51 protein-coding genes and 2 tRNA genes (1 of these 53 running past the window's edge) are annotated in these 57,386 nt (G+C 58.2%); 15 read left to right on the top strand and 38 right to left on the bottom strand.

Annotated features, from left to right (window positions below; genetic code table 11):
- Window positions 1-39 precede the first annotated feature (39 nt).
- Window positions 40-124, top strand: a tRNA-Leu gene (locus tag NDJ10_RS08705).
- A 123-nt stretch (window positions 125-247) separates the two neighbouring features.
- Here the strand turns inward: NDJ10_RS08705 and rimO are convergent.
- The 9 genes from rimO to NDJ10_RS08750 form a co-directional block, all read right to left on the bottom strand.
- Window positions 248-1,642, bottom strand: coding sequence for a 30S ribosomal protein S12 methylthiotransferase RimO (gene rimO, locus NDJ10_RS08710; RefSeq protein WP_296161216.1), 1,395 nt, complete (start codon window positions 1,640-1,642; stop codon window positions 248-250).
- Between the two features lie 8 nt (window positions 1,643-1,650).
- Complete coding sequence (gene phaR, locus NDJ10_RS08715; RefSeq protein ID WP_296161220.1) at window positions 1,651-2,199, bottom strand: polyhydroxyalkanoate synthesis repressor PhaR; 549 nt, start codon at window positions 2,197-2,199, stop codon at window positions 1,651-1,653.
- A 6-nt stretch (window positions 2,200-2,205) separates the two neighbouring features.
- Window positions 2,206-2,715, bottom strand: coding sequence for a molybdenum cofactor biosynthesis protein MoaE (locus NDJ10_RS08720; RefSeq protein ID WP_296161222.1), 510 nt, complete (start codon window positions 2,713-2,715; stop codon window positions 2,206-2,208).
- A 5-nt stretch (window positions 2,716-2,720) separates the two neighbouring features.
- Window positions 2,721-2,972, bottom strand: coding sequence for a MoaD/ThiS family protein (locus NDJ10_RS08725; protein ID WP_296161223.1), 252 nt, complete (start codon window positions 2,970-2,972; stop codon window positions 2,721-2,723).
- Window positions 2,969-4,207, bottom strand: a complete 1,239-nt coding sequence (glp, locus tag NDJ10_RS08730) for a gephyrin-like molybdotransferase Glp (RefSeq protein ID WP_296161225.1) — start codon at window positions 4,205-4,207, stop codon at window positions 2,969-2,971. Before glp ends, NDJ10_RS08725 begins: the two co-directional genes overlap by 4 nt.
- On the bottom strand, window positions 4,204-4,737 hold the full coding sequence (gene mobB / locus NDJ10_RS08735; protein ID WP_296161228.1) for a molybdopterin-guanine dinucleotide biosynthesis protein B: 534 nt from the start codon (window positions 4,735-4,737) through the stop codon (window positions 4,204-4,206). The genes glp and mobB overlap by 4 nt, the downstream gene beginning before the upstream one ends.
- On the bottom strand, window positions 4,734-6,161 hold the full coding sequence (gene thrC, locus NDJ10_RS08740) for a threonine synthase (RefSeq protein WP_296161231.1): 1,428 nt from the start codon (window positions 6,159-6,161) through the stop codon (window positions 4,734-4,736). Before thrC ends, mobB begins: the two co-directional genes overlap by 4 nt.
- Before the next feature lies 1 nt (window position 6,162).
- A complete protein-coding gene (locus tag NDJ10_RS08745; RefSeq protein WP_296161233.1) occupies window positions 6,163-7,503 on the bottom strand; it encodes a homoserine dehydrogenase in 1,341 nt (446 codons plus the stop codon).
- Window positions 7,504-7,571: 68 nt separating this feature from the next.
- Window positions 7,572-8,798, bottom strand: coding sequence for a pyridoxal phosphate-dependent aminotransferase (locus NDJ10_RS08750; protein ID WP_296161235.1), 1,227 nt, complete (start codon window positions 8,796-8,798; stop codon window positions 7,572-7,574).
- A 103-nt stretch (window positions 8,799-8,901) separates the two neighbouring features.
- Here NDJ10_RS08750 and NDJ10_RS08755 point away from each other — a divergent pair, with 103 nt between their 5' ends.
- The 3 genes from NDJ10_RS08755 to NDJ10_RS08765 all read left to right on the top strand — a co-directional run bounded on the left by NDJ10_RS08755 (window position 8,902) and on the right by NDJ10_RS08765 (window position 11,774).
- Window positions 8,902-9,291: an Mth938-like domain-containing protein gene (locus NDJ10_RS08755; RefSeq protein ID WP_296161237.1), complete on the top strand. Its 390-nt coding sequence runs from the start codon at window positions 8,902-8,904 to the stop codon at window positions 9,289-9,291.
- Window positions 9,292-9,449: 158 nt separating this feature from the next.
- Window positions 9,450-9,935, top strand: a complete 486-nt coding sequence (locus NDJ10_RS08760) for a peroxiredoxin (RefSeq protein ID WP_296161239.1) — start codon at window positions 9,450-9,452, stop codon at window positions 9,933-9,935.
- A 177-nt stretch (window positions 9,936-10,112) separates the two neighbouring features.
- Window positions 10,113-11,774 (top strand): PhoH family protein, encoded by a 1,662-nt coding sequence (locus NDJ10_RS08765; protein WP_296161240.1) that lies wholly within the window; start codon window positions 10,113-10,115, stop codon window positions 11,772-11,774.
- A 51-nt stretch (window positions 11,775-11,825) separates the two neighbouring features.
- Here the strand turns inward: NDJ10_RS08765 and dnaB are convergent, their stop codons facing one another.
- From dnaB to NDJ10_RS08800, 7 genes are all read right to left on the bottom strand, one after another.
- Complete coding sequence (gene dnaB / locus NDJ10_RS08770; RefSeq protein ID WP_296161242.1) at window positions 11,826-13,235, bottom strand: replicative DNA helicase; 1,410 nt, start codon at window positions 13,233-13,235, stop codon at window positions 11,826-11,828.
- Window positions 13,236-13,359: 124 nt separating this feature from the next.
- Window positions 13,360-13,435: transfer RNA gene (locus NDJ10_RS08775), tRNA-Lys, on the bottom strand.
- Between the two features lie 58 nt (window positions 13,436-13,493).
- Window positions 13,494-14,252, bottom strand: coding sequence for a tRNA threonylcarbamoyladenosine dehydratase (locus tag NDJ10_RS08780; RefSeq protein WP_296161245.1), 759 nt, complete (start codon window positions 14,250-14,252; stop codon window positions 13,494-13,496).
- Entirely contained in the window at window positions 14,249-15,037 is a 789-nt protein-coding gene (gene ybgF, locus NDJ10_RS08785) for a tol-pal system protein YbgF (RefSeq protein ID WP_296161246.1), read from the bottom strand. Before ybgF ends, NDJ10_RS08780 begins: the two co-directional genes overlap by 4 nt.
- On the bottom strand, window positions 15,034-15,564 hold the full coding sequence (gene pal / locus NDJ10_RS08790; protein WP_296161248.1) for a peptidoglycan-associated lipoprotein Pal: 531 nt from the start codon (window positions 15,562-15,564) through the stop codon (window positions 15,034-15,036). Before pal ends, ybgF begins: the two co-directional genes overlap by 4 nt.
- A gap of 20 nt (window positions 15,565-15,584) precedes the next feature.
- Window positions 15,585-16,850, bottom strand: coding sequence for a Tol-Pal system beta propeller repeat protein TolB (tolB, locus tag NDJ10_RS08795; RefSeq protein ID WP_296161250.1), 1,266 nt, complete (start codon window positions 16,848-16,850; stop codon window positions 15,585-15,587).
- A gap of 10 nt (window positions 16,851-16,860) precedes the next feature.
- Window positions 16,861-17,712 (bottom strand): glycosyltransferase family 2 protein, encoded by an 852-nt coding sequence (locus NDJ10_RS08800; protein ID WP_296161252.1) that lies wholly within the window; start codon window positions 17,710-17,712, stop codon window positions 16,861-16,863.
- A 68-nt stretch (window positions 17,713-17,780) separates the two neighbouring features.
- Between NDJ10_RS08800 and NDJ10_RS08805 the strand changes: the two genes are divergently transcribed.
- Complete coding sequence (locus tag NDJ10_RS08805) at window positions 17,781-18,551, top strand: glycosyltransferase family 2 protein (RefSeq protein WP_296161254.1); 771 nt, start codon at window positions 17,781-17,783, stop codon at window positions 18,549-18,551.
- A 36-nt stretch (window positions 18,552-18,587) separates the two neighbouring features.
- Window positions 18,588-20,333: a lipid A export permease/ATP-binding protein MsbA gene (gene msbA / locus NDJ10_RS08810; protein ID WP_296161256.1), complete on the top strand. Its 1,746-nt coding sequence runs from the start codon at window positions 18,588-18,590 to the stop codon at window positions 20,331-20,333.
- Between the two features lie 30 nt (window positions 20,334-20,363).
- Here the strand turns inward: msbA and NDJ10_RS08815 are convergent, their stop codons facing one another.
- Genes NDJ10_RS08815 through NDJ10_RS08860 form a run of 10 tightly spaced genes read right to left on the bottom strand, consistent with a single transcriptional unit; the run spans window position 20,364 to window position 29,743 of the window.
- Complete coding sequence (locus NDJ10_RS08815) at window positions 20,364-21,602, bottom strand: O-antigen ligase family protein (RefSeq protein WP_296161257.1); 1,239 nt, start codon at window positions 21,600-21,602, stop codon at window positions 20,364-20,366.
- A 44-nt stretch (window positions 21,603-21,646) separates the two neighbouring features.
- Window positions 21,647-22,705, bottom strand: a complete 1,059-nt coding sequence (locus NDJ10_RS08820) for a glycosyltransferase family 4 protein (RefSeq protein WP_296161259.1) — start codon at window positions 22,703-22,705, stop codon at window positions 21,647-21,649.
- Window positions 22,706-22,758: 53 nt separating this feature from the next.
- Window positions 22,759-24,234 (bottom strand): ribonuclease G, encoded by a 1,476-nt coding sequence (gene rng, locus NDJ10_RS08825; RefSeq protein ID WP_296161261.1) that lies wholly within the window; start codon window positions 24,232-24,234, stop codon window positions 22,759-22,761.
- A 21-nt stretch (window positions 24,235-24,255) separates the two neighbouring features.
- Window positions 24,256-24,858, bottom strand: coding sequence for a Maf family protein (locus tag NDJ10_RS08830; RefSeq protein WP_296161262.1), 603 nt, complete (start codon window positions 24,856-24,858; stop codon window positions 24,256-24,258).
- On the bottom strand, window positions 24,855-25,322 hold the full coding sequence (gene rlmH, locus NDJ10_RS08835) for a 23S rRNA (pseudouridine(1915)-N(3))-methyltransferase RlmH (protein WP_296161264.1): 468 nt from the start codon (window positions 25,320-25,322) through the stop codon (window positions 24,855-24,857). Before rlmH ends, NDJ10_RS08830 begins: the two co-directional genes overlap by 4 nt.
- 9 nt (window positions 25,323-25,331) lie before the next feature.
- Window positions 25,332-26,168 (bottom strand): ribosome silencing factor, encoded by an 837-nt coding sequence (rsfS, locus tag NDJ10_RS08840; RefSeq protein WP_296161265.1) that lies wholly within the window; start codon window positions 26,166-26,168, stop codon window positions 25,332-25,334.
- Window positions 26,168-26,773 carry a nicotinate (nicotinamide) nucleotide adenylyltransferase gene (gene nadD, locus NDJ10_RS08845; RefSeq protein ID WP_296161266.1) on the bottom strand — a complete coding sequence of 202 codons (606 nt, stop codon included), beginning with the start codon at window positions 26,771-26,773 and terminating at the stop codon, window positions 26,168-26,170. The genes rsfS and nadD overlap by 1 nt, the downstream gene beginning before the upstream one ends.
- 8 nt (window positions 26,774-26,781) lie before the next feature.
- Window positions 26,782-27,705, bottom strand: coding sequence for an oxygen-dependent coproporphyrinogen oxidase (gene hemF / locus NDJ10_RS08850; RefSeq protein WP_296161268.1), 924 nt, complete (start codon window positions 27,703-27,705; stop codon window positions 26,782-26,784).
- The gene (purD, locus tag NDJ10_RS08855) at window positions 27,702-29,018 is read right to left on the bottom strand and encodes a phosphoribosylamine--glycine ligase (RefSeq protein WP_296161269.1); all 1,317 of its coding nucleotides are present in this window, start codon (window positions 29,016-29,018) and stop codon (window positions 27,702-27,704) included. Before purD ends, hemF begins: the two co-directional genes overlap by 4 nt.
- Entirely contained in the window at window positions 29,015-29,743 is a 729-nt protein-coding gene (locus tag NDJ10_RS08860; protein ID WP_296161272.1) for a YebC/PmpR family DNA-binding transcriptional regulator, read from the bottom strand. The genes purD and NDJ10_RS08860 overlap by 4 nt, the downstream gene beginning before the upstream one ends.
- Window positions 29,744-29,801: 58 nt before the next feature.
- Between NDJ10_RS08860 and NDJ10_RS08865 the strand changes: the two genes are divergently transcribed.
- Window positions 29,802-31,322, top strand: a complete 1,521-nt coding sequence (locus NDJ10_RS08865) for a helicase HerA-like domain-containing protein (protein ID WP_296161273.1) — start codon at window positions 29,802-29,804, stop codon at window positions 31,320-31,322.
- A gap of 25 nt (window positions 31,323-31,347) precedes the next feature.
- The gene (upp, locus tag NDJ10_RS08870; protein ID WP_296161274.1) at window positions 31,348-31,992 is read left to right on the top strand and encodes a uracil phosphoribosyltransferase; all 645 of its coding nucleotides are present in this window, start codon (window positions 31,348-31,350) and stop codon (window positions 31,990-31,992) included.
- Window positions 31,993-32,011: 19 nt separating this feature from the next.
- Here upp and NDJ10_RS08875 read toward each other — a convergent pair whose 3' ends face one another.
- From NDJ10_RS08875 to NDJ10_RS08895, 5 genes are all read right to left on the bottom strand, one after another.
- Window positions 32,012-32,707, bottom strand: coding sequence for an ABC transporter ATP-binding protein (locus NDJ10_RS08875; protein ID WP_296161275.1), 696 nt, complete (start codon window positions 32,705-32,707; stop codon window positions 32,012-32,014).
- Complete coding sequence (locus NDJ10_RS08880) at window positions 32,707-33,480, bottom strand: ABC transporter ATP-binding protein (protein ID WP_296161278.1); 774 nt, start codon at window positions 33,478-33,480, stop codon at window positions 32,707-32,709. Before NDJ10_RS08880 ends, NDJ10_RS08875 begins: the two co-directional genes overlap by 1 nt.
- Complete coding sequence (locus NDJ10_RS08885) at window positions 33,477-34,685, bottom strand: branched-chain amino acid ABC transporter permease (RefSeq protein WP_296161279.1); 1,209 nt, start codon at window positions 34,683-34,685, stop codon at window positions 33,477-33,479. The genes NDJ10_RS08880 and NDJ10_RS08885 overlap by 4 nt, the downstream gene beginning before the upstream one ends.
- The gene (locus tag NDJ10_RS08890) at window positions 34,685-35,548 is read right to left on the bottom strand and encodes a branched-chain amino acid ABC transporter permease (protein ID WP_296161280.1); all 864 of its coding nucleotides are present in this window, start codon (window positions 35,546-35,548) and stop codon (window positions 34,685-34,687) included. The genes NDJ10_RS08885 and NDJ10_RS08890 overlap by 1 nt, the downstream gene beginning before the upstream one ends.
- Window positions 35,549-35,657: 109 nt before the next feature.
- Window positions 35,658-38,096 (bottom strand): diguanylate cyclase, encoded by a 2,439-nt coding sequence (locus tag NDJ10_RS08895; protein WP_296161282.1) that lies wholly within the window; start codon window positions 38,094-38,096, stop codon window positions 35,658-35,660.
- Between the two features lie 161 nt (window positions 38,097-38,257).
- Here NDJ10_RS08895 and NDJ10_RS08900 point away from each other — a divergent pair, with 161 nt between their 5' ends.
- Genes NDJ10_RS08900 through NDJ10_RS08920 form a run of 5 tightly spaced genes read left to right on the top strand, consistent with a single transcriptional unit; the run spans window position 38,258 to window position 41,845 of the window.
- Window positions 38,258-39,742, top strand: coding sequence for a protein adenylyltransferase SelO (locus NDJ10_RS08900; protein ID WP_296161284.1), 1,485 nt, complete (start codon window positions 38,258-38,260; stop codon window positions 39,740-39,742).
- A gap of 35 nt (window positions 39,743-39,777) precedes the next feature.
- Complete coding sequence (gene msrB, locus NDJ10_RS08905; RefSeq protein ID WP_296161286.1) at window positions 39,778-40,185, top strand: peptide-methionine (R)-S-oxide reductase MsrB; 408 nt, start codon at window positions 39,778-39,780, stop codon at window positions 40,183-40,185.
- A complete protein-coding gene (locus tag NDJ10_RS08910; RefSeq protein ID WP_296161289.1) occupies window positions 40,182-40,730 on the top strand; it encodes a septation protein A in 549 nt (182 codons plus the stop codon). The genes msrB and NDJ10_RS08910 overlap by 4 nt, the downstream gene beginning before the upstream one ends.
- Window positions 40,727-41,005 carry a BolA family protein gene (locus NDJ10_RS08915; RefSeq protein ID WP_296161291.1) on the top strand — a complete coding sequence of 93 codons (279 nt, stop codon included), beginning with the start codon at window positions 40,727-40,729 and terminating at the stop codon, window positions 41,003-41,005. Before NDJ10_RS08910 ends, NDJ10_RS08915 begins: the two co-directional genes overlap by 4 nt.
- Before the next feature lie 54 nt (window positions 41,006-41,059).
- Window positions 41,060-41,845 carry a peptidylprolyl isomerase gene (locus tag NDJ10_RS08920; RefSeq protein ID WP_296161293.1) on the top strand — a complete coding sequence of 262 codons (786 nt, stop codon included), beginning with the start codon at window positions 41,060-41,062 and terminating at the stop codon, window positions 41,843-41,845.
- A 46-nt stretch (window positions 41,846-41,891) separates the two neighbouring features.
- On the opposite strand, the gene NDJ10_RS08925 is transcribed toward NDJ10_RS08920, so the two are convergent.
- Window positions 41,892-42,638 carry a heparan-alpha-glucosaminide N-acetyltransferase gene (locus NDJ10_RS08925; RefSeq protein WP_296161294.1) on the bottom strand — a complete coding sequence of 249 codons (747 nt, stop codon included), beginning with the start codon at window positions 42,636-42,638 and terminating at the stop codon, window positions 41,892-41,894.
- Window positions 42,639-42,680: 42 nt separating this feature from the next.
- Between NDJ10_RS08925 and NDJ10_RS08930 the strand changes: the two genes are divergently transcribed.
- Complete coding sequence (locus NDJ10_RS08930; RefSeq protein ID WP_296161295.1) at window positions 42,681-44,714, top strand: U32 family peptidase; 2,034 nt, start codon at window positions 42,681-42,683, stop codon at window positions 44,712-44,714.
- Window positions 44,715-44,716: 2 nt separating this feature from the next.
- Here NDJ10_RS08930 and NDJ10_RS08935 read toward each other — a convergent pair whose 3' ends face one another.
- From NDJ10_RS08935 to NDJ10_RS08945, 3 genes are all read right to left on the bottom strand, one after another.
- Entirely contained in the window at window positions 44,717-46,897 is a 2,181-nt protein-coding gene (locus NDJ10_RS08935; protein ID WP_296161296.1) for a SulP family inorganic anion transporter, read from the bottom strand.
- Window positions 46,885-50,961 (bottom strand): phosphoribosylformylglycinamidine synthase, encoded by a 4,077-nt coding sequence (gene purL / locus NDJ10_RS08940; RefSeq protein ID WP_296161297.1) that lies wholly within the window; start codon window positions 50,959-50,961, stop codon window positions 46,885-46,887. Before purL ends, NDJ10_RS08935 begins: the two co-directional genes overlap by 13 nt.
- Before the next feature lie 90 nt (window positions 50,962-51,051).
- The gene (locus tag NDJ10_RS08945) at window positions 51,052-52,260 is read right to left on the bottom strand and encodes an FAD-dependent monooxygenase (RefSeq protein ID WP_296161298.1); all 1,209 of its coding nucleotides are present in this window, start codon (window positions 52,258-52,260) and stop codon (window positions 51,052-51,054) included.
- Window positions 52,261-52,441: 181 nt separating this feature from the next.
- Between NDJ10_RS08945 and NDJ10_RS08950 the strand changes: the two genes are divergently transcribed.
- A complete protein-coding gene (locus NDJ10_RS08950; RefSeq protein WP_296161447.1) occupies window positions 52,442-53,527 on the top strand; it encodes a PQQ-dependent sugar dehydrogenase in 1,086 nt (361 codons plus the stop codon).
- A 23-nt stretch (window positions 53,528-53,550) separates the two neighbouring features.
- On the opposite strand, the gene NDJ10_RS08955 is transcribed toward NDJ10_RS08950, so the two are convergent.
- From NDJ10_RS08955 to NDJ10_RS08965, 3 genes are all read right to left on the bottom strand, one after another.
- Entirely contained in the window at window positions 53,551-55,440 is a 1,890-nt protein-coding gene (locus NDJ10_RS08955; protein ID WP_296161299.1) for a diguanylate cyclase, read from the bottom strand.
- 403 nt (window positions 55,441-55,843) lie between these two features.
- Window positions 55,844-56,611 carry a helix-turn-helix domain-containing protein gene (locus NDJ10_RS08960; RefSeq protein WP_296161300.1) on the bottom strand — a complete coding sequence of 256 codons (768 nt, stop codon included), beginning with the start codon at window positions 56,609-56,611 and terminating at the stop codon, window positions 55,844-55,846.
- A 159-nt stretch (window positions 56,612-56,770) separates the two neighbouring features.
- Window positions 56,771-57,386 carry the 3' portion of a response regulator transcription factor gene (locus tag NDJ10_RS08965; RefSeq protein ID WP_296161302.1) on the bottom strand. 35 nt of this gene lie beyond the right edge of the window, so the window shows 616 of its 651 coding nt (coding positions 36-651); the start codon falls outside the window, past its right edge — the gene reads right to left on this strand; the stop codon is at window positions 56,771-56,773.

Genomic DNA, 57,386 nt, shown 5'->3' on the forward strand with positions numbered 1-57,386 from the left:
GCTTAATATTTTTGATACAATGCCTTTCTTTCCTGAAATGCCCAGGTGGCGGAATTGGTAGACGCACTAGTTTCAGGTACTAGCGAGTAACTTCGTGGGGGTTCGAGTCCCTTCCTGGGCACCAATATAAATGAATTCCGGTTCATTTTGATGAAAGAAACCGGATGTTTTGAATAAAAAGCCGCTGCAACAGTTGTTAACTTTGCAGCGGCTTTTTTATTTGCTGAAACCACTTTGAGCCGAGCGCTCAAAATGGCTGTGCCACCAGGTCATGCCCTTGCGCCGCGACGATCCGCGCCTTGGTAAATTCGCCCACCCGCAGCGTCTTGCTGATTTTTTCGGGTGGCAATAACTTCACCACACCATCAATTTCAGGGGCGTCGGCGTAAGACCGGCCAACACCACCCTTTTTACCCATGCCCGGTGCCGAGTCCACCAGAATCTGCAGGGTGGCACCGACCCGTTTTTGCAGCTTGGCGGCAGACACCTGTTCGGCCACCGCCATGAAGCGGGCACGGCGTTCTTCACGCACTTCCTGCGGCAACATGCCGCCGATGTCATTGGCGGCGGCACCCGCCACCGGGCTGTAAGCAAAGCAACCCGCCCTGTCAATTTGTGCCTCGCGCACAAAGTCCAGCAGGTGTTCAAACTCGGCCTCGGTTTCACCGGGGAAGCCAGCGATGAAGGTGCTGCGCACCACGATGTCCGGGCAAGCCTCGCGCCACCTCAGCAATCGCTCCATGTTTTTCTCACCGCTGGCCGGGCGTTTCATGCGCTTGAGCACGTCGGGGTGGCTGTGCTGGAACGGCACATCCAGGTAAGGCAGGATGAGTCCGGACGCCATCAGTGGCAGGATGTCGTCCACACTGGGGTAGGGATAAACATAGTGCAGCCGAACCCAGGCGCCATGCGCTTGCGCCATCTCGCCCAAGGCTTGTGCCAATTCAAACAAGCGGGTCTTGATGGGCTTGCCATTCCAGAAACCGGTGCGGTATTTCACATCAACGCCATAGGCCGAGGTGTCCTGGCTGATCACCAGCAGCTCTTTCACGCCGCCGTCAAACAAGGCCTGCGCTTCCTTGAGCACGTCGCCAATCGGGCGCGACACCAGGTCACCGCGCATCGACGGGATGATGCAAAAGGTGCAGCGGTGGTTGCAACCTTCGCTGATCTTGAGGTAAGCATAGTGCCGGGGCGTGAGTTTGATCCCGGCCACGCCAAAGGCGTTAGGTACCAGATCAACAAAAGGATCGTGTGGCTTGGGCAGGTTGGCATGCACCGCATCCATCACCTCCTGGGTGGCATGCGGACCGGTCACCGCCAGCACACTCGGGTGCATTTGCCGCACCAGGTTGCCACCGCCCTCGCCCGCCTTGGCACCCAGGCAACCGGTCACAATGACCTTGCCATTCTCCGCCAATGCCTCGCCGATGGTGTCCAGGCTTTCCCTGACCGCATCGTCAATGAAGCCGCAGGTATTCACAATGACCAGATCGGCGCCTTCGAATGTTTTGGAGGTCTGATAACCCTCTGCACTGAGCTGCGTCAGGATCAGTTCGGAGTCGGTCAGGGCCTTGGGACAGCCGAGGCTGACAAAGCCCACCTTGGGTGTTGCAGCGGCCGATGTGTTAGGTGCATTCATGATGACATTCAACCTTTTTTGGGTGGCGTATTGTTGATGCCAAAGGCACCCAGCATTTGTCCTGCCTGCTTTTGCATTTGCTCCTGCATCTGCACCAGCCAGGACTTGGATTGTTCCAGGCTGCCTCCCAGCATAGCCTGCATGACCGGTGGCTGCATAGCGGTGTATTGCTTCCACATTTCTGGCGTGAAGCCCTTGGTTTGCTCGGCAAAACGGGTTTGGGTGTCGATGAGTGTCTGGATGTTTTTTTCCAGGTAGCCGCCCAAAAAGCCTTGCATGGCGTGGCCATAAAACCGGATCAAACTCTCCAGCACGGGCGCCGTGAACATCGGCGAACCACTGGTCTCGGCCTCCAGAATGATCTGCAAAAGAATGCTGCGCGTCAGGTTGTCGCCGGTCTTGGCATCCAGCACTTCAAACGGCTCACTCTTCATCACCAGGTCTTTCACCTCGGACAAGGTGATGTAAGTCGACGTGGTGGTGTCGTAGAGCCTGCGATTGGGGTATTTCTTGATGACGCGATGGGCGGCTGGTGTCTCGGGAGTTTTGTTTTCCATGTCGGATCAATCGTGAGCATTCAGGCTCGTATTTTCAAGGGCAATGCCCCATTTGGCCAGTGCCGCATCGTCGCTGACTCGGGCATCCACCCAGCGTGCGCCACTGGGCGTTTGTTCTTTTTTCCAGAAAGGTGCCTGGGTTTTAAGGTAATCCATCAAAAATTCACAGGCCTGAAAGCTCTCGCCCCGGTGCGCGGACGTCACTGCCACCAACACAATTTGATCCATCGGTGCCAACAGGCCTACCCGGTGGATGACGCGGGCGTCATAGATGTCAAAACGCTGCCGGGCCGCGTCAATCATGGCCTCGATCGACTTCTCGGTCATGCCCGGATAGTGTTCCAATTCCATGCTGGCAATGCTGCCCGGCTCGCCTGGTGTCCGGTCGCGCACGGTGCCGACAAAACTGCAGACGGCACCCACGCGCGGGTCCTGGGCGCGCAAGGCCGCGACCTCGGCGCTGAGGTCAAAGTCGGCGGTCTGAATACTGACACGGGGGCGATTGAGCGCTGGCATGGTCCTTAACCTCCGGTGACAGGCGGGAAGAACGCCACCTCGGCGCCGTCCGTCAGGGCAGCGGACTCCTGACACATGACCTGATTCAGCGCCAAGCGCACGGCCTTGCCGCGCGCCAGACTGTCCGCATGGGCGCCCCCCAAAGCAATGAGTTCATCACGCAGGTCTCCCAGCGTGGTCGCGCGGGTTTCGCGCTGCTCACTGCCCGGACCAATTGCTTCCCGAATGGACGCGAAATATTTCACCGTGACCTTCATCCCAGCAACTCCGAAAAAGGAATAAACCGCACCACATCCCCGGGCAAGATGGTAGCTCCTGGCGGGTTGTCCACCAAACCATCACCCCAGACCGCCGAAGTCAGAACCCCCGAGCTCTGGTTGGCAAACAGGTCCAGACCGCCACGCGGGTTGCGCCGGACACGCAAGAATTCACGGCGCCTGTCGGCCCGGGGCCAAGCAAAGTCAGCGCGGACAGCGGTCGCGCTCGGGGCCCATTGAACGACCCCCTGTAGTTTTAGCAAAAACGGGCGCACCAGCAGCAAAAAGGTCACAAAGCTCGACACCGGGTTGCCCGGCAAGCCGATGAAGTGGGCCTCAGCGACCCGACCATAGGCAAACGGCTTGCCCGGCTTGATGGCAAGCTGCCACAAATCCAGATGCCCCAGACGCTGTACGGCGGGCTTGATATGGTCCTCTTCGCCGACCGACACACCACCACTGGTCAGGATCACATCGTGATGTTCAGCCGCCTCACGCAATGCGGCGATGGTGGCATCACGCTGGTCGGGAACGATGCCCAGGTCACTCACCTCACAGCCCAGGCGCGTCAACAGGGCTCTCAGGAAAAACCGGTTCGAGTTGTAGATGGCGCCTGACGGCATGTTTTCGGGCGCCACCGCCCCCGGCATCACCAGCTCGTCCCCGGTTGAAAACAGCGCTACCCTGGGCCGGCGCGCAACGCTCAGGGTGTCCATGCCAATGCTGGCCGCCAGACCCAATTCGGCTGGCGTCAAGCGTGCACCTTGTGCCAGCACCACCGCACCCCGGGCGACGTCTTCACCTGCGCGGCGGATCCACTGACCGGGCTTGGGCTGCACCTTGATGCACACCGAGCCGTCGGACTGCACCTCGCAGTCTTCCTGCATCACCACGGCATCGGCACCCAGGGGAATCGGTGCACCGGTAAAAATGCGCACCACGGAATTTGGTGCGAGAGGGACTCCCACGCTACCTGCCGGAATGCGCTGGGACACCGGCAATGCTTGGGTCGAACCCACCAAGTCAGCGCAGCACAGCGCGTAACCATCCATGGAACTGTTGTCTTGCGGCGGTACCTGCAAAGCCGACGTCAGATCCTGGGCCAACACCCGGCGATCTGCATCAAAGGTGGCCACTTGCTCAACGCCATCCAGCGCCAGGGCATGGGCCAGCAATTGGTCCAACGCGTCGTCGAGCGACATCATGGGTTTGGCAGCAGAACGTTCAGCAGTCATGCGACATTCTCGAAATCATAGGCAAAACGTGCGCCTTGCGAGATCAACCAGTCAACCACCGCGTCCGTGTCGTTGAGGTCAAGCACCGGCAATTGAGTCGGCACAGGCAACAGGTTCGGCGAATCGGTGGCAATGGCTGTGATGAAGTCATCCTCAAAGTAACGTGCAGGCTTGCCGGTGGCCGCACGCCAAACCTCGATTTTCTGCAGGTCAGAATCCTTGAAGCCTTCGACCAACACCCAGTCGACGCCCTCGTACAACTCGGCGAGCAGCTGGTGTACGGTGGGCCGGTTGGCCACTTCAAACTCACGCATCAAGGCCAGCCGGCGGTCCGAGGCGACCACCACTTCGAAGGCACCTGCCTCGCGATGACGGTAGGTGTCCTTGCCCTCGTGGTCGATGTCGAAACGGTGATGGGCGTGTTTGACCACCGACACGCGCAGGCCCCTGAGACGCAGCGCAGGAATCAGACGCTCGACCAGCGTGGTTTTACCGGAACCGGAAAAACCGGCAAAGCCAACAACCTTCATGAACAGTGGGCGGCAATAAAGCTTTTGATCGCTTGCGCATCAGCCGCCATCTCCACCACGCGTTTGGGCAAGGCTTCAATACCGTTGAATTTCGCAGGGCGATCAGGTTCACGGCCAGTGGCCTCAATGATGGTGGCGGCAAATTTGATCGGCAGCGCGGTTTCCAGCACGATCATGGGTACACCCGCCTGCACGTGCGCGCGTGCCACCTTGACCCCATCGGCGGTATGCGTGTCAATCATCATGCCGTGGCGCGCGTAGATGTCCTTGATCGTGGCCAAACGGTCAGCATGGGTGCTCCTGCCACTTTCAAAGCCATAGTGACTGGCAGCCCGGCTGAATGCGGGGTGCGCTTCCAGGTCAAAGAAACCGGCACGCGCCAAGGCGTCGCCAAACAGCGCTTTGGTGCGTGCGCCATCGCGCCCCAGCAGGTCAAACACAAAGCGTTCGAAATTGCTTGCCTTGGAAATGTCCATCGACGGACTGGAGGTCTCGTGTGTGTCGGCACTGCCGCGCACCCGGTAGACACCGGTCTTGAAGAATTCGTCGAGCACATCGTTTTCGTTGGTGGCGACCACCAGGCGGGCAATCGGCAAGCCCATCATGCGCGCCACATGGCCGGCGCAGACGTTGCCAAAATTGCCACTGGGCACGGTGAAGCTGACTTTTTCAGTGTTTTTTTGCGTGGCCTGGAAATAACCGGCGAAGTAGTACACCACCTGCGCCAGCAGTCGTGCCCAATTGATCGAATTGACCGTGCCAATTTTGTACTGCCGCTTGAAGTCCAGGTCGTTGCTGACGGCCTTGACCATGTCCTGGCAGTCGTCAAACACGCCCGTCACGGCAATATTGAAAATGTTGTCGTCCATCAGGCTGAACATTTGTGCCTGCTGGAACGGACTCATGCGGCCCTGCGGACTGGTCATGAAGACGCGCACGCCTTTTTTGCCGCGCATGGCGTATTCGGCAGCGCTACCGGTGTCACCGCTGGTGGCGCCCAAAATATTGAGTTCTTCACCGCGGCGCACCAGTTCGTATTCGAACAGGTTGCCCAGCAACTGCATGGCCATGTCCTTGAAGGCCAGCGTCGGACCATTGGACAAGGCTTCCAGCCAGATACCGTTTTCCAGCGCACGCAGCGGAACAATCTCGGGCGAACCAAACACTTCGGCGGTGTAGGTCTTGTGGCACAAGGCCCGCAGGTCGGCGGCAGGAATGTCGTCAATGTAAAGCGACAAAACCTCAAACGCCAAGTCAGCGTAGCCTTGATTCTGATAGATGCCGCGCCAACGGCTCAAGGTGGCGTCGTCCACCTGGGGGTAGCTTTCAGGGAGGTACAAGCCGCCATCGGGCGCCAGGCCCTCCAGCAGGATGTCGCAGAAATGCTTGGGGCTCTGGTCGCCCCGGGTCGAGATGTATTTCATGTCAGGCCAACTCTTCCTTGCGAATGCGGGTGATGGGTTCAAGCACCGTTGGCAAGGCCTGCATTTTGCCAATCGCCGCGTTCATGTCGGCTTCCAGGCAGTCGTGGGTCAGGATGATCACGTCGGTTTGCGGTACTTGCGGCAGCCCGGCGCTGGCCTCGGTGCCGATTTCATCGGCTTCGCGCTGCAGCACAGCGTCGATGCTGATGCCGGCGTCCGCCAGGATACCTGTCACTTTGGCCAGCACACCGGTCTCGTCTGCCACCCGCAAACGCAAGTAGTAACTGGTGATCACCTCGCCCATGGCCATCACGGGCAAGTCACTCATGGCATTGGGCTGGAAGGCCAGATGGGGTACGCGCTGCTTCGGGTCAGCGGTATGCAGGCGCGTGATGTCCACCAGGTCCGCAATCACCGCGCTGGCCGTGGGCTCGGAACCGGCGCCTTTGCCGTAGTAGAGCGTGGTGCCAACGGCGTCGCCCTGCACCATTACCGCGTTCATGGCGCCTTCGACGTTGGCAATCAGGCGCTTGGCTGGAATCAAACAGGGATGCACACGCAACTCGATGCCCTTGGGCGTGCGTTTGGTGATGCCCAGCAGCTTGATGCGGTAACCCAGTTGCTCGGCGTACTTGATGTCGGCTGCGCCCAGCTTGGTGATGCCTTCCACATAAGCCTTGTCGAATTGCACCGGAATACCGAAAGCGATGGCACTCATGATGGTGGCTTTGTGCGCCGCATCGACGCCTTCGATGTCGAAAGTCGGGTCGGCTTCAGCATAACCCAGGGCCTGCGCCTGTTTGAGCACGACCGCAAAGTCCAGCCCCTTGTCGCGCATCTCGCTCAGGATGAAGTTGGTAGTGCCATTGATGATGCCGGCAATCCACTGAATGCTGTTGGCGGTCAGGCCTTCACGCAAGGCCTTGATGATCGGAATGCCCCCCGCCACCGCCGCCTCAAAAGCCACCATCACGCCCTTGGCCGATGCAGCCGCAAAAATCTCGGTACCGTGCACGGCCAGCAAGGCCTTGTTGGCCGTCACCACGTGTTTGCCCGCGGCAATCGCTTCAAGCACCAAAGTCTTGGCAACGCCATAGCCACCAATAAGCTCAATCACGATGTCAATGTCGGGGTTGGCAATCACTGCACGTGCGTCGTCCACCACCGACACACCGGGACCCACCAGTTCCCGTGCACGCGCGACATTCAGGTCGGCCACTTGTGTGATCTCGATGCCGCGACCCGCACGACGCTTGATTTCTTCCTGGTTGCGCTTGAGCACATTGAAGGTACCTGAACCGACAACGCCGATGCCCAACAGACCAACTTGAATAGGTTTCATATATTTATAAGTAAGAAAAGACCTCTGGTCTTATTGATAAGGCTGAAAGTGACAGAAGAAGAGGTGTTTTAATTGCTGTGCCGCTTGCGGTAGCTGTCGAGGAACCTGGCGACGCGACCAATGGCCTCGCGTAAATCATCCTCATGCGGCAAGAACACAATGCGGAAGTGGTCTGGCGCCGGCCAGTTAAAGCCCGTACCCTGCACCAGCATGACCTTGGTTTCCTGTAGCAGCTCCAAAAAGAACTGCTGATCGTCCTTAATCGGGTACATCTGCGGGTCTAGCTTCGGGAACATGTACAGGGCTGCGACGGGCTTGACGCAGCTCACGCCCGGAATTGCGGTAATGAGTTCGTAAGCCAGATCGCGCTGACGGCGCAAGCGTCCCCCTTCACAGACCAGATCGTTGATGCTCTGGTATCCACCCAACGCCGTTTGAATGGCCCATTGACCCGGCACGTTGGAGCACAAGCGCATGTTAGACAGCATATTGAGCCCCTCAATGTAGTCTTTGGCTGGTTTTTTGTCACCGGAGACAATCATCCAACCAGCGCGGTAGCCACACGAACGGTAACTTTTGGACAATGAATTAAAAGTGAGCGTCAGCACATCGTCGCTCAAAGAACCAATGGCCGTGTGCTTGACACCGTCATAAAGCACCTTGTCATAGACCTCGTCGGCAAAAATCACCAAGCCGTGTTCACGGGCAATTTGCACCAGCGCCTTGAGTAATTCATCCGAGTACAAAGCACCAGTCGGGTTGTTGGGGTTGATCACCACCAGACCTTTTGTGCGTGGCGTGATCTTGGCGCGAATATCATTCAGGTCTGGCATCCAGCCATTGGCCTCGTCGCACAGGTAATGCACCGGCGAGCCACCCGACAAGCTGGCAGCGGCCGTCCATAGCGGATAGTCAGGCGACGGCAACAAAAGCTCATCGTCATCGTCGAGCATGGCGTTGGTCGCCATCACGATCAGCTCACTGGCGCCGTTACCCAAATAAATGTCATCCAGCGTGACACCCTTGATGCCCTGCTTTTGGGTTTCGTGCATGACCGCCTTGCGCGCCGCAAAAATGCCTTTGCTGTCAGAGTAACCCGCCGAATTGGGCAGGTTACGAATCATGTCCTGCTGGATTTCTTCCGGCGAATCAAAACCAAACACGGCCAGGTTGCCAATGTTGAGTTTGATGATTTTGTGGCCTTCTTCTTCCATCTGACGCGCTGCGTCCATGATGGGGCCGCGAATGTCATAACAAACGTTGGCCAGTTTGGCTGATTTACGTATGGTCTTCAAAGTCCCTCCGGGCATGGTCGCGAAAGAGCGAAACCTATAATTTGACCACAAGTTTTACAAACTCCGTTTTAATTGGAAACCGTTCCCACACAAGCCCTGACTCATGAAAATTCATCCCGACATCATCAACGTACCATCCATCAGCGCCTATGGCAAGGGATGGGTTCAGGTGGCCGGAGAACGACTGACACGCAGCGTGGTGATAACTTCTGATGGACGGAAGTTTGAGTGGCAATGCGCACGTTTTGAAGACCTGACGGCTGCCCACTTTGAGCAATTGGCCCAGTTACAGACAGAATTGGTGATTTTTGGCAGTGGTGAGCACCTGCGTTTTCCGGCTGCGGCCCTGACCCGTGCCTTGATCGAACATCAGATTGGCATTGAATCCATGGACACCCAGGCCGCTTGCCGCACTTACAACATACTGGCTGGCGAAGGACGCCATGTGGCCGTGGCATTGTTGATGGAGCCATCCCGGGACGCTGAACATTAGGCACATGATCTCAACGAGGATGTCATTACCTTTCGGAATCAACCGTCAAATCAGAGTAAAATACCATCCTCGTAGTCGGGGGCACACAAGCGCATTAAGAGGATAGTGTCTGCGACTTGAGAGACCGACGCATCCTGTCACACGAGATCGAAAAAAACATGGCGATAGTTGTCAATAAACCCATCCCTGAATTTGAATCTAATGCAACTGGTGGCATCCGGGTCACCAATACCTCTCATCTCGGTCATGTTGTCATCCTGTATTTTTACCCAAAGGACAACACGCCTGGTTGTACCACTGAGGCCATGCAGTTTCGCGACAAATACAAGGAATTTGTGAAGGCGGGAGCCACGGTTTTTGGCGTTTCACGTGACAACATGCGTTCACACGAAGAATTCAAAATGAAACTTGAACTGCCGTTTGAGTTGATTGCCGACACCGAAGAAAAAATGTGCCACATGTTTGGTGTAGTCAAAAACAAAATCATGTACGGTAAAAAAGTCAAGGGCATTGAACGCAGCACCTTCCTCATTGGTGCTGATGGCTTGCTCAAGGAAGAATGGCGCGGACTCAAAGTCCCAGGCCATGTGGACGAGGTTCTCAAAGCGGTCAAAGAACTCCAGAAGTCACCGGCACTGGCCTGAGTTGTCCAAGGGTTGTGATTAACCCCAATAAGTCAATCCAGAAGTTCTGTCACAAAGGCTCATGCATAATCAATCGCATGCCGAAAACAAATTTCTGTACTCTGAAAAGCCGCCTGGTTGACATGGCGGCTTTTTCGTTTTTGAACTCGCAATGATCCTAACGCGCAGGAGTTTTTCATGCCTTTGCCCACTGCCCCATCCAAACGTGCCGCCTTGTTGTCATTGCAGGATTTCAACGTTCCCGCCCGTACCAAAGCCAAAGGCAGCAAGTTAAAATTGATGCCCTCTCAATTGCCTGACACACCAGAGGCCTTGCCACAGCAAGTCACGCAGCCAGCACCGGTCGAACCAACGACTGCACCCATAACGTCACAACAAACCCCGCCCAAGCGCCGGCGCGAAGCAGCTCCTGGCACACATGCAACAGCCCGCCCCAAGCGGCGCATGGATGGCCCCAGCAAACTTTTCGTACTGGACACCAATGTGCTGTTGCACGACCCCAGTTGCCTGTTCCGCTTCGAAGAGCATGATGTCTTTTTGCCCATGGTCGTGCTTGAAGAACTCGATGCACACAAAAAAGGCATGACCGAAGTGGCCCGTAATGGACGTCAAACCAGCCGTTCACTTGATGCCCTGGCCGAAAACAAAGGCTCCGACATCAGTACAGGTTTGCTGCTGAGCGCTACTGGTCACAGAGAGGCGCGTGGTCGTTTATTTTTTCAGACTCAACTGTTGAACTATGAGTTGCCAACCAGCCTGCCGCAAGGCAAGGCCGACAACCAGATCCTGGGTGTCGTTGAAGCGCTGCGCAAAAAACATGCACCGCGTGACGTCGTGCTGGTCTCCAAAGATATCAACATGCGCGTCAAAGCCCGCGCACTGGGTTTGCAGGCCGACGACTATCAAAATGACAAAACCCTGGAAGATGGGGATTTGCTGTACAGCGGTGCCTATGCGCTGCCAGCAGATTTCTGGAACACCCATGGCAACACGGTAGAAAGCTGGCAACAGGGTGCCCATACCTTTTACCGCGTCACAGGCCCGGTTGTACCGCAACTGCTGATCAATCAGTTTGTTTATTTTGAAGCGCCGGGTGAACCCAGTCTGTATGCCAAAGTCACCGAAATTCGTGAAAAAACGGCAGTCTTCAGAACCCTGAAAGACTTCACCCACCTGAAAAATGCGGTGTGGGGGATTTCGACCCGTAACCGCGAGCAAAACTTTGCCATGAACCTGTTGATGGATCCGGAGATTGACTTCGTCACCCTGACAGGCACCGCTGGTACCGGTAAAACATTGATGGCACTGGCTTCGGGCTTGACGCAGGTGCTGGATGAGCGGCGCTACACCGAAATCATCGTCACCCGCGCCACCGTCAGCGTTGGCGAGGACATAGGCTTCTTACCTGGTACGGAAGAAGAAAAGATGGGCCCCTGGATGGGTGCACTGGATGACAATCTGGAAGTGTTAGGAAAAACCGACACCGCAGCTGGCGAATGGGGTCGCGCCGCCACCAACGAACTCATCCGCAGCCGCATCAAGATCAAAAGCATGAACTTCATGCGGGGCCGCACCTTTTTGAACAAATACGTGATCATTGACGAGGCGCAAAACCTGACGCCCAAGCAAATGAAAACGCTGATCACCCGCGCCGGGCCCGGCACCAAGATCATTTGCATGGGCAACATCGCGCAGATTGACACGCCCTACCTGACCGAAGGCTCGTCCGGCCTGACCTACGCTGTCGACAAGTTCAAGGGCTGGCAGCACAGCGGGCACATCACGCTGGCGCGCGGTGAGCGCTCGCGCCTGGCTGACTTCGCGAGTGAAGTACTCTAATTAGTTGGGGTCAGAGCACGTTGCTGCGCGAATGGTCTGACCCACAAAGTCTCAGAAGTCCCCGCTGGCGCCATTGGCCAGCGACTCGAACTTGGTAATCCTGTTCAGGAAAGCCAGTTTGACAACACCGGTGGGGCCGTTACGTTGCTTGGCAATGATGACCTCGGCCACACCGGGTTCCTTGCAGGCATCCTTGGTGTAATACTCGTCCCGGTAAATGAACATGATGATGTCGGCGTCCTGCTCAATGGCGCCAGACTCACGCAAATCACTCATCATGGGTCGCTTGTCAGGACGTTGTTCAACGCTACGGTTCAACTGCGACAAGGCGATCACCGGGCATTTCAACTCCTTGGCCAGCATTTTCAAGCCACGTGAAATCTCACCCAACTCGGTGGCGCGGTTTTCGCCATCGCTACCATTGGAGCCGCTCATCAGTTGCAGATAATCGACCACAATCAAGCCGAGCTGACCGCATTGGCGCGATAACCTGCGGGCATTGGCGCGTAACTCGCTCGACGTGAGTCCAGCGGATTCATCAATGTGCAAAGAGATGGTGCGCAGTTTCTCGATGGCTTCCGACAGGCGCGGCCATTCATCGTCGGTCAGCTTGCCTGTGCGCAGATGGCCCTGATCGATGCGACCAATCGAACCCACAATACGCACGGCCAGTTGCGCCGCGCCCATTTCCATCGAGAACACAGCCACCGGCAAACCTTCATTCAGCGCCACATGCTCGGCGATGTTAATGGCCAGAGCCGTTTTACCCATCGACGGTCGCGCCGCCAGCACCACCAGATCCCCCCCCTGCAAGCCCGCTGTCATGCGATCCAGATCGTAAAACCCGGTGGGTACACCTGTCACATCATTGGGGTTATCAGCCATTTCCTGGACCCGATCAAGGAGGTCGACGACCAGCGTGTCCATGGTCTGAAAACCCTGTTTGGTGCGGGCACCTTCTTCGCCAATATTAAAGATTTTTTGTTCAGCCTCATCCAGAATCGCCGCCACCGGGCGCCCCTTTGGATTGAAGGCATTGGCCGAAATTTCCTCACTGGTGGAGACGAGCTTGCGCAAAATCGAGCGTTCCCGCACGATTTCAGCATAACGGCGAATATTGCCGGTACTCGGCACATATTGCGCCAGCGCATTGAGGTAATGCAGGCCACCAATTTCTTCTGCCTTGCCGGAGCTCTGCAGTTGTTCATAGACTGTGATGACATCGGCCGGCTTGCCGCTATTGATCAACAAGCTCAGGGCAGCAAACACCTGACGATGCTCAAAACGGTAAAAATCATTCTCAGACAGGACGTCACTGACCCGGTCCCAAGCGGCGTTGTCGAGCAACAGACTCCCGAGCACACTGGATTCTGCCTCGATGGAGTGCGGCGGAATACGTAATTGGGCAACCTGGCGATCAGCGCCCAAGTCATCGTTCAGGGAGGAAAGTATGGCAGACATGTTGTTTCTTTGAGACCCTGAATATTACGGCCTGCAGAGTTACTTTGTGCGTTTGAGCAGCCACAAATTTGTCAGCGAACCCAATGAAAAAGCCCGACTGGTAAAGGTCGGGCTTTCAAAAAAATGGTGGGATGTGCGGGGGTCGAACCCACGACAAACGGATTAAAAGTCCGCTGCTCTACCAACTGAGCTAACATCCCAAACACAACCTGATGTTGCGTTCTAGCAAGCCTCATATTGTAAACAAATTCCGGGCACTTACGTGCTTGCGGAACTCAATTTATTCAAAATAACACCCGCGGCACACAAACCAAAGCTTGCAGTGACCGTCACCAGTGAACCAAAACCGTGGCAATTCAAGCTGCCATCACCCTCAATGCCACAAGAAGCATCTGGCGGAGCGACAGCTTCCGGGCTGTAGACACAGGTGATCCCCATTTTTTTGGCAGCCCGCAGGGGTGCCAATTCCTTGCGTAACTGGTAGCGCACTTTGGCAAGCAAGGGATCGTGCGTCACATCCAGCACATCGGCCACGGTGACCTTCTCGGCGTAACGCTTGCCGCCCGCTGCGCCAACCATCACATGCATTGCACCGGTTTTTCTGGCCCACACGGCCATGGCGATCTTGGCTCTGGCTTGATCGCAGGCATCGACCACGGCATTCACACCTGCTGGCAAAATCGAGGGCCAGTTGTCAGACTCGGCAAAAGCCTCCACACAGGTAACCTGACACTCTGGAAAATAAGAAAGGATGCGTTCGCGCATGGCATCCACCTTGGCTTGACCAACACTGGCCTGGACCGCCTGAATCTGACGATTGATGTTGGACTCTGCCACCTGATCGAAATCGATCAGGGTGATCCGCCCCACGCCGCTTCGTGCCAAGGCTTCCGCGACCCAGGAGCCAACACCGCCAATCCCCACGATGGCAACATGCGCATTCCGAATACGGTCAGCCGCAGCCAGACCAAACAAGCGTTCAAGCCCGCCAAAACGTCTATCCAGCACCTCTGTCATTTAAGGGTCGCGAGACGTTCTTTGGCGGCAACTGCTGCTTCTGATTGTGGATAGGCTTTCACCAAATCAGTCAGCGTTTTACGTGCACCTTTGCTGTCCTTCAGCTCCAGCTGACAGTTGGCAACTGACAACACCGCCTCGGGTGCACGGAGATGTTCGGGATCTTTGGCGATCAAGGCACGAAAATTGCCCATGGCTTCCTTGTAGCTGCGCATGGCATATTGGGCATTCCCCAACCAGAACAGCGCAGGAACCACATAGCCACTGTTGGGGTAGCGCGCCACAAAGCCCGAAAAAAGACTCTGTGCATTGACAAAATCACCTTTCCGAAACACTGCCAATGCCGCATCAAAGTCCCGTGTTTGAGACTGATCTGCCAAGAACTCTACACCATCGAGTTGGACGGTCACGGGTTCGAGTTTGCTGAAACGCGCTTGAACAGCCTGCAACTGATCCTTTTGTTGACGCTGAATTTCAGATAGTTCACGCATCATCTGCTCGTTGCTGCCGCGCAGCGTCGCAATCTCGGCTTTCAATAGTTCAATTTGACGCTGCAAATCAAGCAAGCTTTTACCAAGCCCCGCCAACTCACTGGTCGAAGCCTGACGGGCTTGATCAGCGTCCCCCCGCATGATGTCCACGCGCTGACGCAAATCCAGGATCGCTTTACGCGCTTCGTCATCTTCAAACAATGCTGCATGCAAGCTGCCAACAGACCACCAACATAGCAAAGAAACAGCGATGGACTTGGAAAACAAAGAGGACATGGTTAACAAACGACTCATGGATACCGGATCTCGGCACGACGATTTTTAGCAAATGCAGCTTCATCACTGCCTGTAACTACGGGTTTTTCCTTGCCAAAACTTACCGCTTCCATCTGGTTTGACGAGACGCCCAGGAGCGATAGTGCATTACGCACGGCTTCAGCCCGTTTCTGACCCAAAGCCAGGTTGTACTCGCGCCCACCGCGCTCATCGGTATGGCCTTCAATAGCTACTTTGCGCGTCGGCTGAGCACGTAGAAATCGGGCATGCGCGGCAATGACCGATTGAAATTCTGGTTTAACAACAAAGCTGTCATAGTCAAAATAAACCAGGCGGGATTCAGTTGGCGCAGGGGCCTGATCGGACGTACGACCTAAATCCACCGGGGTCACGCCTCCCCCCTGGACGCCGGAACGCAGCGCACCCGGATCAGCGGTGACGGCTGTCGATGTGGCATCCACAACAGGCACGTCATTGAGCGGGACCGAAGTGCCGCAAGCCACCAAAAGGGTCGAAATCAAACCAATCAAAACAAAATTTCTCATCCTGAATCACTCCAAAACTGTTATTTGAAAAAAGGACCCCAATGTGGTTCTCTGATGTCCCCTTGTTGTCCGCTCAACCTGGCTTTGACTTTGCCGTCCAGTGTGCTCGTCATCAACGCCTCACGCCCCTGCTGCTGGGTTGCATACACCAGCATCTTGCCATTCGGAGAAAAACTGGGGCTTTCGTCTGCGGTCGAGTCCGTGACCATACTCACGGCACCATCAGTCAGATTCATCAAATGCAACTTGTAAGCGCCCCCTACCCTTGAAATATAAGCGAGCCAGCGACCGTCCGGACTGATGGCCGGTGAAATGTTGTAAGTCCCGGTAAATGTGACACGCTCCACTCCTTGTCCGGATGCTGTGGTCCGATAAATCTGGGGCGTCCCTCCCCGATCGCTGACAAAGTAAATATGTTGTCCATTGGGTGAATAAGCGGGTTCAGTGTCAATACTGGTTGATTGAAGCAACCGACGCGGCTCGCCCCCTGCTGCAGACAATAAAAACAGCTGGGAGCCGCCGTCACGACTGAGCGTCAAAGCCAGTGTATTGCCATCAGGCGACCAGGCAGGTGCACTGTTGGAACCTTTGAAGTTGGCGATCAGACGGCGCTTTCCGGTGCTCACATTATGCACATACACCACCGGTTTACGCGACTCGAACGAGACGTAAGCCAACTGATTGCCGTCGGGGGACCAGGCTGGTGAGATAATGGGTTCCGGACTGGCCAGCGCTGACTGCGCATTTTCACCATCGGCATCGGCCACCCACAGTTGGTAACGTTGACCCGCTTTGGTGACATAGGCAATGCGCGTTGAGAACACACCTTTGTCCCCGGTCAGTTTTTCATAAATGTCATCGGCCACCCGGTGCGCGGCCAAGCGCAAGTCTGGTAAGGACACCGCAAAACTGCGGCCGCCCAAATCCTGCCCTTTCACCACATCCCACAGACGGAAACGCACATCAATACGGCCGTCCGCCAGTTTCAAGACACTACCCGAAGCGAAAGCATCCGCGCCGGCCTGGCGCAGTGCGGTGAGTTCAGGGCGCGAAGTCTCATCAAAAGCACCCACAGGCGAATTGATTACGCGAAACTGGCCACTGCGCTCCAGGTCGGCTCGAATGATTTCGGAAATTTTTTGCGGCAACGCCTCCTGCCCCCTGAAAGGCGCGATCACCACGGGTATTTGTGTCAACCCCACACCGGAAACTTCAATGCGAAACTGGGCAAAGGCCGGGCTACAGATCAAGCAGGTCAGAAAATAGCAAAAGAAGCGTTTCATCATTGGTGCATTATCACAGTCTTGTTATCTGAGCATTGTCATTGAGCCGGACCTGAGAATAGCCCAAGGTAGAACGAATCAACCCATTTTTAACACGCTCTTCGACAAGTTGGGCATTCTGTGACGCCTTGTTACGACTCGCTTCCATGTGCCACAGATGAAAAACTTCAGTTGCGCAATAGCCATTCTTGCGCATCACCCCGCTGTGATGCAGGCGTAAGACAAAGTCAGCATCTTCATGTCCCCAGCCAATGAAGGATTCATCAAATCCATCCACCCGTTCAAAGTCAGCTTTCCACACACCCATATTGCAACTGCGAATGCCTTTCCAGGAAAACTCGCGCTCCAGGCGGCGGGGTGCATCGGACAGACGCAACAGGTGGGTGAGCTTGCTGGCATGTCCAAGCATCCGTTGCACAAGCCAGAAAAACCAGCTGCGGCCGCAAATCTGCGCTGAACCTGCCAGTACGCGCTGCGTCAGCTCAGGCGACAACAATACCCGGCTGCCATTGACAAAAAAATCGGGTTGGGCAAGCGCTTTGTGCTGCGCAATAAAGTCCAGCTCTGGCACACAATCACCATCCAGAAAAATAACATAGGAGCCGCTTGCCAGAGCCACCCCGCGATTGCGAATGCACGCTGCGGTAAAGCCAACATCAGGATGCCAGACATGCACCAACTTCAGCGCCTTGGCAAGGTCAGATTTAAATAGCGGCCGAACATGTTCGTCGCGGGAACCATCATCAGCAACAATCACTTCAAAATGTCGATCACTCTGGCGCGACAAACCGTCCAGAACGGCGAGCAGCGCGTCGCTACGGTTGTAGGTGGTGATCACCACGGAGACAAGATCGGAAGCGTTCATTTTGGACTAGACTACATCGCTGTCTTGTGCTCCTTGAGCACGTGAAACACAGAATGCTAACATCACCAATGAGCAAAATTTCCGTCTACATCATTGCCTACAACGAAGCCGAAAAGGTGGCCGCAACCATCGAGAGCGTCCCATGGGCTGACGAAATCATCCTGGTCGATTCATGGAGCACGGACGGCACACCCGAGATTGCCACCAAGCTTGGCGCCCGTGTTGTACAGGTGGACTTCAAGGGCTTCGGTGACCTGCGTAATCAGGCCATTGCAGCCTGCTCCCATGACTGGATTTTTAGCCTCGATGCTGATGAGCGCTGCACGCCCGAAGTAGCTGATGAAATCCGCGCCATTACACAAGATCCAGCGTCCGTGGACGCCTACTGGGTACCGCGCCGCAATTACTTCATGGGCCGCTGGATCAAACACTCCGGCTGGTACCCCAACTACCGCCAGCCACAGTTGTTCCGCAAAGGCCGGATGCACTATGACCTCAAGCCGGTGCACGAAGGCTATGTTCTGGACTCTGCTCAAGCCATCGGTCATCTGAAAAATGCCATCTGGCAATTCCCGTTCAAAAACATGAGCGAGGTCATGCACAAGGCCAATCGCTACTCCAGCCTGGGCGCCGAGAAGATCGTGCACAAGAAGATCAGCATGGGTTCAGCGCTGGCGCACGGCCTCTGGTCATTCGTGAAGCACTACGTTTTCAAGTTGGGCTTTCTGGACGGCTGGGCTGGCTTCGTCATCGCGCTGGGGAATTTTGAGGGTACGTTTTACCGTTATGTCAAAGCCATTGAGTTGCAAAAGGGACCCCAATGGCAGGCACCCAAATAAGCCGAAGTCAATCCATCTGGCGCCAGGGTGCAGTCCATGTTTAAGCGCCCCACCCTGAGCAATCGCACCATCTATTTCCGACTGCTCTCCTACGTCAGGCCGTACTGGAAAGCCTTTGGCCTCGCGGTGCTGGGCATGGTTGCCATTGCCACGACGGAACCTGCTTTCCCGGCCATCATGAAATATTTGCTGGATCAAGGTTTCAAAACCGAAGATGCGCGCATGGTCTGGCTCATTCCAATCGGCATCGTGGTTTTATTTTTGATCAGGGGCATTTTCTCGTTCATCACCAGCTACCTGATGACCTGGACATCAACCCGTCTCATTACCGATCTGCGGCGTGAGATGTTCGCAAAAATCCTCGTCTTGCCAGCACAGGTGTACCACGATCAATCTGCGGGAAAATTCATCTCCCGCCTGATCTATGACGTCGGCCAAATCACCGAAGCGGCCACCGGCGTGCTGATCACCATCGTGCGCGAATCCCTCACCGCACTGGCGCTGATCGCCTATTTGCTGTACTTGGACTGGAAACTCACGCTTATCACGCTGGCGATCGGCCCGCTGTTTGCGTTTATCGTCAAAGCCTTCAGCCAACGCATCCGGGCTGCCACGCGTCTGACCCTGGAATCCATCCGGCTGGTGTCACATGCCATCGAGGAGTCGGTGCTTGCAAACAAGGTCATCAAAATATTCGGCGGACAGCCTCAACAAATCGAACGCTTCCGGATCGAGACAGAGCGTCTGCGTCGCGCCATGATGCGCGAGGCGGTACCGGCATCGGCCATCACCCCCATCACCCACCTGGCAGCCTCCGTGGCGATCGCCATCATTACCTATCTGGCCTTGAGCCAAGCGACAGGCCAAGCCGGCTCGTCCCCAGGCGGATTCGTTTCCTTTATTACCGCCATGTTGATGCTGATTTCACCCATCAAGCAACTCACCACGGTCAACGCACTTTTGCAACGTGGCTTGGCGGCTTGCGAAAGCGTTTTTGCATTGCTCGATTCCCCACCCGAAGACGACAGCGGCAAACTCGAAATGAACCGCGCCCAAGGCAATCTTGAGTTTGACGGCGTCAACTTCCGCTATCCCGGAGCCGACCGCGTTGCGCTGGAAAACGTCACTATGCATATTGGCGCGGGCCAGACCATTGCCCTGGTTGGCGCCTCAGGGGGTGGGAAGACGACCATCAGCGCACTGATTCCACGCTTTTACCGCGTCACGTCCGGCCACATTCGTATTGACGGCATTGACATCAACGAACTGACGCTGGGCAGTTTGCGCCACAACATCGCGCTCGTCAGTCAGGACATCGTTTTGTTCAATAGCACGATCGAGGCCAACATTGCCTTTGGATCGCGCGACACCTGCAGCCGTGACGATGTGATCCAGGCGGCCCGTGCCGCCAACGCTTGGGACTTCATTGAACAATTGCCCGAGGGGCTGGACACCCTCATTGGTGAAAACGGCGCCAGACTCTCGGGCGGACAGCGTCAGCGTATTGCGATTGCGCGGGCGCTGCTCAAGAATGCCCCCATTCTGATTCTTGATGAAGCCACGTCAGCCCTGGACACCGAATCAGAACGGCAGGTTCAGGCGGCCCTGGCCACGCTCATGAAGAATCGCACCACGCTGGTCATCGCCCATCGGCTCAGCACCATCGAGCGCGCCGATCGCATTGTGGTGCTGGATCAGGGACGAATTGTCGAGGCAGGAAACCATGCCGAACTGCTGCGTGCCAATGGCTATTACGCCAACCTCAGTCGGATGCAAACCTGAGTCGATTGAAAAATCGCCAAGTTCTAATTTTTATCCCTTAGTCATGTGTCGACGATGGCCACCCCATGCCAGCAAGACACCCAGCGTCAAGCAAAAGAACGAACCAATATTCGCATCGTAAAGCGAAGAATTGAACAGGCAAGCAACCACCAAAGCGGCCAGTACCGACTGACCGGCTCTGGCAATGGGGGCATCCATGTTATGCAGATCCTTCATGACTGCGCCCATGAATGCCAAAAGAAGCAGAATCCCGCCCACACCGAGCTGAACACCCCACAACAAAAACTCCTGATGGGGGTTGCTAGCAACCTTGAAGGGCTCAAAATCAGTATTTTTCAGAGCTTCAATTCTGTTGTACTGCGTCGTCCAACTGCCAACACCGGAACCTGCCAGTGGTTTCTGAGCCATGGCTTCCAAGGAAGTTTTCCAGAAATAAAGCCGGACACCCGTCGAAGTGGTCGCAGCAGGTTTATCCATATAAGATGAAACCTCAGATCCGGCGGTTAGAAATCTCTGCGGTACGGCCTCAAAACTGAAAGCCAACAAGGCGATCAAAGGCGGTATGGCGACCGAGGCCAAGCGATAGCGCCTGGGCAAAGCCCAAAAAACAGCCAGCGCGATCATGGTCAGGCCAACCAGTTGTCCTGTGCGCCCCACGAATACCAAGAAAACACTCCCCAAAGCCAGCAACGAGACCGTGATAGCGCCATAAAACAGCAAGCGGTTGGGTGCCAGGGACTTTAAATGCCAAAACAGAGCAGCAAGGATTGCGCTCATGATGCTCTGATCCAGATAAGTCGAAAACACGGCAAAAAGTTCTTTGGCGTGTTTCCCAGTGGCCCAAACCACGGGCACATGAAAATACAGTAACCAGCTACTCAATAACAAAAATACCTGGAACCCCAGAAAAATTATCAGCACCAGCGTCGCTTCCTGGCGCGTTCTGATCAGAATCAACATCGCTGGAATCACCAAAAATTTCCCGTACTTTCCTAGCGCTTCCATGGAATGGTCGAAAGGCCCGGTCGTCCATAGCAAGCTGCCTGCAAACGCAGCCAATATCACCAGGATTATTTTTGGTGTCCACAAGGTTTGCCACGACGCCGGTCCCTTGGGCTGCTGCTTGTTTCGAAGCACCACAAGCAATACGGCGAAGAATAACAATAGTTTGCCGAGGCTCATGACGACCATTGATAGGCCCGCGGAAGCCGCCGCCAACGATACGACTGCAATGCGGGCATTGATACGGTTTGAATTGATGGATAGCATGAAACGACTTTAACGAAGATCAATTAGCCCGACATGAACGCTTGTCACTTCAAGTCGCCAGTCTGTATTTCAGAATAAATCTCCGCATACTCTTGCGCCACCGTGCGCCAACTCCGTTCAAATTGCGGCACGGGCTCGATACGACTTAATTGTTGATCCAGGGCTTGAACCCAGGCATCAAGTGGTGCCGCCAGCGGCAACACGGCACCTGACGCCGCCGTGACATGCGCCGCAGCACCGCATACATCAGAAATGAGCACAGGAACTTTGGCAGCCATGGCCTCACTGATGACCATGCCATAAGGCTCGGCTTTGGCGGGGTGCAGCAGGACATCAAAGGCAGCGTAAGAGGCCGCCTCACGCCATCCCATCAATTTATAGCCACCTTGCCAATCGGCAAACAAAGCTGCCACATCGGCAGCCGCCGGCCCCACCACGTACAACTGCACATTAGGTCTGCTGCGTCGTAACGCGGCAACCGTTTCGACAACCCGAGGCAAACCCTTGCGCTGCCACTCCTTGCCGACAAAACCAACAATGCCACCGTCAGGCGGAACCTGACTCGGTTCGCGCAGGGCACCAGGAACCACACCCGGAACAATCGGTTCAGTCAACTTTTGTGCCAACTCTGGATAGTAGTGCGCCAGGGACTTGCTGATGAACTGAGAGTTCGGCACCACATAGCGTGGCGTCGATAACTCGCGTCGTTCCAAAAACAATTGCATGGCAATGCGCAAGGAAATCAGGCGCCACCAGGGTTTGTCCAGAACCGTCGCAAAGGGCGGGCCATGAAAGGTTGTGATGTGGTGAATATTGAGACGTTCGTGGCTATGGATCACGCTGTTCGGACTGGGATGATCTGCCAAAAACCGTGCCACGCGCCGGCTGAAACGCAGCAAGGACAGCCAGCGTGGGCGTGGCGCTATCTCGCCCAGTTCGTAAACTGCAATGCCTTCAGGTTTCTCCAAATGGCAGCGCTCGCAAATAACGCTCACCCGATGCCCCAGTGCTTGTAGCTCGTGCGTCAATTCCCAGACGTAACGCTCCATGCCACCGACCGGCCCATAACGACGCACCACATGGATCACTTCAAGCTGGGACAAAATTTTTACCTTGCTCAAAAATGCAATGACTCAATTGCTCAGAGGCAAGAACCTCACAGCAGCACGATGTCATATTGTTCCTGCCCCATGGCACTTTCACTTTGCAAGGACACCGGCTTGCCAATAAACTCGCTCAAGCCCGCCAGATGCTGGCTTTCCTCGTCCAGGAACAACTCAATCACTTTGGGGGACGCCACCACGCGAAACTCCCTGGGGTTGAACTGGCGTGCTTCGCGCAGGATCTCGCGAAAAATATCGTAAGCCACGCTGCGTGCGGTTTTCACAATGCCTTTGCCCTCGCACACCGGGCACGGCTCGCACAGCATGTGCGCCAACGATTCCCGGGTGCGCTTGCGCGTCATCTCCACCAGACCCAGTTGCGAGAAACCACCGCACATGGTCTTGACCCGGTCACGCGCCAACTGCTTGCGAATTTCAGCCAGCACCGCCTCACGATGCTCTTCGGGCGCCATGTCGATGAAATCAACAATGATGATGCCCCCCAGATTGCGCAGACGCAGTTGCCGCGCGATGGCCTGGGCTGCCTCCAAATTGGTCTTGAAAATGGTGTCGTCAAAATTGCGCGCACCGACAAAACCACCGGTGTTCACATCGACCGTGGTCAAGGCTTCGGTCTGGTCCACCATCAAATAGCCGCCCGACTTCAATTCAACGCGCCGACCCAGCGCCTTGGCAATTTCCTCGTCGATGGCATAGAGGTCAAAAATCGGCCGCTCGCCTCTGTAATGCACCAGTTTTTGAGCCGCCGCGGGCATGAATTCCTGGCCAAAGGCCTTCATGACACCAAACTGTTCCAGTGAATCCACCTTGATAAATTGGGTGAACTCAGTCGTCAAATCGCGCAGCACCCGTTGCAACAAGCTCAAGTCCTGGTGCAGCAGTGAGGTGGCAGGCAGTTTGCTGGCAGCCTGGCGAATGCGCGCCCAGGCTTTGCGCAGGTAAGCAATGTCGTCTGCCAGTTCCTGGTCAGTGGCCTCTTCACCGTTGGTGCGCAAAATGAAGCCGCCGCCCTGCGCGCCCACCAGGGTTTCCAGCCGCCGGCGCAGCTCGTCGCGCTGCTCGGGCGGGATTTTTTGCGACACGCCCAGGTGATCGTCCTGTGGCAAAAACACCAGCATGCGCCCGGCAATACTGATCTGGGTGGACAAGCGCGCGCCCTTGGTGCCAATCGGGTCCTTGATGACCTGCACCATCAGGCTCTGACCTTCAAACACCTGTTTTTCAATCGGAATCTGGGTCGCAGCATTGCGGGCTGCCGAAATCGTCTCGCCTTCGGCGGGGGGGTGCCACACATCGGCCACATGCAAGAAGGCCGCACGCTCCAGGCCAATGTCAATGAAGGCCGACTGCATGCCTGGCAACACGCGCGCCACCTTGCCCAGATAGACATTGCCCACCAGGCCGCGCTCCAGCGTGCGCTCCACATGCAGCTCTTGCAACACGCCGTTTTCCACCACGGCCACCCGGGTCTCCTGGGGCGACCAATTGATCAAAATATCTTCTTGCATGGGCTTGGGTTTTCTTAAACTTTAGACAGCGAAGCCAAAAGCCCGCAGCAAACGGGCTGTTTCAAACATCGGCAATCCCATGATGCCTGAATAACTTCCACTCAAATGCGAAATATACGCCGCCGCCCTGCCCTGCACCGCATAGGCACCGGCTTTGCCCATGGGCTCAGCCGTGGCCACATAAGCCTGAATCTGCGCCGGCGTCATGGTCGCAAAGGTCACTCGGGAGATGGACACTGCCTGCTGGCGTTCCTGCGGCGTGCCGAGTGCGACCGCAGTCAACACCCGGTGCGTTTTGCCGGACAAGGTAGCCAGCATGCGTTCGGCATCCTTGGCATCCAGCGGCTTGCCCAAAATCGTCCGGCCCAGCGCCACCGTGGTGTCGGAACACAGCACCGGCGCTGGCGGCAAGTTGCGGTTTTGCAAACGCTGCGATGCGGCATCTAGCTTGAGTTGGGTCACACGCTGCACATACCGCAGCGGCGCTTCGTTCGGCAGCACGGCTTCCAGCGCCTCGGCATCTTCGTCAGGCGCGGGCAACAACAACTCGTAGGCCACGCCCAACTGCTCCAGCAATTGCCGGCGGCGCGGGCTTTGGGAGGCGAGATAAACAAAATGACTCATTCTCTATGGTACGGATGGTTGGCGTTAATCGACCAAGCCCGGTAAAGCTGCTCGATCAGCAGCACGCGCACCATGGCGTGCGGCAGGGTCAGGTCGGACAGGCGCACCCGCTCGTGTGCTGCCTGTCTGAAAACGGGGTCAAGCCCATCGGGGCCGCCAATCACCAGCGCCACATCGTCGCCCGACAACTGCCAATCCTTGAGCTTTCCAGCCAAAGCCATGGTGCTCAAGGCGGTACCACGTTCATCCAGCGCGACGATTCTGAAACCCTTGGGAATGGCAGCCTCAATGCGCGCGCGCTCTGCTGCCAACAAAGTTTCAAGGGATTTGGAGGCGCGGGGCTCGGTCTTGACGGCCTTCAGCTCGACCTTGAGTTCAAAGGGGAAGCGCTTGGCATAGTCGTCCCACGCTGTTTGCGCCCAGTCGGGCACGCGTTGACCGACGGCAACAATCAGCAGACGCACAGTGCGGCGTCAGGCTTTGCGCACGGCCGGCTTTTTGGCGGGTGCCTTCCTGGCGACCGTTTTGGCCGCCGATTTTTTGGCGGCGGGCTTGACCGGCGCGTTCACCACCAACGTCTTCAGGCGCGGCTTGGCCACGGCATCACCTTCCGCGGCTTTGCGCCTGGGCGTTGCAGCGGTCTTGGCGGCGGTTTTTTTGGCTGCCGCTGCCTCTGCGGCAGCCGTCTTGGCCATCTGCGCCCGGGACGGGAAGGCTTCCTGAACACCCTGCTTGGCCGCACTGGAGCGGCGCAAGCTGGCTGCCGGCTTGGCTGCTTCCTTGGCGGCCTTGGCTTTGGCAGCGCTGGGCTCAGCCATCACCACCGGTTTGGCGGCGCCAAACTTCAGGCGCACTGGTTTGTCGCCCCACAATTCTTCCAGGTTGTAATAACTACGGTAGGTGGGCTGCATCACATGCACCACGGCCTGGCCACAATCGACAATGATCCATTCGCCGTTGGCCTCACCTTCCACGCGCGGCTTGGCAAAGCCGGCATCACGCACGGCATCGATCACACTCATGGCCAGCGCCTTGGTTTGCCGGTTGGAAGTACCCGAGGCAACAATGACCCGCTCAAACAGGGACGACAGGTGCTCGGTATCAAACACCACAATGTCTTGCGCTTTCACATCCTCAAGCCCGTCCACAATGGCACGCTGCAATTTCTGCACGTCCTTTTTTTCTACCGTTGCCGAGGCCGGCTTGGCAACAGGCTTTGTCAGGGATTTGCTGGCCGCGGATATGGCGGACTTGGCAGCGGCCTTGGCCGGTTTCTTGGCAGTGCCTGGGGCAGTAGTTTTGGTAGTCATCAATGTGATTGGTAAAGGTGATGGTCGGCAATATAACGCGCAACGGGCTCAGACACCAGTGTTTGCACTGGTTGCCCATTGGCAATGTTGCTGCGAATCTGGGTGGCGCTCACGTGCAGGGCTGGCAGGCCCAAGTGCAAAAACCGCTCGGGAAACAATCTTTCAGCTTCAAACGAGTCGTTGGTATTTGATGAATGGGCACGAGTAGCTACACTAATTATAGCTAATTGAACAATGGCCTGCCATTCGTGCCAGCTGGTCAGGGCGGCGGCCTGGTCTGCTCCCATGAGCAAAAACAATTCGGCCCCGGGTTCTTCGGCCGCCATCTGACGCAAGGTGTCGATGGTGTAGCTCGGGCCAACGCGGTCTATTTCCCGCCTGTCGATGCAAATTTTGGCGACATCCCCAAAAGCCAGTTGCACCATGGCCAGCCGGTGCACGGCCGATGTCAGCTGGCGTGGTTTGTGCCAGGCATCGCCCGTGGGTACCACATGCAGGACATCCAGTTTGAGCTCGTTCAGAGCCGTTTCCAGCAAGGCCCGGTGCGCCAGGTGCGGCGGATCGAAGGCACCGCCAAACACACCGATGCGCCGTGCCTGTGGCATGTCCGGCTTCAAACCCAATCCCGGCGTACCAGGAAATCACTGTACAGCGCCGCCTCGGGCGTGCCTGGAGCTGGCACCTGTTGGTAGGCCCAACTCACCAAGGGCGGCATCGACAGCAAAATGGACTCACTGCGGCCGCCCGACTGCAGGCCAAAATGGGTGCCCCGGTCCCAGACCAGGTTGAATTCCACATAGCGGCCACGCCGGTAAAGCTGAAAAGTACGCTCGCGTTCGCCATAGGGCGTGTCTTTGCGGCGCATCACTATCGGCAGGTAGGCACTTAAAAACGAATCCCCCAAGGCCTGCATCATGGCCAGACTGGGCTCGAAGCCGAGCTCAGAGAAATCGTCAAAAAACACACCGCCCACGCCACGCTGCTCGTTGCGATGCTTCAAATAAAAATACTCATCGCACCAGGTCTTGAAGCGCGGGTATTTGTCCTCGCCAAACGGCTGCAGCGCAGACTGGCAGGTCTGGTGGAAATGTATGGCGTCTTCTTCAAAGCCGTAATACGGCGTCAGGTCCATGCCGCCACCAAACCAGCACACCTCGGCGCCATCGTGACCCTTGGCAGAAATCATGCGTACATTCATGTGCACCGTGGGCACGTAGGGATTACGCGGATGGAACACCAGCGACACGCCCATGGCCTCAAACGGCGCACCGGCCAGTTCGGGGCGATGTTGTGTGGCTGAGGGTGGTAATTTGGGACCGCTCACATGCGAAAAGCCGCAGCCGGCGCGCTCGAACACGGCGCCACCTTCCAGAATTTTTGTGATGCCCTGCCCTTGCAAGGCCTCGCCCGTGGGCTTTTGCCATGGGTCGGTCAGAAACGTCGAGCCATCCAGTTCGGCAATGGCCCCGGTAATGCGATCCTGCAAACTGCGCAGATAAGCGCTGACACGCCCGGTCGGCAAGGCCTGTGCCGTCATGCCTGCGGCCCCTTGACGGCGCGGTGACCAATGTCACGGCGGTACTGCATGCCATCAAAACGAATACCCATGGTCACTTCATAGGCGCGCTGCTGCGCCAGCCGCACGTTGTCGGCCAGCACCGTCACACACAGCACGCGCCCGCCCGAGGTCACCAGTTGACCGTCTTTTAAGGCCGTGCCGGCATGGAACACGCAGGCATCCTCTGCCGCAGGGGGAATGCCGCTGATGGCATCACCCTTGCGCGGACGCATCGGGTAGCCGTGCGCCGCCAGCACCACACCCAGGGCGGTACGGCGGTCCCATTCCAGCTCGACCTGATCAAGCCTGCCATGCGGACCCGGTTCGGTCGCTGCCATCATCACGTCGACCAGATCGGTTTTGAGTCGCATCATGATCGGCTGGGTTTCGGGGTCACCCATGCGGCAATTGAATTCGAGCGTCTTGGGGCGCCCCTGGGCGTCGATCATGAGGCCGGCATACAGGAAACCAGTGAAAGGAATGCCGTCCTTTTCCATGCCGCGCACCGTAGGCAGAATGATGTCGCGCATGGCCCGGGCGTGCACGTCGGGCGTGACCACCGGTGCGGGCGAATAGGCGCCCATGCCACCGGTGTTGGGACCCTGGTCACCATCGAGCAGGCGCTTGTGGTCCTGGCTGGTGGCCAGTGGCAAGACATTTTTGCCATCCACCATGACAATAAAGCTGGCCTCCTCGCCCTGTAAAAATTCTTCGATCACCACCCGCGGCACGGCCGCGCCATCGGCACCGGCGTTGTGCACCACGCCCAGCGCATCGTCAAGCAGCATGAAGTCCACCGCCTCATGCGCTTCAGCGATGGTGGCGGCTACCACCACGCCCTTGCCGGCAGCCAGACCGTCGGCCTTGACCACAATTGGCGCACCTTTCTGGTCGATATAGGCGTGGGCCGCTGCCGCGTCGGTGAAGGTATCAAACTCGGCCGTCGGAATGTTGTGGCGCTGCATGAAGGCCTTGGAGAAAGCCTTGGAGCTCTCCAGCTGCGCTGCCGCCTGCGTCGGACCAAAAATACGCAACCCCTGTTTGCGAAACACATCCACGACACCCGCTGCCAGCGGAACCTCCGGCCCGACCACCGTCAGCGCAATTTTTTGCGCCAGTGCCCAGGCACACAATTCGTTCACATCGGTGATCGGCACATTTTCAAAACGGTCGTCCTGCGCCGTGCCGCCATTGCCGGGGGCAAGATAGACCTTGTGCGTTTTCGGCGATTGCACCAGGCGCCAAGCCAAAGCGTGCTCGCGACCACCGCCGCCAATGACCAGGATTTTCATTCGGCGTCCAGTTCGGCGTTATGGTAGACGCCTTGCACGTCGTCCAGGTCTTCAATCGCATCAAGCAACTTTTGCATGCGTGCGGCTTCATCGCCGCTGAGCTCGATCGGGTTTTCCGGACGCATGGTGACCTCGGCCACCTCCGGCGTGAGGCCTGCAGCATCCAGCGCGTTCTTGACGGCTTCGAAGTCAGCCACCGAAGTGATCACCTCGATCGCACCTTCGTCATCGCTGATCACGTCTTGCGCGCCCGACTCGAGCGCCACCTCCATGACCTTGTCTTCCGAAGTACCCGGCGCAAAAATGATCTGGCCACAATGCTTGAACTGAAATGCCACCGAGCCTTCGGTGCCCATGTTGCCGCCGTATTTGGAGAAAGCGTGGCGCACTTCAGCCACGGTGCGCACCTTGTTGTCGGTCATGGTGTCGACGATGATGGCCGCGCCGCCAATGCCGTAACCTTCATAGCGGATTTCTTCGTAATTGATGCCGTCCAGCGACCCTGTCGCCTTGTCAATGTTGTATTTGATGCGGTCGGCCGGCATGTTGGCGGCCTTGGCCCGGTCAATGGCTAGGCGCAGACGCGGGTTGGTGGACAGATCACCGCCACCGGCACGCGCCGCCACCGTGATTTCACGGATGATGCGGGTCCAGATCTTGCCGCGTTTTTCGTCCTGACGGCCTTTGCGGTGCTGAATATTGGCCCATTTACTATGTCCTGCCACGTGAAATCCTTCAAAAGTTCGTTACGCTACTGCTTAGATTGTACTTTTGGAGCCAGACATGCCAGAACCCATCCTGATCGCCCAGCACGGCCAAATTCAATGCCATCTTCAACCCGACAAAGCCAACCGCCATGGCCTGATCACCGGCGCCACCGGCACCGGCAAAACCATCACGCTGCAAACCCTGGCCGAAGGTTTTTCCAGGATGGGCGTACCGGTGTTCATGGCCGACGTCAAGGGTGACCTGACCGGCCTGTCCCAAGCCGGCTCGGCCACCCCCAAATTGGCCAAGGTAATTGCCGAGCGCGGCCTGGAGACGCCTGAATTTGCCGCTTTCCCCACCACATTGTGGGACGTATTTGGCGAGCAGGGTCATCCGGTGCGCGCCACCGTGAGCGACCTCGGACCACTGTTGCTGGGGCGCATGCTCAACCTCAACGAGACCCAGGCCGGCGTGCTGCAGCTGGTGTTCAAGATTGCCGACGATGACGGCCTGCTGCTGCTCGACATGAAAGACCTGCGCGCGATGTGCCAGTTTGTCGGCGACAACGCCAGCGAGTTCACCACCGAGTACGGCAACATCAGCGCCGCCAGCATTGGGGCCATTCAGCGCGGCCTGATGCAGATCGAAGCGCAGGGCGGCGACCAGTTCTTTGGCGAGCCCATGCTCAACATCGACGATTTCATGCAGACCGACAACGCTGGCCGCGGCATGGTCAACATCCTGGCGGCCGACAAACTCATGAACTCACCGCGCCTGTACAGCACGTTTTTGCTCTGGATGCTCAGCGAGTTATTCGAGAACCTGCCCGAAGTGGGCGACCTGGACAAGCCCAAACTGGTCTTTTTCTTTGACGAGGCGCACCTGCTCTTCAACGACGCGCCCAAGGTGCTGATCGAACGCATCGAATTGGTGGTACGCCTGGTGCGCTCCAAAGGCGTAGGCGTCTATTTTGTGACACAAAACCCGCTCGACATTCCCGACAGCGTGCTGGCCCAATTGGGCAACCGGGTGCAGCACGCGCTACGTGCCTTCACCCCGCGCGACCAGAAAGCGGTCAAGTCGGCTGCCGACACCATGCGCCCCAATCCCGGGTTGGACGTGGGCGCCGCCATCACCGAGCTCGGCGTGGGCGAGGCCCTGGTCAGTTTTCTCGACACCAAAGGCCGTCCCTGCCCCACCGAGCGTGTCTTTGTGCTGCCACCGGCGAGCCAGATCGGACCGATCACACCTGCCCAGCGCCAGGCCCTGCTGACCGAGTCGATCGTCGCCGGGGTCTACGAAAAAACGCTGGACCGCGATTCGGCCTATGAAAAACTCAAGGGCCACGCCGCAGCGCGCGCAGCACAAGCCGAGAGCAAGGCGGCCAGCACCAGCGAGGCACCCGCAGCCCAAGGTAGCGGCATGTTCGACAGCATCAGTTCGGGCTTGGGCAGCCTGTTGGGCGGCGGCGGTGGCCGACGCACCTCAGCCGGTGAACAACTCTTCAAAAGCGCTGCCAGCTCCATCGGCCGCGAGGTTGGCCGACAGATCATCCGCGGCGTGCTGGGCGGCATTTTTGGCGGCTCCAGGCGATAAACCCAAACTTAAGGAAAGAAATACCATGACAACTCCCCAAGACCCGATGGTTCACCTCATCAACCACCCGCTGGTACAGCACAAGCTCACGCTGATGCGCCGCAAGGACGCCAGCACGACCAGTTTTCGCACGCTGCTCAACGAGCTCTCAATGCTGATGGCCTATGAGGTCACACGCGACATGCCGATGCAGGAAGTGGAGATCGAGACCCCGCTGGAAACCATGACCGCCAAGGTCATTGACGGCAAAAAACTGGCGCTGGTGTCCATCCTGCGCGCCGGCACCGGCATTCTGGACGGCATGCTGAGCGTGGTGCCCGGCGCACGCGTGGGCCACATCGGTCTGTACCGCGATCCGGCCACGCTGCAGGCGGTCGAGTACTACTTCAAGATGCCCAAGGAAATGCCGGAGCGCGACGTGGTGGTGGTGGACCCGATGCTGGCCACCGGCCACTCGGCCATCGCAGCCATCACGCGCATCAAGGCGCTACAGCCCAGGTCGATCAAGTTCGTCTGCCTGCTGACCTGTCCTGAAGGCGTCAAGGCGCTGCGCGAAGCCCACCCGGATGTGCCGATCTACACCGCGGCCATCGACCGCCAACTCAACAGCCACGGCTACATCCTGCCAGGCCTGGGTGATGCGGGTGACCGGATTTTTGGCACGCAGTAAACATTCCGGCCAAGCAGGTTCAGACCTCCAGCCACTCCCTGCGAATCGCGCTGGCTTGGCGCAATTGCTCCGGCGTGCCTTCAAAGACCACGCTGCCATGGCCCATCACGTAGCAGCGGTCGGACACGTCCAGGGCAATCGTCAGCTTTTGCTCGATCAGCAGCACCGCGATACCGCGCGCCTTGAGTTGCTTGAGGAATTGCCCCACCCCTTCAATCAATCTTGGGGCCAGACCTTCGGTGGGCTCGTCGATGATGATCAGGTCGGGGTCGCCCATCAGGGTACGGCACAGGGTCAGCATTTGCTGCTCGCCGCCGGACAGCACACCGGCCTCGGTATGCTGGCGCGCCCGCAACTGCGGAAACAGACGGTACATATCGTCCTGCGTCCAGCGGCCCGCTTTGTGGCGGTGTTTTTGACCTAACCACAGGTTTTGTGCCACCGTCAGAGTGGGAAAAATGTCCCGGCTCTCGGGCACATAGCCCAGTCCCGACTGGGCGATCTCGAAGGTTTTTTTGCCCAGCATCTGCCGACCCTGCCAAAGCAGGGAACCCTGCGCCTCGACCAATCCCATGATGGCTTTGGCGGTGGTGGAGCGTCCCGAGCCGTTACGCCCCAGCAGCGCCACAATTTCGCCCACCCCCACCTGCAGCGAAACGCCATGCAGCACATGACTTTTGCCGTAGAAAGCGTGCAGTTGTTCAACGTCCAGCATCACACCAACCCTGCCTGCGTCGCCACCAAACCCAGGTAAGCTTCCTGCACCTGCGCGTTGGCACGCACTGCCTGCGGCGTATCAAAAGCCAGCAATTCACCATAAACCAGCACGGCAATTTTGTCAGCCAGGCCAAACACCACGCCCATGTCATGCTCCACCATCAACAGGGTTTTGCCATCGGTGGCTTGTCTGATCAGGTGGATGAAACGACTGGTCTCGGACTGGCTCATGCCTGCAGTGGGCTCGTCCAGCAAAATCACATTGGCACCGCTGGCGATGGTGATGCCCACCTCCAGCGCGCGTTGCTCGGCATAACTCAGGTGCATGGCCAGGGTGTCGCGCTGCTTGTCCAGGTGCACGCTTTCCATCAAGGCTTGCGTCTGTGCATTGGCATCGTCCAGACCCGCCAGGAATTTCAGAAACGTGTACTTGTAGCCCAGACGCCAGAGCACGCCACAGCGCAGATTGTCGAACACGCTGAGCGTGGGAAAGATGTTGCTGATCTGAAAACTGCGCGCCAAACCCATGCGGTTGATCTGATACGGTTGTTTGCCGTCAATGCGGCAGCCATTGAGCAGGATCTGGCCCGCTGTGGGTGCAAAGCGGCCACTGATCAGGTTGAACAGGGTCGACTTTCCGGCGCCATTGGGGCCGATGATGCCAACACGTTCACCCGCTTTGACGGCCATGCTGATGCCGCGGATGATTTCAGTTTTGCCGAAGTTTTTGTGAACGTTTTGCAAAACCAGGGCGTCTGCAGCTTGGGTCATGACGCCTCCGGACGCTTGATGTCCAGCACCAACTGGCGCTGGCTCAACACAAACAGTCCCAGGCCGGTCAGCATGACCAGGCCCGACCCCATCCAGCTGCCGACCCCTTTGACATTGAGCGTGATCCCGATAAAAGACAACTCAGGGCCCAGTGCAGCGTCCAGTTGCAGGTGGTAGACCATTTCCAGCAGGGCGGCTGCACCCGCCAGAGAGAGCAGCCCGGTCAACCACAGCGCCAGATAACTCACCCACAGTCGCCTTGAAAAACCATGCCTGGCCGCCATGATGAGCGAGGCCACACCACCGGGCGCGACCATCACCATCACGATGAAGACCAGCCCAAGATACAACAGCCAGGCCTGGGTGAACCCGGACAGCAGCACAAACGCCAGCACCATCAGAATGGCGCCAATGATGGGACCAAAAAAGAAAGTGGTGCCACCCAGAAAAGTGAACAACAGGTAGGCACCCGAACGTGTTCCGCTAACCACCTCGGAGGTCACGATCTCAAAATTGAGTGCCGCCAAGCCTCCTGAAATCCCGGCAAAAAATGCGGCAATCACAAACGCGAGATAGCGCACCACCTGCGGGTTGTAACCAACAAAAGCGACTCGCTCCGGGTTGTCGCGTACGGCGTTCAACATGCGCCCAAGCGGGGTACGGGTAAAGGCATACATGAGCCCTGTGCAGACAAAGGTGTAGACCGCAATCAGGTAATACAGCTCGATTTGCGGGCCAAAGCTGATGCCCCATACCGGGCTGCCCGCCACCCGGTTGCCTGATACCCCTGCCTCGCCGCCAAAAAAACCCGGGAACATCAACGCCATGGCCCACACCAGTTCACCTAGCCCCAGCGTGATCATGGCAAACGGTGTGGCGGCTTTTTTGGTTGTGACCCAACCCAGCACGAGTGCAACAGCCATGCTGGAAAATCCACCGACCAGGGGAATCAAACTCACCGGCAGCGCCAGACCGTCGGTCACCTGGTTCAAGGTATGCATGGCCAGAAAGGCGCCCATGCCCGAATACACAGCATGGCCAAAACTGAGCATACCGCCCTGCCCCAGCAGCATGTTGTAGCTCAGACAGACGATGATGGCAATGCCCATCTGGCTCAACAATGTCTGGCTCAGACTGCTGGTAAAAATCATGGGCGCCAACGCCAGCATGAATGCATACAGGCCCCACACCACGGTGCGCCCCATCAGTCGCCCCGCGTGCCCAGCAAACCCCTGGGCCGAAAAATCAGCACAAGCACCAGCAACAGATAGGGCAGGATCGGGGCCACCGACACGTCCAGGCCCACGGCAAAGGTCTGCATCAGGCCAATCAGCAGTGAAGCCAGAAATGCCCCGCCCAGCGAACCAATGCCACCAACCACCACCACCACAAAAATGATGCCCCCCACTGCCATGGCCATGCCCGGCTCGGTGACAAAAGCATTGCCGCCCAGCACACCCGCCAGACCTGCCAGCGCGCAGCCACCACCAAACACCCACATGAACACACGCGGCACGTTGTGGCCCAGCGCCTCGGCCATCCCGGGGTGCGTCAAAGCCGCCTGGATCACCAGCCCGATGCGGCTGCGCGTCAGCAGCAACCACAGGGCTGCCAGCATCAGCAAGGCAACCACCATCATGAAGGCACGGTAGAGCGGGAACTGGGTGTCGAACAGCGTCAGCAACGGTCCATCCAGCGCCACCGGCACGCGGTAATCCACCGAACTGCGCCCCCACACGAGTTGCACGATTTCAAGAATGAGGTAACTCATGCCAAAGGTGATGAGCAGCTCGGCCACATGGCCAAACCGGTGCACCCGGCGCAGCACAAAGCGCTCAAACAAGGCCCCCAATCCGCCAACAACCAATGGCGCCAATACCAGTGCCGGCCAGAAACCTAGCCACCCTGTCACGCTGTAGCCAAAGTAGGCGCCCAGCATATAAAACGAGGCATGGGCAAAGTTGAGCACCCCCATCATGCTGAAAATCAGCGTTAGCCCCGAGCTCAGCATAAACAGCAGCAGCCCGTAGCTGAGGCCGTTGAGCAATGAAATGGTGAAGAATGCCATGCGAAATTTAAAGGGTCATGTGCGGTATTCGGCCGGATGCGGCTGGCTCGCAAGGACAGAAAGTTTTGTCAGCGCAAATCTGTCAGCGGGTATCGTACCGCCAAACCAGTCATCTTCCAGGCATGGCCAACAAGGTAAAGAAGTCCCGGTCGGACTGCAACATGTGTCCCGCCACCAGCTCGAATACCAGGAACCTGATCAATTGACCCTCGGCACCAGCTTCATCAGGCGCATCATGCAACTGCTCATAGAGTGTTTTGGCACGGGTCAAAAGCACCTGGTGCTGCTCCGAGTGACGGGCCAAATCGGCAAACCCGAGCCCTTGCAGAATAGCTTCTTCATGGGCAAAATGCATCACTGTGTGATTCAGTAGTGACTGATAAGCAGCTTCAAACGCCTGCGGAGCCTGATGCCGCAAAACCACCTTGTCGAGCAGCGTATTGGCCAGCAGGAACAATGTTTCATGCTCCTCATCAAGGACAACATGACCACTTTTAAACGCTTCTTTCCAGCGCAGGTGGACATAAGATGCCGCAACGACAGTCTCTGCCTCGCGGTGCGACTCTGCCACCACCGGCAAACACAGGTAGACCGCATTACGACCGCTTTTCTTGGCTTGGTACATGGCCTCGTCACCCAGGCGCAGCAGATCTTTCTCAGTCCCGCCATGGTCCGGGTACAAGGCCACTCCGATGCTTGACGAAATACTCAACACCATGCCCTTGTCGGTCACAAACTCCTGAGCCAGCGCATGGCGGATTTTTTCGGCCACCAGCACCGCGACCTCGCTGTTTTGCTGGTCAGGCAGCAAGACGACAAACTCGTCCCCCCCCATGCGCGCAGCGGTATCCGAGACACGCAGGCAGCCCTGAATACGCTGTGCAACAGCCTGCAACAGCCAATCGCCCACCTCGTGGCCCAGTTCATCGTTGATGGGCTTGAACTTGTCCAGATCAATAAACAACAGTGCCAAGCGGGTGTTGGTACGGCGCGCACGCATCACCTGTTGCGACAAACGCTCCAGCGCCAGGCGCCGATTGGGCAAAGCGGTCAATGGGTCATGAAAAGCCAGTTCCCGCACCTGTTGCGCCATCTGGGTGCGCTCGGTAATGTCTTCCAGAGATACCACTGCCGCCTGTCGGTCTTCACCCTCCAGCGGCGTCACGCTCATGCTGAGCCAGCGCTGCTGCGCAGGGGAATGGGAAGCGTATTCAAGGTAGAACCGGGGTATGTGTCCAGCCAGTACCGCGTGGATGCCGTCCTGTGCCGTCATGTTGTCCCGCGCGATGGCATCAGCTTCCATGAGCTGGCACGCCGCCAGAAAATTGCTCCCGACATTCATGTCGAGACTGTTTTGCCGTGGTTCCCCAGCGCCCTCTATCTCATTGCGCCGCCAGGCTTCATTCACTTCGAGAATCACACCGTCATGGTCCAGCACGGCGATTTCCGCAGCTACCGAGTTGAGCACCGCCTGATTGAACAATTCCCGTTGTTTCAAGGCTTTTTGCTGCTGCGCCAAAGTATCGAGCAGCCGATTGAAACCACCCACCAGATGACCCACTTCGTCGTTCAGCGCCACGGGCAGGGCTTGTGGTGCCTGGTTTTTGCGCACAAAGCCGTCCATCGTATTGACGGCCGCAGTCATGGGAGCCAACTGGCGGCGCAGCATCAACCAGATCAAGGCCAGGCAAAGCAGAAGCAACACCAAACCCGCCAGCCTGGCGCGTGGCTTGATGGTTTCGATCAAGGAAAAAGTTTCTTCGGGGGGAAGCGTGATCGCAGCGTACCAATGGGCCATGGGAATTTGTTGAACGCTGACCAGCAGATCCCCGTCTTTCGGATCAATCACCCGTGCCGTGCCCTCAAATCCCTGCATGAAGCGATCTATAGATGTGCTCACACCAGGCGCCGGCAACTTTTCAAGCAAGCGCGTCGGTTCGGACGTGGCAAAAATCAGTCTTTGACTTGCATCCACCAGGAAAAAATTGCCCCGCTTGCCATAACGATGCGAGGTCAATTGACTCAAAAAATTGACATCATCCAGCAGCACCACACCTGCCAAAGCACCGGTGACATCGCCCACAGGGCTGCGAACGGGCACAGCCATGGCAAACCAGGCCGTTTTCAGCTTGTTGTTGACCTGAATCTGACCAATGACCGCCTGTCCGTCGTGGAGCACCCGCGCCAACTCCTCTGGCGCAAGGGCTGGCGTGACCAGACCGCCCGGCAAAAACTGCACATCAGCTTGCAACACCCCTTGCTGGTTCCATAGCCTGGCACCGCCATTGAACGGTCCGGCCAGAAACGACTGCTCCTGCAAGAAAGCCTGTAACGCTGCCGGGTTTTGCTGCATGATTGATGTCACCCGTAAGGCCACCGTATCCAGGGTTGCCAACCGGTTGCGCAAGCCGAGATTGACCTCGGAAGACAACAAGTTCAAAGCCGAGCGCTGTTGCTGACCGGTATAAAGCAGCAATTCTTCCCGCAACAAACTCTTGCTGTAAAAAGCCAATAGCAGAAAGCTCAACACCACGATGAGCGATGTCATCAGCGTGACTCGGGTTTTGAGAGATTGCGGCAAGAAACGGTGAGGCAACATAAAGAGGAAGGTTCCAGCCGACAAAGGCCAAGTAACGAGATGTTACGGGATAAATCAAATGGATGCCCCTGCAAACATTGGGTTTGAGCTTTGCACGACACAATTCACCCATGAACGCTCTGATCCAGCCTTGCCAAATCAGCCATACCGGCCTGGTCTGGAACAACCATTTCCACCGCCTGGGGCCTGATTTTTACACCTCGCTGGCCCCGCAAGGCATGCCGGCGCCCTACTGGGTCGGTCGTTCTTTTGCAGTGGCAGAGATGCTGGGGTTACCAGCCAGTCAACTGCAATCCGATGCACTGCTACAGGCATTGGCGGGCAACCAGCCCATCGGCGGCACCCAACCGCTGGCCAGTGTCTACAGCGGCCACCAGTTTGGCCACTGGGCCGGGCAACTGGGCGATGGCCGAGCCTGCCTGCTGGGCGAGATCAACGGCCTGGAGGTTCAACTCAAAGGATCGGGCCTGACGCCCTACTCGCGCATGGGCGACGGCCGGGCCGTATTGCGCAGCAGCATCCGCGAATTTTTGTGCAGTGAAGCCATGCACGGTTTGGGCATCCCGACCACACGCGCCCTGTGCGTGGTGGGGTCCGACGAGAAAGTGGCGCGCGAAACCCTGGAAACCGCAGCCGTGGTGACACGCGTAGCTCCCAGCTTTATCCGTTTTGGCCATTTTGAACACTTTGCCGCGCGCAACCAGTTAATGCAACTCAGAACGCTGGCCGACTATGTGCTTGCACGTTATTACCCGGACTGCCAAACCGCCAGCCTGCTTGCCGCCAACCCCTATGCCAATTTGCTGATGCAGGTGACCGAACGCACCGCTGTGATGGTCGCGCACTGGCAGTCGGTGGGCTTTTGCCACGGTGTCATGAATACCGACAACATGAGTATTTTGGGCCTGACCATCGACTACGGGCCATTTCAGTTTTTGGATACCTATGACCCGGGACACATCTGCAACCACACCGACCGCGGTGGGCGTTATGCTTTTGACCGCCAGCCCGAGATTGCCCACTGGAACCTTTATGCGCTGGCGCAGGCGCTGATGCCGCTGATCGAAGACAAAGCCTTGGCCCTGCAGGCCCTGGACACCTTCAAACCGGTGTTTGAGCGCACCTGGCAGCAGCTGATGCGCACCAAATTGGGACTGGTGGCAGGCAACGACAACCCTGCCGATCACCCCCTGCTGCAGGACCTGATGGCCTTGCTGACGCAAGACCGGGTCGATTACACCCTGTTCTGGCGCCGGCTGAGCCAGGCGGTTGCCAGTCAGCAGTTTGCGCCGGTGCGCGACCTGTTTCTGGACACTGCGGCCTGGGATGCCTGGCTGCTGCGCTATGGCGCGCGCCTCGCTGGTGTTGATCAGGACGAGACGGCGGCATTGATGCTCAAAACCAACCCCAAATATGTGCTGCGCAACTACCTCGGCGAGCTGGCCATCGAAGCCGCCAAAGGCAAGGATTTCTCAATGGTCGCCCATTTGCTGACTCTGCTGGAGCGTCCTTTCGACGAGCATCCCGCGTTCGAAACTTATGCCGGCCTGCCTCCCGACTGGGCAAGCCGGATCGAGATCAGTTGCAGTTCCTGAACACGCCGATACATTTCAATTCAAACGAGACCGTCATGCCTTTCAAAATTCAGAAAACCGATGTCGAGTGGCAAACCATCCTGCAAGCCAAAGGCGCTGAACCTGTGGCTTACCAGGTCACGCGCCATGCAGCCACCGAACGCCCATTCAGCGGCAAATATGAAGCGCACCAGGCCGACGGCAGCTACCACTGCATCTGCTGCGATGCCAAGTTGTTTGACTCCAACACCAAATTCAACGCGCACTGTGGCTGGCCGAGTTTTTCTCTGGCTGTCCCGGGTGCCATCGAAGAGATTACCGACCGCAGCCTGGGCATGACTCGCGTGGAAACGGTGTGTGCCCAATGCGGTGCCCACCTCGGCCACGTCTTTGACGACGGCCCTGCCCCCACCGGCCTGCGCTACTGCATGAACTCGGCTTCGTTAAACTTCAGCCCTACATGAAAATACTGATCGATTTTTTTCCCATCCTGCTGTTTTTTGGCGCCTACAAGATGTACGACATCTACATTGGCACCGGCGTGCTGATGGCCGCCACCGTGCTGCAAATGACGCTCATCTACGGCATTGACCGCAAATTGCAGGCCATGCACAAGATCACGCTGGCCCTGGTGCTGATGTTTGGTACCCTGACCCTGGTGCTGCATGACGACCGTTTCATCAAATGGAAACCAACGGTGCTCTACGCCGCCATGGCGATTGCGCTGGCGGTGGCGGTCTGGATTTACAAAAAGAATTTTTTGAAGATGTTGCTGGGCAGCCAGTTGTCCCTGCCGGAGCCGGTGTGGATGCGCCTGAACATCATGTGGATCGCTTACAGCGCCTTTATGGCGCTCATCAACGCCTATGTGGCGGCCTACTACAGCACCGAAGCCTGGGTCAACTTCAAGCTTTGGGGCTATGCTTTCCCGCTGATCTTCATCGTCGGCCAGGGTTTTTATATTTCACGTTATCTGGTGGCTGACGACACCAAAACCCCAACACCATGAACCAAGCTCCCACCGCCGCGCAACTGCAGCAACGCCTGCAACAGGTCCTGCAACCGAGCCAACTCGAGGTGATCGACGAGAGCCACCAGCACCACGGCCATGCCGGCGCCAACGGCACCGGCTTTGGCAGCCACTTCCGGGTGCGCATCACGGCTGGGGCTTTTGCCGGCAAGTCCGCCGTGGCACGGCACCGGCTTGTGTATGATGCGCTCCAAGATTTCATGGATCAGGGCTTGCATGCCCTGGCCATTGAAGCCCAAACACCAAAAGTCTGACGGCCGAGGTCGACAATTTCGCTTTTCTTTTTAAATTATTTGCAGGAAATTTGCATGAAAAATAAACTGGTATCAGGTCTTGCCCTGGCAGCCTTTCTGGGTGGTATGTCTACCGTGGCTGTGGCACAAAATGTGGCCATCGTTAATGGCAAGGCCGTTCCTCTGACACGTGTGGAAGTCTTGAGCCAACAGGTGGCGCGCTCTGGCCGCCCGGTCACGCCAGAAATCCAGCAGCAGATCAAGGACGAAGTGATCGCGCGCGAAATCTTCATACAGGAAGCCCAAAAATTAAGCCTCGACACCACGGTCGACTTCAAAAACCAGATGGAACTGGCGCGCCAGACCATCCTGATCCGTGAATTGTTCGCCAATTACCAAAAAACCAACCCAGTCACCGATGCCGACATCCAGGCTGAATACGACAAGTTTGCAGCCGCCAACAGTGGCAAAGAGTACCGAGCCAGTCACATTCTGGTAGAAAAGGAAGCCGATGCCAAGGCGATCATTGCCCAGCTCAAAAAAGGTGGCAAGTTTGAAGAAATCGCCAAAAAATCAAGCAAAGATCCAGGTTCTGGCGCCAAGGGTGGTGATCTGGACTGGGCACCTGCCGGCAACTATGTGGCCGAATTTGCCAGCGCTTTGACAGCCCTGACCAAAGGTCAGTTGACCGAGACTCCGGTCAAGTCCCAGTTCGGCTTCCACATCATCCGCCTGGATGACGTGCGCGATACCCAATTGCCCAAGCTCGAAGAGGTCAAGCCACAAGTATCGCAACAACTTCAGCAGCAAAAGCTGACCCAATATCAGGAAAACCTGCGCAAAAAAGCCAAGGTTGAATAAACCGGTCGCTTTATAGCCCCTGAAAGCCGGATTTCATCCGGCTTTTTTATTTGAATAGCAGGCTGAACCCACCCACCAGCGCAATCAGCACGGGCTGGTGAACCAGGTAGTAGCTCAGGCTCCAGCGCCCCAGTCCAGCCAGCGCCTGCACGGGCTGCGGCAAGGGATGGGCCAGCCAATCGAACTGTTGTCTCCAAAGCCAGGCACCGGCTGCTGCGCCCCACCACATCACACCCAGCCAGGGAAACAAGGGCACGTAGTCCTCGGTGACAGGCTTTTTGCTGATCCAGCCCAACCAGTTCCAATGCATGCTGTTCAAGGAGTCGGCCCAGGGCAGCAAAGGCCCGGTCTGCAGCAGGTTCTCAAAAATAAATTTGGAAACAATGGCCAGCGCGCCCAGCAGCCACAGCCAAGTCCCCCAGTGGGCGGTGAGGCGCACCACAATCAACATCAGTGCCAGGCCGTGCAGCACGCCAAAATAGATGAAACTATTGGGAAACATCAGCCAGGAGCCCACCGTGACCAGCAGCGCGCTGCCAGCCACCTGGGCCCAGCGCCGCCAGAAGCGCGGCCAGCTTTGCCCCTGCGCCGTGGCGAAGGCTTGACCCATGCCGGCGCACAGCAAAAACAAGCTCACGATCAGGGTGCGCTGCCAGGTCCAGAACGGGTCGCGGACCACGTCCTGCGTGACCAGCTTGAAGTAGCGCAGGTCAAAGACAAAATGAAACCCCGTCATCCAGAGCATGGCCAAGCCGCGCAGTGCATCAAGCGTGTCAAAACGTTGGATTTTCATGGCCAAAGTGTAAATTGACCCGGTGCCCGATAATCATGCCCCATGTCACTGCTGCCCCATCAACTCGAACTGTTAGCTCCGGCGCGCGATGCCGCCATTGGCATCGAAGCCGTCAACCACGGGGCTGACGCCGTCTATATTGGCGGGCCATCCTTTGGCGCGCGCACCAGCGCCGACAACACGGTGGCTGACATTGCCCGGCTGGTGGCGCACGCTCACCGCTTCAACAGCCGCATTTTTGTGACCATGAACACCATCCTGCGCGACGACGAGCTGGAAGGCGCACGCCTGCTGGCCTGGCAGTTGTATGACGCCGGCGTGGACGCGCTGATCGTGCAGGACATGGGCCTGCTCGCCATGGACATGCCTCCGCTGCAACTGCATGCCAGCACCCAGTGCGACATCCGCAGCCCCGAGAAAGCGCGCTTTTTACAGGACGTGGGCCTGACCCAACTGGTGCTGGCGCGTGAACTCACGCTGCCACAAATTGCCGCCATTCGCGCCGCCACCGACCCGGCCCGCAGCACCCTGGAGTTTTTTGTCCATGGCGCGCTGTGTGTGGCCTACAGCGGCCAGTGCTACATCAGCGCGGCGCACACCGGGCGCAGCGCCAACCGCGGCGAATGCAGCCAGGCCTGCCGCCTGCCTTACCAGGTGGTCGACGACAAGGGCCGTTTTGTTGCGCACGACAAGCATGTCTTGAGCATGAAAGACAACAACCAGAGCGACAATCTCGCCGCACTGGTCGATGCCGGCGTGCGCAGCTTCAAGATCGAAGGCCGCTACAAGGACATGGCCTATGTGAAAAACATCACGGCGCATTACCGCAGGCTGCTTGACGAACTCATCGAAGAACGCCAGCACAGTGCCGACCCGCTGACCCGTGCCAGCAGCGGGCGCACCACGTTCAACTTCACGCCTGACCCCAATCAGAACTTCAATCGCGAATTCACCGACTACTTTGTCAACGGCCGCCAAGACAGCATTGGCGCTTTCGACACGCCCAAAAACCCGGGCCAGCCCATCGGTTTTGTTACCCAGGTCGGCCCCAACTGGATTGATCTTGAGTTGAATGACCGCCAAGCCGTGCTGCACAACGGCGATGGTCTGTGTTACTACAACCTGCAAAAAGAGCTGGTCGGCCTGGCCATCAATCGAGCCGAATGCATCAGTGCCAAAAAGGGCAGCTGGCGCGTATTCCCCAAGGACGAACTGGCGAGCTTGAAAGACCTGCGCAAAGGCGTCGAAGTCAACCGCAATCGCGACGTCCACTGGCTGCACGCGCTCGACAAAAAATCCAGCGAACGGCGCATCCAGGTTTGGGCACACCTGGCTGGCAACGCCGATGGCATCACCCTCACCTTGACCGACGAAGACGGTTTCAACGCCAGCGCCCAAGCCACCCTGGCGCTCACGCCGGCCAAGGACAAGGCCGGCGCACTCGATACTCTGGTGGAAAATATTTCCAAACTCGGCAATACCATTTTTACCGCCAGTGATGTGCAGGTGGCGTTTGCCCAGCCCTGGTTTGTGCCTGCTTCAGTGCTGAACCCGCTGCGCCGCGAAGCCGTGCAGGCGCTGGAAGCGGCACGCGCCGCCGGCTTTGTGCGTTGGTTACCCGGTCAGGCCGTCGAGCCACCAGCGTCCTACCCTGAAGATACCTTGAGCTACCTGGCCAATGTCTTCAACCGGGCGGCGCGCAGCTTTTACGCGCGCCACGGCGTCAAGGTCATCGCCGCTGCCTATGAAGCGATTGAAGAACCCGGTGAGGTCAGCCTGATGATCACCAAACACTGCGTGCGCTACTCTTTAAGCCTGTGCCCGAAGCAGGCCAAGGGCGTGACCGGCGTGCAGGGCACGATCAGGGCCGAACCGCTGCAACTGATCAACGGACGCGAAAAACTCACACTGCGTTTTGACTGCAAACCGTGCGAGATGCATGTGGTCGGCAAAATGAAACCGGCTGTGGCCCAACAATCCAGGCAGGAACTGGCCGCCGCACGCGCTGGTGCGGGCGTCCCGCTGGCTTTTTTCAAGACCCGCCCGGCGGCCAGCAGCAGCGAATTCGGGCATTGACCCTACCTGGGCCCACGCAAGCGTTCCGCCAGATGGATGGCGATGTTGCGGGTCAGTCGCTCGCCCAGCAACGGATCATCCAAAACCAGTGCCTCATAGGCTTCACGCGTCAGCGACCAAACCACGGCCTCACAGTCGGCAATGGCGTCGGCACTGCGTCCAGCGCCGTCGAGCATCGACATTTCACCCATCATGACCCCTGGCGAAAAGCTCACAAAGCGTTGCCTGACAGAGCCATTGCCGCCAATGATCGAGATTGAGCCCTGCGTCAGTACATAGAGCCGGTCGCCCGGATCGCCCTGACGGAATAAAGCTTCTCCGGGACCCAGGTGACGAACCTCCATGCGTTCCTTGACGCGTTCCAGTTGCTGCGCACCCAGACGCCGCATCAGAGAGGTGTCGGCTAATGGTACGACCGTTTGCGTCGCATCAACGCCCGCCTCGGTCAGCAACATCTGCTCGGCTGCTTCGATCGCCTGATCGGCATCAGGCCACCAGTCCGCCCGCCCGCCGCCGGGCAGATTGGCGGGAAAACAGCCAAAGATTCTCAGGCGTTTTCCCCGAATGTTGTCGGCGCTGACACCGGCCAGCAGCAGGGACATGCCGCGGTGTTCAAGCTGGCTTGAAAGTTGTTGCAGCAGCATGGCCCCAGACGCATCGATCATGCTGACCAGACTCAGGTCGAACACCAGACAGCGGCAATCGGGCGCCAGTGCCGTTGCTTCGGTGGTCAGGCGCTCTGCACTGCCAAAAAACAGCGCCCCTTCCAATTCAATCAGCACCACGCGCTGGCGCGCGACCTGCAGCAGACTGGCCTGCGCACTGCCGTAGATGCGGCGCGAAGGCCGTTCCAGGGCACTGAAACGCCCGCGTATCAGGGAGCGGTTCATGGCACTGATAAAGATCAACATGGCCAGCAGACTGCCCATGCCGACGGCCGCCACAAACCCAAACAAAACCGTGACGAGACAGACCAGCGCCACCACCACCAGACTGTGCCGCAAGTCTGGTGAGCGTTCGCCGGACAGCCATTGGCGCATCAACTGACGCGTCCAGCGGTCACTGAGCGCCACGGCAATGGTGACCATGATGCCGGCCAACACCACCTTGGGCAGCATGGCCAGCCAGGGTCCACCCACAGCATAGATCACGACAAAAGCGATGACGGATGCGAGCGCCGGGCCGCGCCCGCAAGCGTCTTTTCTGAGCAGCAGCACACACCGTGCGTTGGAGATCACCAGCGGCAGGCCGCCACACAAGCCGCTGACCATGTTGGCCGCCCCCAGCGCCCGCAGTTCCCGACCCGGATCATGTTGGAAATGGGCGTACTGATCCGTGGCAAGCGCCACCAGCAGCGACTCCAGCGAACCGATGACAGCCAGAACAGCGGCGGTCAGAATCACCGCTTTGCCGTGATCGCGCAGTAGCGTCCAGGTATCGCTATCGGCCAGCGGCTGCAAGGCATCGGGCCTGACCAGTCCCTGCGGCAGAGGTCCAACGACGTCACCCAGGTGCAGACCCGGAAAGGCAGCCAGGAGCACGACGAACAAAATGCAACCCACCGTCATGCCCAGCAGACTCGATGATGCCCTGGACCATTTCCAATGCACCAGCCAGACCGTGCCTGCCGTGGCAAGCCCGACCAGCAAGGCCAGCGGTTGCGCCTGCGGCAGGCTGGTCAGGTCAGTCAAGCGGGTCAACGCTGGCAACCCCAGCAGGATCGGAATTTGCGAGAACAGGATCAACAGGGCCACACCATTCATGAAGCCTGCCAGCACGGGTTGCGGCACAAACCGGGCCAGGCGTCCCAGCCCTGCCAAGCTCATCAGAATCTGGAACAAGCCCATCAGCATGACACTGCTCGCCACCATCGCCAGCAGCATCGCGAGTCCATGGGCGCTATGGAGGTCGAACCGTGCATCCCGCACCAACTGCGCGACCAGTCCGGCCAAAATCAGCGCCGTGGCCGACGTGGGTCCGGCCGAGGGCGACGCCACACTGCCGAGCAAAGCGTAAACCAGTCCTCCCGCAATCACCGCAGAAAAAGCCGCGGCAATACCCAGTGGCGCATAAGCACCCAAGGGTGCAAACGCCAGCAAGCCCAGCGTGAGGACGATGGCCACCGTCTCCAGCGCCACCACGGCACCGGAAAAGTTGCGGCTGATTGGTGTTAACGCACCCACTTTCTGGCGTTCTCCCACAGCTGCATCCAGGGGCTGTATGCATCACGGTCCTGGTCCGTCCAGCTCATCTGGATGTTGCGAAAGACGCGCTCGGGGTGAGGCATCATGGCGGTAAATCGGCCATCCAGGGTGGTCACGGCAGTCAAACCGCCCGGGCTGCCGTTCGGGTTGAACGGATAGGCTTCGGTCGCCACACCATGGTTGTCGGTAAAGCGCATCGCGGCAATGGCCTTGGCGGCGTTGCCGCGATGCTTGAAGTTGGCATAACCTTCGCCATGCGCCACAGCAATCGGCAGGCGGCTGCCAGCCATGCCTGCCAAGAAAATCGAGGGCGATTCCAGCACTTCGACCATGCTCAGGCGCGCTTCAAAACGCTCGCTCTGGTTGGTCGTGAAGCGTGGCCAGTCTTGCGCACCGGGAATGATGTCAGCCAGCTCGGCAAACATCTGGCAGCCGTTGCACACGCCCAAGCCAAAGGTGTCCAGCCGCGCAAAAAAGGCTTTGAACTGATCCGCCAGCACGGGGTTGAAAGTGATGGAGCGGGCCCAGCCAATGCCGGCACCCAGCGTGTCGCCATAACTGAAACCGCCGCAGGCCACCACGCCATTGAAATCCGCCAGTCTGGCACGGCCTGATTGCAGATCGGTCATGTGCACGTCAAAGGCCTCAAACCCCGCTTCAGTGAAGGCATAGGCCATTTCCACATGGGAGTTGACACCCTGTTCGCGCAGCACGGCCACCTTGGGACGCGACAACATGAGGGCGGGTGACACCGGCTGCGGCACGCTCGTCACCAGATGAACATGCATACCCGGGTCAGACGGTTCACCGGCCGCGGCATGCTCGGCATCAGCGCAGGCCGGGTTATCCCGCTGCTGGCAAATCTTCCAGCTGGTGGCGTCCCAGACCTGGTGCAGGTCAGTCAGCCTGGCATTAAAAATGGTCTTGGCATCACGCCACACCTGCACCGCGCCAATACCTGCCGTTATGGTCGAGTCGGCGGGACGGGTCTTGCCCACCACGTGGCTGCACTGGCTCAACTGGTGATCGCGCAGCATCTGCATGACTGCGTTGCGCTCGGCAGTGCGTACCTGCAGCAACACGCCCAGCTCTTCGCTGAACAGCGCCTTGAGCGTGAGTTCATCGCGGCGGCCACTGATCTGACCAGCCCAGTTTTTGGCGTCGCCACAGTCCATGCGGCTGTCAGACACACCGTCGCCCTCAGTCACCAGCATGTCGACATTCAGCGCCACCCCCACATGGCCAGCAAAAGCCATCTCGCACGCGGCAGCAAACAAGCCGCCGTCACTGCGGTCGTGGTAGGCCAGAATCCGGCCTTGGGCACGCAGGGCGTTGACCGCATTGACCAGATTCACCAGGTCCTGCGGGTGGTCCAGGTCGGGCACTTCATCACCCATCTGGCCCAAGGTTTGCGCCAGGATGCTACCGCCCATGCGATTTTGGCCGCGCCCCAGATCGACAAGGATCAGCGAGGTATCGTCTGTGGCATTGAGTTGTGGCGTCAAGCTGCCGCGCACATCGGCCAGCGTGGCAAAGGCGGTCACGATCAGCGACACCGGCGAGGTCACTTTTTTGGCCTCACCCGACTCGTCCTTCCACTGCGTGCGCATCGACAGCGAGTCTTTGCCGACCGGAATCGAGATGCCCAAAGCCGGGCACAGTTCCAGCCCCACGGCTTTCACGGTTTCATACAGTGCCGCGTCCTCGCCGGGTTCACCACAAGCCGCCATCCAGTTGGCCGACAGCTTGACGCGGTCCAGTTCCATCGGGGCTGCCAGCAGGTTGGTGATGGCCTCAGCCACCGCCATGCGGCCACTGGCGGGTGCGTTCACGGTCGCCAGCGGCGTGCGCTCACCCAGCGCCATCGCCTCTCCGGCAAAACCCTTGAAATCGGCCAGCGTCACGGCGCAGTCGGCCACCGGCACCTGCCACGGGCCCACCATCTGGTCGCGATGGCTCAGGCCGCCCACGGTGCGGTCGCCAATGGTGACCAGAAAGCGTTTGGAGGCCACAGTGGGGTGCGCCAGCACATCGATCGCCGCCTGCTGCAGGGTCACATTCGCCAGTTTGAGCGGGGCAAATTCGCGCTTCACCGATGTCACCTCACGCTGCATTTTGGGCGGCTTGCCCAACAGCACGTTCATTGGCATGTTGACGGGCAAAGCTTCTGCTGAGCCCAGCACGGTGGCGTTTTGGGACAGGTCCACATCGCCCACGATCAGTTCACGGGCCTCGGTGGCCACGCCGACCACGGCAAACGGACAGCGCTCGCGCTCGCACAGTGCCTTGAACAAGTCCAGCGACTCGGGCGCAATCGCCAGCACGTAACGCTCCTGGCTCTCATTGGACCAAATTTCCTTGGGTGCCAGGCCGGATTCTTCGAGCGGTACGGCGCGCAAGTCAAAACGCGCACCGCGTCCGGCATCGTTGGTCAGTTCGGGAAAAGCGTTGCTCAAGCCACCGGCGCCAACGTCGTGAATCGCCAGGATCGGATTGGCCTCAGTCATGAGCCAGCACTGGTTGATGACCTCCTGCGCCCGGCGCTCGATCTCGGGGTTGCCACGCTGCACGGAATCAAAATCGAGGTGCGCTGCGTTATCGCCGGTGGTCATGGAACTGGCGGCGCTGCCGCCCATGCCGATGCGCATGCCGGGGCCGCCGAGCTGGATCAGCAAGGTGCCGGCCGGAAAAGCAATTTTGTGCGTCTGGCTGGCATCAATCACGCCCAGGCCGCCGGCCAGCATGATCGGCTTGTGGTAGCCGCGCTGCTCGGTCTGCGGCTGCGCCAAGCCGGCAGCGTCCTTCAGCGTGTAGCTCAGGTTTTGTTCATACTCGCGAAAGTAGCCGAGCAGATTGGGCCGGCCAAACTCGTTGTTGAAGGCTGCCCCGCCCAGCGGCCCCTCGACCATGATCTGCAATGGGCTGGCAATATGCGCCGGCCTGCCGTAGCTCGGGTTAATTGGAATCTGACCCCAATTGATTTTGGAGACGGTGAAACCGGTCAGGCCGGCTTTGGGTTTGGAGCCGCGGCCGGTGGCACCTTCGTCGCGGATCTCGCCGCCGGCCCCGGTGGAAGCACCGGGGAAAGGTGAAATGGCGGTGGGGTGATTGTGGGTTTCCACCTTCATCAGGATGTGCTGCAAGGCGCTGCTTTTCTGGTAACTGCCCGTGCTGATGCCGGCCTCACCCAGGGTGGACTGGCTGCTGAAACGCTCAACCTGGCCGCCGGCCATCACCGAGGCGTTGTCCGAGTAGGCCACCAGCATGTGCTGCGGGTGGGTCTGATGGGTGTGGCGGATCATGCCAAACAGGCTGTTGGCCTGGGCCACGCCGTCAATGGTGAACTGGGCGTTGAAAATCTTGTGCCGGCAGTGCTCACTGTTGGCCTGAGCGAACATCATCAACTCGACATCGGTGGGGTTACGCTGCAATTGCGTGAAAGCCTGCACCAGATAATCCATCTCGTCGTCGGCCAGCGCCAAGCCAAACTCGGTGTTGGCGGCCACCAACGCATGCTTGCCACCAGCCAGTACATCAACATGGGCCATGGGTGCGGCGGGCAGGCTGTCAAACAGATGGTGGGCGGTCGCGCGGTCGAACATCACGCTCTCGGTCATGCGGTCATGCAGCAGACCGGCCACCTGCGCCAATTGCGCCTCGCTCAGGGCGGGCTTGCCCAGCAGACCGCTTTTGAGGCTGATGCGGTATTCCACGATGCGCTCCACCCGGTGCACCACCAGGCCGCAGTTGCGGGCAATGTCGGTGGCTTTGGACGCCCAGGGGGAGACCGTGCCAAAACGCGGCGTGACCACAAACAAAACGCCGTCTGCCGGGCCGGTATAAGGCTCGCCGTAGGTCAGCAGCGCGGCCAATTGTTCCTTGAGCGCCGGACTGGGCGCCCGATCTGACGCAACCAGATGCACATAGCGCGCAGCAATGCCACTGATCTTGTCGTGCACGGCTTGCAGACCCGGCAAAAGTTGTTGTACACGGAATGCGCCAAGAGCGCTACCGCCCTCAAAAGGGGTGATTTGCAGAGTCAATTGGTGGGCCCCAGGGAGAGACTGACGAATGGTTAAAAAGCATGAAACAAGCCAGTGCCATGCAAAAAGTAGGCGGATTTTAACTGCCGCTCAGACGCCGCGATACAGCCAGGGCTGGTCCATCAGGGCCTCCCCCCGAATTTTCATGGCCACGTTGCGACCAAAAGCCATCAGCCCGCTGGCGTGAAAAATTTTGCCATTGCGGATCGCTGTCGCCTGCACCCGGGCATTGCGTTGCCAGCGCTGACGGGCATATTGGCGCACCAGATCCGGCACCGGGCTGCCAGGATCTGCCAAACCGTCAGTGTCGGTAAAAAAACCGCCCTGCGCCAGCACCCGTGCCAGCACCGCGGCATCTTCGATCGCCATGCCCGCACCTTGGGCCAGGTATGGCACCATCGGGTGCGCGGCATCGCCCAGCAAGGCGACGCGGCCGCTGGCCTGCTCACGGGCAAAGCGTATCGGCGGGCGAATGCTCAAGGCCCACAAACGCCAATTCGGCACGGCCTGGATCAAATCCTTGAGTGGTTTGCACGTCGTCTGCAGACGCTGCTGGAGTTCGGCCGCATTGCCGCTGTGATCCCAGTGCGACATATCGCCCTGCACCTCGCCATGGACAATGGCCACCACATTGAGCCATTCGCCACGACGCACCGGGTACTGCACCACATGCATCTGCGGCCCCAGCCAGGCAGTCACTTGTGAGCTGCGCAAATGGATGGGCAAACGCGCCTGAGAGATCAGGGCCCGGTAAGCCAGATGCCCGGTCGGCTGTGGTGGGCCGTCATTGAGCAATTGCTGGCGAATGCTGCTCCAGCCGCCATCGGCACCCACCAGCAGATCACCGCGCGCCAATTGGTCATGGTCCAGTTGCAGCGCCACATCGGCCTCGGTCTGCTCGAAGCCGTTTACCGGACTGCTCAGATGCAGCGTCGCCCCACCCTGCTGTTGCAATGCGGCCAGCAGCACGGCATGCAGGTCTGCGCGATGGATCGTGAGGTAAGGTGCCCCATAGCGCTGGGCCATTTCCTCGCCCAGCCGCAACCTGCCCAACTCGGCCCCGGAGCTGGCACTGCGAACCTGCAACCGGTCCGGAAAGGCGACCACCTCGGACAATGCCTCCTGTAGCCCCCAGCCATACAGGATTTTCACGATGTTGGGGCTCAGTTGTATGCCAGCGCCAAACTCTGAAAACTCGGCGTTGCGCTCAAACAGCGCTACTCCGGCACCCGCGCGGGTACAGGCCAAAGCCGCACTCAGGCCGCCAATACCCCCCCCGGCAATCAGTACATTACGCATCTCAGGATTCTGTCCATGTTTCAAAAATGGCTTATTGTCGATTGCAAAAACTGCAAAAAACTGACAGCCCTGAGCCATATGTTTGAAAAGAAACTCGCGCTACCATGCCATGCAAGCAAACCCTAGGGAGCACCCCATGACCAGATGGATCAGCAACTTACTCCTGGCAACACTCTTCTGCATGACGTTGCCCGCACCAGCCCAGTCATTGCGCCACGACGTGGTCGCCTCAGGCCTGGAACACCCGTGGTCGCTGGCATTTTTGCCTCAGGGGCGGTTTTTGGTGAGCGAGCGGGTCGGGCGCCTGCGCGTGATCGAAGCGGATGGCCGGGTCAATCCGGCGCTGAACGGCCTGCCTGAGGTGCAGGCCAGGGGCCAGGGCGGTTTGCTCGATGTGCTGCTGGACGCCGATTTTGCCCATAATCGCACGCTGTTTTTCTGTTTTTCTGAGCCCGGCGCGGGAGGCAACAGCACGGCACTGGCACGAGCCAGGCTCTCTGGCGACCGCACACGACTGGAGGCCATGCAGGTGATCTTCAGCGCCAAACCCAAGGTCGCCAGCAGCGCGCATTTTGGTTGCCGCATTGCCGAAAGCCAGACCCAGGGCAAGCCCGATGGCCTGCTTTTCATGGCCCTCGGTGAACGTTATGTGCGCAAAGACGACGCACAAACGCTTGACAACCACCACGGCAAGATCATCCGTATATTCAAAGATGGCCGGGTGCCGCCGGATAACCCATTTGTCAGCACGGCAGGGGCATTGCCTGAAATCTGGTCCTATGGCCATCGCAACCCGCAAGGCATGGTGCTGTCGCCCAGCGGTGCACTATGGGCGCATGAACACGGGCCCCAGGGCGGCGACGAAATCAACCTCATCACACCAGCAGGCAATTACGGCTGGCCGGTGATCACCTACGGCGAGAACTATGGCGGCGGCCCGATTGGCGCCGGGCTCAGTGCCAAAGAGGGCATGACCCAGCCACTGCATTACTGGGTGCCATCCATTGCACCTTCGGGCATGGTCTTTGTGACCAGCACGCGTTACGGCACATCCTGGATCGGCAATCTGCTGGTCGGTTCGCTCAAGTTTGGCTACCTGAACCGGATCGAGCTGTCGGCGCCATTCAACGGCCGTGTGATCCGCGAGCACCAACTGCTCGCCAGCCTCGGTGAGCGTATCCGTGATGTGCGCCAGGGGCCTGACGGCCTGCTGTACGTGCTGACCGACCAGGCACGTGGTCGCTTGATCCGGCTGCTGCCCGATTAGATCAATCAGCCCGGGTCAGGGCGTCAGTCGCTCAGCGTGCGGATCGAATCGTCAGGGCGCGGGGTTGAGTCGTCCCAGCTCACTTCAAGGCGGTCGCGGCCGCTTTTTTTGGCGCGGTACAACGCAGCATCACTTTCAGCCAACATCACACCAAAAGACGACTGTTGCGTCAGGTAGCTGGCGCCGATACTCACCGTGTAGGCAATTGTTTGCTGCTCGAACACCACGGGGTTGGCCCGCACTGCGTCAATGATGCGGTTCGCCAGTGCGCAGCCCCCCTCTGGCGTGGTGTTGGGCAGCAGCACGGCAAACTCCTCGCCACCAATACGACCGATCAGGTCCGACTCACGCAACACACACTTGACCGTTTGTACAAACCTCTTCAGCACCACATCCCCGGTGGGATGACCATAGCTGTCGTTGACGTTTTTAAAATGATCCAGATCCAGCATCAGCACCACCAGTGGTAACTGATAACGCTTGGAGCGCACCAGCTCCTGATCGGCAAGACTCATAAAATGCTGGCGACTCATGGCACCTGTCAAGTTGTCCACGTTGGCCAGGGTTTGACTGGCCAATTCTGCGCGCTTGAGCACACTCACATCCTCATGCGTCACCACCATCCGGCGCGCGGGGTCCTGGACCGAGGTGATCTTGACGGTAAACCACCACCGGCCGCACACGCAACAGATGGGTTCCTGGGCATAAAAACCGGGTGCTTCACCCGCGGCGATGGCAGCCATGCCAGCCGCCACAACGGCCACCGTTGGTGAGTCGACCGCAAAAAAATGTGACAGCACCTTCAGGTAATTTTGGCCAACCGATTCCTCGAAACCCAGCTTGGACATATAGCTACGCCACGCCGCATTGGTGTACAGAACCATGCCGTCCTGGTCCAGCACGGCGATCTGGGCCGAGATGGAGTCAAAAATGGCACGTTGAAACTGCGCTGCCGTCACCAAATCAGCTTCGATCTGCTTTTTCTGCGAGATATCTACCAGGGTGCCAACGATGCGCAAAGCCTTGCCGACTGCCGATCGAAGCACCACGGCGCCGCGCGCCAGCACCCATTTGACACTGCCGTCGCTGCTTTGCAGACGGTGTTCCATACGGTAACTGTCGCTCTTTCCGACGATGCAATCCTGCATCAGCAGCATCAGTTGTTCCCTGTCATCCAGCAGCACATAGTCCATCAAATCTGAACACTGTATGCTCAACATCGCCGCGGAAGCCCCGATCAGTTGCGCATAACCCTCAGAAAGCAACACCTCGCCGCTATTGACCTGCCAGTCCCACACCGCGTCCCCAACCGCCTTCAGCGCCAGCGTCAGGCGTTCCTCACTGGCGCGCAGTTGTTCTTCCATGTGCCGCGACTCGGACACCTCAACCAGCGCCATCAACCAACCGACTTCCGGACCCATCCAGACCGCCTTGACCTGCACTGGCAGCGGCTCCAGGCCATCAATCTGCAAAGCGAACTCGGCAGTCTGCGCCTCCTGCTCATCGCGGGCATGCGCCAGCATGGCGTTGAATTGGGCGCGCTGGGCCGCGGCCACATACATATCAAGCCGGTTGCCGACCAGCTGGGCGCGCTCGGAGGCGAGCAACTGGGCGGCCACCAGGTTCAGTTTGGTGATGCCACCATCCGTATTAATCAACACGCTGCCCACCGGTGCAAAGTCGTAGAGTTCGTTGCTTTGGTTGAGCGCCTGCTCCAGCTGCGTGCGGGCTGTGTTGAGGTGCTCATTTTGCAGTTCCAGCTCGATCTGGTGAATTTCTAGCTCTTCCAGCAAATGCTGTACCTGCTGCAGGTCCAGCGCCGCCGCTGCCAGCTCGCCGCGGCGCCCGGACAGACGTACCGTCGCCAACTGGCGCAAGACTTCAAAGTCGGGTGGATTTTTACGGTACACCATGGCTACCACCCTGACCCAGGTGATGACCTTGGTCGGCAGTTCATCAGCCGGCGCAAACCACGCGCTTCGGCTGACCCAAGCCGAGGCAGCGCATGCGATAGAAACTGCTCCAGCGCCGTCAACCCGCCTGCTGACGCACCGATGCCAATGATGGGAAAAGTTGCACTGGCAGCAGCCAAGGTGTTGTCATTGTTCACTCAAGTGGTCCCCGTGATGGTTGATCCATTTCACATGATGAGTTGTCACAAAATTGTAAGCTCAACAAATAAGCAATGGTCAATCAATCACACGGTCTCTGACAGCATTTTTGACAAACACTCAGGGCTTGCCGGCATCCTCCTTCATCAATGTCACATCTTCGGCCATGGCCACAAGGCCCGGCATTGTTTGGCAGGTCGGCCGCCTACCTCTCAAAATGGCACAGCGCATCGCGTTCGATGATCCTGATTTCGCGGAATTCCACTTCGATGATGCCCTGCTGGACCAATGCCGAAAATGCGCGGCTCACCGTTTCCACCGTCACACTCAGGTGATGGCCGATGTCGCGCCGTGTCATCGGCAGGATAAAGCGATTGGGCGACCAGCCCATGTCTTCAAAACGCTGGGACATTGTGTGAAGAAATCGCGCCACCCGGGCCTCTGATTTGACCGAACGAGTCAGAGAATAGGCCTCCTGCTCCTGGATGATCTCGCGGCTGCTGGCCCAATAAGCCATGTGCTCCAGACGATTGTTGTTTCCCGACGTGAATAAGTCGGCAGCCGGTATGCGGATCAGGTCACAGTCGGTCAGGGCCACCACTTCGCTCATGTAGGCGTTCTGGTAAATACCGTCGAAGCCGAGCAAATTGCCTTTCATCGGGAAACCCAGCACATGCACCCCTCCATCCACATTGGTGATCAGGGCCTTGAGGGTACCAAGCCGCACCACATACAGCCCCTCGAACACCTGCCCCATCACCAGGGCAGACTGCCCGACTTTCAGGCGCCGGCGCTGGAACAGTTCAGCGCCGCAGTCCTCGTGCAAACGGCCTTCGTAGCGCAACAAATCCTGGACTTCATGCAGTGTGGACCAGTGCTCGTCACCTCCGAACTTCGTTACGTGGTGACTGGGAGCGGAAACGGGACTGGGCTGCCAGCGCGCAGTTGTGGGCAGTGTCTGAACGTTCATCATGGAAAACCTCTCTGTATCCGTGGCAGGAGACTCCACCCAACGGGCGCCACAGCGATCCCTTGATGCAACTCTAGGTCGCTCCGGGCCAATCGTCTGTAGGGAGAGTTGGACAGCGCGCGCAAGCAAATGTTGACAACGCGCACCCGATGCCGAAAAAATTTAATGGTCCAGGACCGGTTCTTCCGCATCGATCAGTTTATGGCGCACAGCCAGTCGCACCAGGCCAGGCACATCGGCTACACCGAGTTTTCTCATCAACCGGCTGCGGTAGGTAGCCACCGTTTTGGGTGACAAATGGAGCGTGACACCAATGGCCGAGCTGGACTGGCCTTGCACCACCATCAAAATGATTTGCCGCTCACGCGGTGACAGCAAGCTCAAGGGATCGGCGTCTGGCTGCGTGAGCGCCTCCAGCGCAAGATCGGCTACGTTGGCGCCAAGGTATTTTCTGCCTTGCACCGCAAGCTCAATGGCCTGCATGAGCTCGCTTGCCGGGGAGCCTTTGAGAACGTAGGCACTGGCACCCAGTTGCAGCGCTTCGGCCACCTGGTAGGGTTGCGCCGACATGGTCAGCACCACGGTGCGCACTGGCAGGTGCCGCCTTTGCAATTCGGCCTGCAACTCCAGCCCGGAGCGCCCCCCCAGATTCAGGTCAAGCAGCAACACTTCGGGACGCAAATGCAAGAGGTCGGACAAGGCCTGGGTCGGGTCAGCCGACTCGCCTACCACCGTGTGACCGCGTGCTTCCAGCAGGGCACGCAGACCATCGCGCATG

The organism is Rhodoferax sp., from assembly GCF_023700745.1.
Lineage (GTDB): Bacteria > Pseudomonadota > Gammaproteobacteria > Burkholderiales > Burkholderiaceae_C > Rhodoferax.

What these genes read in the sequence shown, in the direction of transcription:
- rimO (WP_296161216.1), bottom strand. Translation starts at nt 1,642, where the DNA reads ATGAATGCACCTAACACATCGGCCGCTGCAACACCCAAGGTGGGCTTT.
- phaR (WP_296161220.1), bottom strand. Translation starts at nt 2,199, where the DNA reads ATGGAAAACAAAACTCCCGAGACACCAGCCGCCCATCGCGTCATCAAG.
- NDJ10_RS08720 (WP_296161222.1), bottom strand. Translation starts at nt 2,715, where the DNA reads ATGCCAGCGCTCAATCGCCCCCGTGTCAGTATTCAGACCGCCGACTTT.
- NDJ10_RS08725 (WP_296161223.1), bottom strand. Translation starts at nt 2,972, where the DNA reads ATGAAGGTCACGGTGAAATATTTCGCGTCCATTCGGGAAGCAATTGGT.
- glp (WP_296161225.1), bottom strand. Translation starts at nt 4,207, where the DNA reads ATGACTGCTGAACGTTCTGCTGCCAAACCCATGATGTCGCTCGACGAC.
- mobB (WP_296161228.1), bottom strand. Translation starts at nt 4,737, where the DNA reads ATGAAGGTTGTTGGCTTTGCCGGTTTTTCCGGTTCCGGTAAAACCACG.
- thrC (WP_296161231.1), bottom strand. Translation starts at nt 6,161, where the DNA reads ATGAAATACATCTCGACCCGGGGCGACCAGAGCCCCAAGCATTTCTGC.
- NDJ10_RS08745 (WP_296161233.1), bottom strand. Translation starts at nt 7,503, where the DNA reads ATGAAACCTATTCAAGTTGGTCTGTTGGGCATCGGCGTTGTCGGTTCA.
- NDJ10_RS08755 (WP_296161237.1), top strand. Translation starts at nt 8,902, where the DNA reads ATGAAAATTCATCCCGACATCATCAACGTACCATCCATCAGCGCCTAT.
- NDJ10_RS08760 (WP_296161239.1), top strand. Translation starts at nt 9,450, where the DNA reads ATGGCGATAGTTGTCAATAAACCCATCCCTGAATTTGAATCTAATGCA.
- NDJ10_RS08765 (WP_296161240.1), top strand. Translation starts at nt 10,113, where the DNA reads ATGCCTTTGCCCACTGCCCCATCCAAACGTGCCGCCTTGTTGTCATTG.
- dnaB (WP_296161242.1), bottom strand. Translation starts at nt 13,235, where the DNA reads ATGTCTGCCATACTTTCCTCCCTGAACGATGACTTGGGCGCTGATCGC.
- NDJ10_RS08780 (WP_296161245.1), bottom strand. Translation starts at nt 14,252, where the DNA reads ATGACAGAGGTGCTGGATAGACGTTTTGGCGGGCTTGAACGCTTGTTT.
- ybgF (WP_296161246.1), bottom strand. Translation starts at nt 15,037, where the DNA reads ATGAGTCGTTTGTTAACCATGTCCTCTTTGTTTTCCAAGTCCATCGCT.
- pal (WP_296161248.1), bottom strand. Translation starts at nt 15,564, where the DNA reads ATGAGAAATTTTGTTTTGATTGGTTTGATTTCGACCCTTTTGGTGGCT.
- tolB (WP_296161250.1), bottom strand. Translation starts at nt 16,850, where the DNA reads ATGATGAAACGCTTCTTTTGCTATTTTCTGACCTGCTTGATCTGTAGC.
- NDJ10_RS08800 (WP_296161252.1), bottom strand. Translation starts at nt 17,712, where the DNA reads ATGAACGCTTCCGATCTTGTCTCCGTGGTGATCACCACCTACAACCGT.
- NDJ10_RS08805 (WP_296161254.1), top strand. Translation starts at nt 17,781, where the DNA reads ATGAGCAAAATTTCCGTCTACATCATTGCCTACAACGAAGCCGAAAAG.
- msbA (WP_296161256.1), top strand. Translation starts at nt 18,588, where the DNA reads ATGTTTAAGCGCCCCACCCTGAGCAATCGCACCATCTATTTCCGACTG.
- NDJ10_RS08815 (WP_296161257.1), bottom strand. Translation starts at nt 21,602, where the DNA reads ATGCTATCCATCAATTCAAACCGTATCAATGCCCGCATTGCAGTCGTA.
- rng (WP_296161261.1), bottom strand. Translation starts at nt 24,234, where the DNA reads ATGCAAGAAGATATTTTGATCAATTGGTCGCCCCAGGAGACCCGGGTG.
- NDJ10_RS08830 (WP_296161262.1), bottom strand. Translation starts at nt 24,858, where the DNA reads ATGAGTCATTTTGTTTATCTCGCCTCCCAAAGCCCGCGCCGCCGGCAA.
- rsfS (WP_296161265.1), bottom strand. Translation starts at nt 26,168, where the DNA reads ATGACTACCAAAACTACTGCCCCAGGCACTGCCAAGAAACCGGCCAAG.
- nadD (WP_296161266.1), bottom strand. Translation starts at nt 26,773, where the DNA reads ATGCCACAGGCACGGCGCATCGGTGTGTTTGGCGGTGCCTTCGATCCG.
- hemF (WP_296161268.1), bottom strand. Translation starts at nt 27,705, where the DNA reads ATGACGGCACAGGCCTTGCCGACCGGGCGTGTCAGCGCTTATCTGCGC.
- purD (WP_296161269.1), bottom strand. Translation starts at nt 29,018, where the DNA reads ATGAAAATCCTGGTCATTGGCGGCGGTGGTCGCGAGCACGCTTTGGCT.
- NDJ10_RS08865 (WP_296161273.1), top strand. Translation starts at nt 29,802, where the DNA reads ATGCCAGAACCCATCCTGATCGCCCAGCACGGCCAAATTCAATGCCAT.
- upp (WP_296161274.1), top strand. Translation starts at nt 31,348, where the DNA reads ATGACAACTCCCCAAGACCCGATGGTTCACCTCATCAACCACCCGCTG.
- NDJ10_RS08875 (WP_296161275.1), bottom strand. Translation starts at nt 32,707, where the DNA reads ATGCTGGACGTTGAACAACTGCACGCTTTCTACGGCAAAAGTCATGTG.
- NDJ10_RS08880 (WP_296161278.1), bottom strand. Translation starts at nt 33,480, where the DNA reads ATGACCCAAGCTGCAGACGCCCTGGTTTTGCAAAACGTTCACAAAAAC.
- NDJ10_RS08885 (WP_296161279.1), bottom strand. Translation starts at nt 34,685, where the DNA reads ATGGGGCGCACCGTGGTGTGGGGCCTGTATGCATTCATGCTGGCGTTG.
- NDJ10_RS08890 (WP_296161280.1), bottom strand. Translation starts at nt 35,548, where the DNA reads ATGGCATTCTTCACCATTTCATTGCTCAACGGCCTCAGCTACGGGCTG.
- NDJ10_RS08895 (WP_296161282.1), bottom strand. Translation starts at nt 38,096, where the DNA reads ATGACATCGCTCATCGTGGTGTTGAGCTTTCTGCTATTGGCTTTTTAC.
- NDJ10_RS08900 (WP_296161284.1), top strand. Translation starts at nt 38,258, where the DNA reads ATGAACGCTCTGATCCAGCCTTGCCAAATCAGCCATACCGGCCTGGTC.
- msrB (WP_296161286.1), top strand. Translation starts at nt 39,778, where the DNA reads ATGCCTTTCAAAATTCAGAAAACCGATGTCGAGTGGCAAACCATCCTG.
- NDJ10_RS08910 (WP_296161289.1), top strand. Translation starts at nt 40,182, where the DNA reads ATGAAAATACTGATCGATTTTTTTCCCATCCTGCTGTTTTTTGGCGCC.
- NDJ10_RS08915 (WP_296161291.1), top strand. Translation starts at nt 40,727, where the DNA reads ATGAACCAAGCTCCCACCGCCGCGCAACTGCAGCAACGCCTGCAACAG.
- NDJ10_RS08920 (WP_296161293.1), top strand. Translation starts at nt 41,060, where the DNA reads ATGAAAAATAAACTGGTATCAGGTCTTGCCCTGGCAGCCTTTCTGGGT.
- NDJ10_RS08925 (WP_296161294.1), bottom strand. Translation starts at nt 42,638, where the DNA reads ATGAAAATCCAACGTTTTGACACGCTTGATGCACTGCGCGGCTTGGCC.
- NDJ10_RS08930 (WP_296161295.1), top strand. Translation starts at nt 42,681, where the DNA reads ATGTCACTGCTGCCCCATCAACTCGAACTGTTAGCTCCGGCGCGCGAT.
- NDJ10_RS08945 (WP_296161298.1), bottom strand. Translation starts at nt 52,260, where the DNA reads ATGCGTAATGTACTGATTGCCGGGGGGGGTATTGGCGGCCTGAGTGCG.
- NDJ10_RS08950 (WP_296161447.1), top strand. Translation starts at nt 52,442, where the DNA reads ATGACGTTGCCCGCACCAGCCCAGTCATTGCGCCACGACGTGGTCGCC.
- NDJ10_RS08955 (WP_296161299.1), bottom strand. Translation starts at nt 55,440, where the DNA reads ATGGTGTACCGTAAAAATCCACCCGACTTTGAAGTCTTGCGCCAGTTG.
- NDJ10_RS08960 (WP_296161300.1), bottom strand. Translation starts at nt 56,611, where the DNA reads ATGATGAACGTTCAGACACTGCCCACAACTGCGCGCTGGCAGCCCAGT.